This is a genomic window from Thalassobacterium sedimentorum (genome assembly GCF_031127905.1).
GTDB classification, from domain to species: domain Bacteria; phylum Verrucomicrobiota; class Verrucomicrobiia; order Opitutales; family Coraliomargaritaceae; genus Thalassobacterium; species Thalassobacterium sedimentorum.
On record NZ_JARXIC010000001.1, the window covers coordinates 230,687 to 288,357 of the forward strand.

Genomic DNA, 57,671 nt, shown 5'->3' on the forward strand with positions numbered 1-57,671 from the left:
CTGCATGTCGGCTGCGTGTGCCTGGAAATAGTCGGACCGACTGGCGGCGAAATAGTGGAAACGCACCATTATGAAACTCTGGACCAAGCCACGCTCTGCCCTGACTACAATCCAGACGCGCACAGCCTCATGGCATTTAGCCAACGGCTCATCTGTCGCAAGGGGAAAAATCATCACAGCTTCTACCATCCCTTTGGCTTCAGATATATGATCGTGACAGTGCGCGATAACAAGACTCCATTAACAATCAAATCTTCCCTGCGCAAGAGTCTCTATCCTGTTGTTCGCAAAGGGGCATTCGAGTGCTCCGAATCACTACTCAAGGACATCTGGGAAACCTGCGCTTGGACCGAAGAAGTGTGCAGTATGGATGCCTACGTCGACACTCCTTGGCGTGAACAGGCCCAGTGGTGGGGTGACGCTCGCGTGCAAGCATGGAACACCTTCCACCTCAGCGGTGACCACCGACTCTTCAAACGCGGGATTCAGCAAATCGCTGCTCAAGTCACCCCCGATGGCGTCACCTACGGTCATGCCCCAACTATAGCTCACGGATGCATCCTCCCAGACTTTACACTGATCTGGATGCTCACCCTTTGGGACTTCTACTGGCAAACAGGCTCGCTAGAGCCTTTTCAACAACAGCATACGGTCATTCAAAAAGCTCTGGAGTATTTTGAGAGACAAACAAATGCCCAAACAGGATTGCTCAACTACGACCATCGCTTTTGGCTCTTTCTAGACTGGACAGACATTCACAAACACGGCTGCTCCAGCGTCTACAGCCTTTGGTATTTGCATACACTCGATCGACTGAATGAGATGTATTCACTATGCGGCGACACAGTATTCGCCGAAAACTGTCAGAGAAAAGCAATCAACTTACGCAAGAATTTGCATAAGTTGATCAACGCAGAAGGACTCATACAGGACGGCTATACCGAACAAGGGCACGTAGTTACAGAAACCTCAGTGCATGCACAAACCCTCGCATTACTCACTAGGCTCACCCCAGAGAACGAAGACAAGATACTCAACCTACGTATACTCCCCTACATTCGCAGTGAACTAAAAACCGACATCCAACCATCCGCTTACTGGATCACCTACATCTACACTGCACTTTCAGAGCGGGGTTACGGAAATGAAGTGATCGCCGACATTCGCAAGCGCTGGGCTCCCATGGTCACACACGGGACCACCTGGGAAAACTTCGCTCCGAAAATTGCAGACGAAAGCTTTTCACATGCGTGGTCGGCACATCCGCTCTATCACTTAATGCAGATTCTGGGAGGAATTCGTCAAAGCTCACCGGGATGGGAAAACATCAAAATCACCCCCACCTTCACTGGTGACGCAGCAGCAGTCGTCATCCCCAGCCCACTAGGAAACATACACTCTGCTTGGTCCCGTAATGGCGATTATATCAAAGGTAGCATTCAATTACCTGAAGGAATGGAAGCAACGCTGCAACTTCCCTCGCAACAGGCGAGCACCATTCGTGGTGACTTCAGTTACTCACTACATACTTAGGTCATGATTAGAAGAAGAAAAGCTAAACTCAAACGCTCCTTTTAATAGACTCTGCCTCAACTGACTGGGCGCAAGTCCTGATCGACGCTTCACAAAACGCGAGAAGACTGGCAGCGAACTAAAACCTGAGCGCTCTGCGACCTGCGAAAGACTGAGACGTGAATCACGCATTAACAGCATTGCCGTATGTAGTTGGTAATTCGCTCGATACTCACTGGGAGCAACCCCCAGCACCTTCTCAAAACGACTCCTCAGGTAGCGCAGCGATACATTTGCTCGACGCGCCACCTCTTCCAGTGACCAGTCTTCATAGACGGATTTTAATATCAATTCCTCCACTTGCGACACCCACTCATCGACAGGTTCTCCCGAGCTGAGTGAACTCGCCCGCGACACTTGACCGCCGCAGCGAAGGCGCAGTAATAAACGCTCCAAAGTCGGCAATATTTCGGCCCCTCGCACATGCTCCGAACTTTTATTTTGCCAAATATCCACCAATGCGAGCAGTAAATCGCGCGACACCTCATCAAGTCGTAGCAAGCGATCACGAAGGCCAGAGAGAAAGCCACCTCCCTTCAGAACCTCAAAGGTGATGAAGAGCCAACGCAATTGCTCCACATCGGTCTCACGGTAATCATGATACTGATAGGGAGCAACCAACAAAGCATCTCCTTCCTTTAGAGCGATCGCCGTCCCATCCAGCAAAACTCGACCAGCGCCTTCGATAACATAAGTTAGCACATAGCGATGATGCATGCGATTGCCCAATAAGTTCTGACTCAAAGCGCTACGCGTCAACCGCTGAAACATCAATACATTATCTACCAATACACGATCCGAAGCACATAAACCGCTATATAGGTTCTCTGGCTCATTTATTCGGAGCGGTATTTGAGCATGAAAATCCGACAGTTGGCGCATTCCGATAAAGTCAAAAGTAGATCCGTTTTAGGCAAGAATATTCCGCAGCGAAAACCTTATTATAGCGGGATACTTTAAGAGCTTAAGAATCAACTCAACTGACTCAGTTCCCTTCCTATAAACACCTTCTAGAATGATAAAAGTAGGCATCATCGGTTTCGGCTTCATGGGCAATATGCACGCTCAGGCATACCATGCTTTGGCAGACGTCCACATCACGGCGATTGCAGATATCGCCACACAACACGCTCAGGAAAAAGTTGCGCAACTCGGATTTGAGATTCCGGTGTTCACAGACTTGACGACGCTGCTTGCAGAATCCGATGTTGACATCATCGACATCTGTGGCCCCACAGACCAGCACCTCGAACTCGCCACTCAAGCAATCCAAGCCGGCAAACATCTATTTATTGAAAAACCATTGGCACTTACACTCGAAGACTGTCAAGCGATTCAATCAGCAACCGATGCCGCTGGCGTCTTTGCTCAAGTCGGCCACTGCATTCGCTTCTGGCCAGAGTATATGAAACTCAAGCAAATCGTCGATTCAGGCACACACGGTCCGCTTAAGTCTCTATCGTTAACACGACGCTCACCACGCCCTGGCGGAGGTAATCCGCTGCATTGGGTCAATCAAGTCGAACGCTGCGGTGGCGCCGTAGTCGATTTGCATGTCCATGACACCGACTTCATTAATCACCTACTTGGCATGCCACAGTCCGTCTACAGTCGTACAACTGAAGGCAGTTCCGGACCAGACCACATATTCTCCCACTACCACTACGAACACACCACGGTTCAAGCCGAAGGCGGATGGGACTATCCAGGCAATTATGGATTTAGCATGAGCTTTGAAGCCATCTTTGAAGACGCCTGCATTCAGTATAATTCCGCATCCAACACTCCCCTGCTACTCACGACTCGCGGATGTGCACCAGTCGCAATCGAATTAGACGTCACCGACACCCCCACGGAAGCCACTCACAGTGAAGGTAACATCTCTTCATTGGGAGGCTACTTTAACGAAATTAACTATTTTATAAACTGCGTAAAAAACAAGCAAGCTCCGGAAATTGCCACACTAAAGCAAGCCTCTAACAGCATCCGCATTCTACTCGCAGAACTCAAGTCAGCTAAAAACCGTCAAAACGTTTCAATCTAAAAAACAACACAAGTAACAATGAAAGTAGCAATTATTGGTCTCGGTTTCATGGGCGGCATGCACGCTCAAATCTACAAAGCACTCCCCGGAGTTGAACTGGTTGCCGTCGCATCCTTAGACGTCGCAGGCGCTAAAGACAAAGTCGCGAAACTTGGCCTCGATGCCGAAGTTTTTGACGACTTTGATACACTGCTCGCCAACACAGATGTCGACGTAATCGACATCTGTCTACCAACAGACCTACATGCGGAAACGGCCATTAAGGCTGCCAATGCAGGCAAACATCTCTTCATCGAGAAACCGCTGTCCCTCACACTGGAAAATTGTGAAGCTATTCAAGCTGCCATCAGTCAAGGGGGTGTCTTCTCGCAGGTCGGACATTGCATACGTTTCTGGCCAGAATATGTGGCACTCAAGAAATTCATCGATTCCGGGAAAGCAGGTGCTTTAAAAAGTATCTCGCTCCATCGACGGGCAGCCCGTCCGACATACAGTCAATACGATTGGTTAAACGATGAGACTCGAAGTGGCGGTGCCGCAGTTGACCTACACATACATGATGCGGACTTCATCATCCATCTATTCGGTTTACCTAATGCGGTCAAATCTCAAGCGACACGTGGCCGCTCCGGCAACGACCATATTTTCACTCACTATCAGTACGCCGATGTCACTGTACATGGCGAAGGTGGTTGGGACTATCCAGAGCATTACGGCTTCTCCATGGCCTTCGAAGCAATTTTCGAAAACGGCAGCTTGAGCTACGACTCCGCCTCTGGGAAAGCACCCACAGTTGTGCTCAATGATACCCCAGCCATGGAACTCGAAGTCATACAACCAGGCCCGAAGCAATCCACCATCGGTGAAGGCAATCTATCCTCTCTCGGAGGCTACTACAATGAACTAGAATACTTCATAAACTGCCTAACAGAGAACATGGCACCGCAAATCGCCACAGTCGCTCAAGCGACTGAAAGCCTTCGCGTAATACTGGCAGAACTCAAATCCGCAGAAACTGGCAAAGTCGTTCAACTTTAAACACATCCACTGCATCAATTAACATTCAAAATACTATTATGAAAAAATCAATTAGTACATGGTCCTTCTACGGGGACTGGAATCTAGAAGAGAAAATGATCCTCGCGCGTGATGCAGGCTTCATTGGCTTTGAACCTGAATTCAGCGAAGATGGGGATCTAGCCCTCAACGGCGACGACGCTACATGGAAAAAAGTCCGCGCAACAGCCGACAAAGTCGGCATTGAGCTCAGTGGACTGGCTACCGGTCTCTACTGGGGCGCCAATGGTGCCAGTGAAAATGCAGAAACACGCGCCAAAGCAGCCGAGATTCTGGACAAACAAATTCGCTGTGCCGCAGCCATCGGAGTCGATAGTATCCTAGTCGTACCAGCCGCAGTCGGTGTTGATTTCATCCCAGATTGCGAAATAGTCGCTTACGATCAGGCATACGAGCGTGCTCATGCACTGATCTCCAACGCACTGCCACTCGCACGTGAATTAGGAGTTACTATTTGTATCGAAAACGTATGGAACAAGTTCCTGCTCAGCCCACTGGAGATGAAAGCCTTCATCGAGAGCTTCAACGACTCACATGTTGCACTTTACTTTGATGTCGGCAATGCCCTCGCCACCGGCTACCCGGAACAATGGATAAAAATTCTGGGCAAGCACATCAAACGTGTTCACTTCAAAGACTATCGGCGCAATGTCGGTTCTGCAGATGGCTTTGTCGATCTCCTGTCTGGCGACGTTAATTGGCCGCAAGTCAACCATGCGCTCACATCCATTGATTACAATGAATGGGTCGCTGCTGAAATGATTCCACCAGTGCCCTTCTATAAACATGCACCCGAAATACTAATCACTAACACCAGCAACGCCATGGATGCGATTTTCAAACTTTAAGTTGATTTGACTCTCCACAAAATTAACTGAAGTCCAATAAATAGGTCTGGCACACAACAAAGGCTCTATCTGTCTCACTTGACCGGTAGAGCCTTTTGAATGTACCCTCTACTTAAGAAATCCATCCGCCATAACCTGGAAACTTAAATCTATTTTCAGACTATAAACTGACCACAGTTCACTGGCGAAGCACCATACGGAAGCACACTACGAACCTAAATATTCATCGCGTTCTCATCGACAGCGAGCTGATCGAGTTCTTTCTCCACGGCTTGAGGTGAACTGGTGCGGCGGGCGATCAGGTCATAAGCAACGGGTACGATGAAGAGCGTGAACAAGGTCGCGGCCACTACGCCGAAGAGCGTGACGATACCAATGACGGAGCGTGTTTCGGCTCCGGCTCCGCTGCTCAAAACCAGCGGGACCGATCCGGCGATCGTCGTCAATCCGGTCATGGCAATGGGACGGAAGCGTGTTTCACAAGCCTCGATCAACGCCTCGCGGAAGGAGCGGCCTTCGTCGCGTAACTGATTAGCAAATTCGACAATTAGGATACCGTTCTTCGCGGCCAGACCGATCAACATAATGAGCCCGATCTGCGAATAGATATTTAAAGTGCCCCCGGTCAGGAACAAGCCCAGCAGTCCACCCCCGATCGCAAGTGGCACAGTTAGCATAATGACCAAGGGGTGAATGTAGCTCTCGAATTGCGCAGCCATAACGAGGAAGACCACGATGATCCCGAGGACGAAGATAAACAGAATCGAGCTACCGGATTTTACGAATTCGCGGCTCTGCCCCTTGTAGTCCACAATCGCCTCTTCAGGTAGGTGCTCGCGAACAAGGCCTTCCAGGTAGCCCAGCGCTTCGCCGAGGGTATAGCCGTCTTCAAGATTCGCCTCCAGTGTGATGGAGCGCACGCGATTGTAGCGTGAGAGTGTCTCCGCGGCTCCGTATTCATTAATGGATACGAGATTGGACAAAGGAATCAATTCGCCGGTGCGTTCACTGCGCACGTAGATGTTTTCAATATCGGCGAAAGAACGCTGACTCTCCCGCTCTCCTTCGACGATCACATCGTATTCCTCGCCGCGCTGCAGGAAGGTCGTCACATTGCGCCCGCCCATCATGGTTTCGAGGGTGCGGCCGATTTGCTCGATAGTCACGCCGAGTGTTGCGGCTCGGTCGTAGTTGACCGATAGGTCGATCTGCGGACGGGTCTCCTTATAGTCACTGTCCAGCCCCACCAGACCGGGGTTGTTGGCCTCGGCTTGCTCCATGATAATATCGCGCCAGGCTGCGAGTTCTTCATAGGTGGAACCACCAATGACAAATTGCACCGGCTTGGAAGTGCCGCCGCCGAGTCCTTGACGAATCACAGGGAAGGCACGCACACCCGGCAGATCGGCGAGCTTGGCACGGATGTCATTAATCATAACGAAAGCACTGCGTCGCCGCGACCAGTCATCCAGCAAGAAGAGCAAGATGCCGGAATTGAAGTTTTCCAGATTACCGAAGGAGCGTGGCGAACGCACCAGCATGCGCCGGATCTCGCCGCTTTCAACCATGGGCAACATACGCTGCTCAATCTCGGTCATATACTCTTCCATGTAATCGAAGGTCGCGCCCTCCGGGCCATTGACCAAAAGAAAGATCACCCCGCGGTCTTCTGTCGGCGCAAATTCCTGTGGCACCTTGCTATAGATCAACGCGATCAAGGCCAGCAGTCCAAAGAAGACCAGCACCACTAGCACAGGCACACGTAGGCAAAACCGCAGCGCGACCAAATAACCGCTGCGAAAAAAGCGGATCGTCGCATCAATGCCGCGAACGAGGAAATTCGGCTCCGTCTGACGGCTCAACACCTTGGAAGCCAGCATGGGCGAAAGCGTTAGCGCCACCAGAGAGGAAAAACACACCGCGGCAGCAATCGTCAGTGCGAACTCGGTAAACAAACGTCCGATGTCGCCCTCCAGAAAGGTAATCGGCACAAAGACCGCCACCAAGACCAAGGTGGTCGCAATCACCGCGAAGCCGACCTGACGGGCCCCGCGATAAGCCGCCAGTAAGGGCGGCTCGCCAAGCTCTTGGATGCGACGCACAATGTTTTCCAGCATCACAATCGCATCGTCCACCACCAGTCCGATAGCCAGAACCAGCGCCAACAATGTCAGCAGGTTAATGGAAAACCCGAGACTATAGACCACGATAAAGGTCGCAATGACCGAGACCGGCACCGTCACCGCGGGCACCAGTGTGGCCCGCACACTGCCGAGGAAGAGGTAGATCACCACAATCACACAAGCGATCGCAATGAAGAGCGTGGTGTACACTTCATGGATCGCTTCTTCGATAAAGACCGAGGCATCGTAACTTTCTTCGATGCTCATGCCCTCGGGCAGACTCTTGTTGATTTCCGCCGTGAGCGCCTTCACCTGACGGGCCACATCGATGGTATTGGCAGTGGACTGCTTAATCGTGCCGATACCGACCATCGGCACTTCATTACCGCGAAACATGATACGGTTTTCCTCCACGCCAAGTTCCACACGGGCGACATCCGCGAGGCGAATCAGATAGCCGTCATCGCCTTCTGCCAGCACCAGTTTGCCAAAATCTTCGGGCTGCTTGAACTTACGATCCACCCGCGCTTTGAACAAGCGCACATCGGACTCGAGCGAGCCTGCGGGCAGCTCCACATTTTCAGCGCGCAGCGCATCTTCGACATCCGACACACTGAGCCCACGCGCGGCCAATTCCTGCCGGTCGAGCCACACCCGCATGGCGTAGCGCAGACCTCCGCCGATACGGATGCGGGCCACGCCATCGAGCGTCGAATAACGGTCGACCAGATAGCGCTCAGCGTAGTCGGTCAACTCCTCGATGCTGTGGCGGTCGCTGGCGAGATTGCGCCAGATGATCACGTCGTCGTTACTATCCACCTTTTGCACTTCTGGCGGCTCGGCCTCTTCCGGCAAATTATCCTGAATGCCCGAGATGCGGTCGCGCACATCGTTGGCCGCGCCGTCGATGTCGCGGTCGATGGCAAATTCAATCGTCACGCTGGCTTCACCGTCCTGCGAGCTCGACTCGACATACTCGATGCCCTCGATACCGGCGATGCGCTCCTCCAGCAGCTTGGTGATCCGTGTCTCCACAATATTGGCCGGCGCGCCCGGATACGAAACCTCGACCGTGACCACCGGCGGATCGATGTCGGGATACTCACGCAAGGAAAGCCGCTGAAAAGAGACCAGCCCAAAGGCGATCAGAATCAACGAAATGACCGACGCAAAGACCGGACGTTTAACAGAAATATCGGAAATTAACATAATCGTTTAGAGCTTCGATTTGGCTTGCCCAAGCTTCTCGCTCAGGGTTTCACTCCCGCCATCTTCGGCGATGACTTCGACCTGTGCGCCGGGGCGTAATTTCATGGTGCCATCGGTCACAATCCAGTCGCCCACCTCGATGCCTCCCAGCACCTCGGCCTCACCTTTGCGGCGCACTCCGAGCTCAACCGCACGACGCTCCACCTGCTGCGCGCCCTCCGATTCCAGGACCCGATACACATAAACCTTCTCCGCCTGCGAAACCAAGGCGCCTTCCGGCAAGACAATGGACTCACGTGGATTCTTACGTAAGGACACTCGCATCAACATACCGGGCTTGAGCGTCTGGTTGCTGTTTTCGATCAAAGCACGTGCCAACACAGCCCGCGTCACTGGATCGATCCGGCTGTCCACGCTAGCAACCGTTCCTTCAAACAGTCGCTCCGGATAAGCGCGCGCCCGAGCCTGAATTTGTAGCCCCGGTTGCAAAGTCGACATGAAGACCGAGGGCACGGAGAAATCGAGCTTCATCACGGAGTCGTCATCCAGCGTCGTGATCAGGGTGCCGGGTTGCATCAGGGCACCGACCGAGAGATTGCGCAGGCCCACCACGCCATCGAAGGGCGCAACAATCCGGCGCTGGTTGATGCGCGACTGGATGGCCTGTGCGCGGGCCCTGGCCGCTTCGACTTCACGACGCTTTTCATCGATCGCGGATTCGCTGGCAGCCCCACGGTCGACCAGTGGCTTTAAACGCTCTACCTGACGCTGCGACTCTTCCAACAAGGACATGACTTCCGCCAGTTCAGCCTCTTCTTCCGCGGCATCCATTTCCAGCAGCACGCGCCCCTTCTTCACGCGCTGGTTGTCGTCGAAGTTGATCGCGGTGACATACTCCGTGACGGTGGAAGTGAGATCGATGCTTTCGTTCGCGCGCAGCGTGCCGAGCGCCTCGACTTCATCGAAGATCGCTTTCTCCGCCGCTCGGGTGGCAAAGACTTTGACCGCGGTCTGCGCAGTCGAAAATTGGGCCGTCGTCAGCAGCGCAGTGGCCAGCAGGTAAAACTTGGGTCGTGTTAATTTGAAAAGGTTCATCGTGTATCGTCGGTTAAAGTGTTGGCATGCGTCCACCCGTGACCAGGTGCAGTCGGATGCGTAGCTGTAAGAGTTCAAATTGCTCGTCGATCAAGTCGCGCTCGATCTCCCGCAGGCTTTGCAGGGCAGTTAAAACTGGCAGGTAATCGTCGATGCCCTGTTTAAAGCGGGCCTCCGTCTCTTCCAGTGCCCGCTGCAAAATATCGCGGCGGTGACACAGGCGTTTGAGGAATTCGCGCTGTTTCTGCTCTTGATAGAGCGTGGTCTCGACCTCCTCGACCGCGCGCAGATAGATCTCGGTAAAGCTGAGCAACTGCTCCTGATAAATGGATTTCCGGCGCTCGACCTCCGCCTTGCGTCGTCCCCAGTCCAGCAACGGTCCCGTAAAATTGGCGGCCAGCGAGCTGAGCGCGCCCTCGTAGCTACTGGTGGCTCCCACCGCGGCCGAGCCACTCAAGGTCAGTTGCGGCAAACGCTCCGCCACCGCCACCGCGATCGAGGCATCTGCCGCAACCAAGTCGGCCAGCGCGGCCCGCAAATCGGGACGTTGCACCAGCAGATCCGCCGGCACACCCAGCGGCGGCATGGCCGCATCAAAGCTCAGGTGATCTGCCGCGGGGATACGGTTGATTCCGTCCGGCAGCTCACCGACCAGAATATCCAGCAGGTTTTCATAGCTGCGCAGCTCCGACTCTGCCAGGGGAATCAAGGTCTGGCTATCGGCCAATTGACTTTCCTGCTGCAGCACATCGACCACCGTGCCCACTCCCTGATCACGCCGTAATTGAATCAATTCCAGCAGATCCTGATCCAGCTCCACCTGCTGCTGAAGCAGCTGTAATTTATTCGCCGCCGCTACCGAACCAAAATAAGCATTCGCTACCTCAATCGAGAGCGAGAGCGCGACCAGTTCCGCATCCGCCTGACGCGCTTGCGCACTGTAGCTGTCACTCAAACGCTGGCTTTCAATACGCCGGAACAGATCCAGCTCCCATGCCGCGCCGAGGCCCGCGCTCCAAGTCCAATCATCCGGCTGACGCCCCTCCCAGTCGCGACCCGCGGCGCCGTCAAGTGAGAGCTCCGGCTTGCCACCGGCAGCCGATTGAGCCGCCAGGAAACGCGCTTGGCGCACCCGCTCCATCGCCTGCCCCAGCCCCGGATTCGCGGCTAGCGCTTGCTGGATCAAAGCGTCCAGCTCCGGGCGCTCAAAGGCCTGCCACCAAACACTAGCCGAGGCCTTGTCTCCAGTGTGCACAACCGTTTGGTAGTGAGACGCCTGCACAGGCGCCTCTGGCGATTCGTTCACCCGATGCACAGCACAGCCGGCACAGGAGAATAAAGATAATATGGTAAGTAGGGACTGGCATTTTTTCCCGAAAGTCATGCGGTTTATTAAATTGTTAGCAGTAGTTGCGTTAGAGCTGCGAGGAAATAAATAAAGGTTTATTCCCAAAAAAATAAAGAAGTCAGTCTGGGATATCAAAATCTTAGAGAATCTGCCGCCTAGAGCACCGGCGATAACCCTAGTTCAGGCTTTAGCTTGAGTCTCTAATAATCAATTCAGGTTCATAGCTCAAATACTTCTCTGAAGTCGTGCCCCCTTCTGAATGCGTGAAATCATCAGATCAACCACATCACTCGCAATCTGCTCCTGAGGTTGATGGAGCGTAGTCAAAGACGGCGTAATCAACTCCGCCATATCAATCCCATCATAGCTCACAATCGCAACATCGTCAGCTACGTTTAGAGACAGCCGATAGAGTGCTTTCAATGTGGCAATCGCGATCATATCATTCCCACAGAGAAGAGCCGCAGGACGCGTGCTAGCCGTAAAAGCTCCCATATAATTAAAGACCAGCTCGACAAGCTGCGAAGCATTCAAAATCACCCATTCACCCGGTAGGTCTGCAATGTGCGTAAGGCACGGGCTTCCTCTGCGGGATCGTCGGAACTGGATGCCAGCAGGATGGTAAAGCCACACTCCAGGCAAGCGTCGTGCATCGATTACACGACCTTGCCATAAAACGGAGTGTTGATGTTCGACACGATAATACCGATGACAGAGGAGGAACCACTGCGCAGATTGGCCGCCAATTGATTCCGCACATAGCCCAACTGCTTAGCCGCGCCGAAGACCTTGTCCCAACTTTTAGATCGGGGCGATTCTCCTGCGAGAATGTGGGCGGCCCGTCTTAAGAGAGACTCCGGCCAACTCGTCGACTTTATAATATGCTTTCGCATAAGTACACAAACGGTCCAACTCTCGAACACCTGATCGATACTGCGGCAGCATGGGTGCAGTATGCAAAAGACAAAAATTACAATGTCGCCTACTGGCAAATCGGGAACGAGATCGACCACCACCCTACTTTGATGACTCAGGCAGAATATGTATCGGCCTACCATCAAATGGTCGATGCGATGAAGTTAGTTGATCCTGACATACAAACCGGACCACGCCTGCTCTCGAACATTAACTATATGCGGGCAGTCGTCAATGCCGGCTCGGATAATGTAGATTTTTTTAGTGCACACCAATACATCTGGCCCCTCGAACTGGACAACTATGAATCATGGCGCGACTTTACAGGAAATATGATTCCAGCCATTGATAATGCAGTCACAGTCAGCCGTGAAAATGACGATCTCCCGATCCTAATCACAGAAACTAACGCACACGGCTACGATGTTAACTCAAGATACCATTCAACAAAGACCATAAGGCAAGAACTTACCACCAGAACTCATTCAACATCAGAGACCAGTAACAATTCATCGGATAAGCTGAGCTTAACAACCGTCGCATAAGGATGGACCGATTCACACGGCAAGCTAATGATTGTCCTTGAGTTATCTGTTGAAATCGTAACAGTCTCAACACTACCTAAAATCGTTGCCTTAGACACATAGGTTATTCCTTCCGGTAAAGTGATCTTTGAGTCCTCTGGCCATTGGAGAATATGGACATAGAGTGACTGAAGATCTTTACTCACGGTATAATTTCCCCACGCTGGTCTATTTGGAAACGGATTGCGTCGCGTATGAAAAATCGACTCTCCATTTACTTTCAACCAATCACCAATCACTTGATAAAGGCGCAAAGCTTCCGGGTCCAGCTGCCCGTTTCCCATTGGACCATTATTCAAGAGTAAATTGCCTCCCGAGCAGACGGTATTGATTAGACGATGTAGAATCTCTTCTTCGGAATGGTAATGAAAGTCGCCGTGCGCTTTATACCCAAAGGAAGAACTCACACTGTCTGGAGTTTCCACATATAAGGGTAGTTTTTGAGTCGGGATCTCTTTATCCCGGATAGACACATAATCGAAGAGTTCGAGATTATCCTGTAAGATTTGATCACCTCCATTATGAATAATCCGAGAGTTGATCAGGCAATTCGGCTGATAACGGCGGACCAAATCACTGAACTGCTTGGCCCATTCAAAAGTGATATCCACTGGAGTATCGAACCAAATAAGATCCAAATCGTAACGTTTCAACAACTCCTCTACCTGCGGTAGACTCTTAGTTCGCAGATAGCGCTCAAAATCAGGCTTATAATCTTCATCGAGTTCAGGAAAAAGAACGGATCTCTGAGTCATTCGAGTGAGATAAGGAGCATCCGGATCATTCCAATCCTGAGCATGGGAATAATAAACTCCAAAGCGCATACCATAGCGCTGGCAGGCCTCACTCAGCTCTAGAATAATATCACGTTTGAAAGGGGTATAGTCGACAATGTTGTAATCGCTTACAGTCGAGTCAAACAATGCGAATCCATCATGATGCTTCGCCGTGACCACCAAATACTGGAGCCCTAGTTCATGAAACGTGCGTACCCATTGCTCCGCATCAAACGAAGCAGGGTTAAAGGCACTCGCTATCGTTCGATACTCCTTCGCGGACATCTTGGCGGAGGTCAGAATCCACTCAGAATAATTAAAGTCCTGCCCTCTCCCATCATAAGCGCCTGCTAATTTAGAATAGACACCAAAATGGATAAATACTCCGTACTTAGCATCTATAAACCATTGCTTATTCCTCAGCTGCGAATCGACCGTCTGCTGCAAATTAGATGGAAAACGATAGTCAAAACTGAGTGGATCTACTGTAGCAATAGTTGAGTCCTGCCCCCGGGCTAACTCTGGAAGCATGCAAATGACGTAAATTGAAAGCAGATACGCAATTCGAGAAAACGACATAATTCTAAGAATAAAGTTCCTAGGCAGCCTGCTAGGCACAGAGCTAAGATGTATTGGCTCGGTATTACTTGATCGAGAAATTATCAAGATAATAGACTGGATTCGTGTTTTCTGTATTCACACGGTTTCGAAAATAATCGATTTCGGTCACTTTGTTTTTAAATGACAGCTCAGACAGAGTCACAACGGGAGCGTCACGCCCCCACTCATAGACTCGAAAGCCGTAGGTCTGACGCGTGAGGTTGATATCAACGATTTCAAAGCGATACCAGGTCGCCTCCTTGAATTTATGATCCACCAACTTGGCTTCAGCACTATCGTAATAACGGAGCTGATGAGATTGGTAACGAATATCCAAAGTAATCGCTTCAATATCCCCTTCCTTCGAATACAGTCCGAAATAGGGCTGCGTGTTTAAACTGTCCGCAATCGCGTAAAAATCCCAAGAAACTTGATAGCCACTGCCGGTTAAGCTCTTCCCCAGAGATCCGGTGACCTCGACCTTATTAGGATTATAATTGGTCAGACCAGTTCGATTGGTAAAGTAATTATAAAGTGAAGGCGCTGAAGATGAATCACTATCGCCCACCAAAACAGCCGATTGTCGGCCACCTTGATCCCATGGAGAATTCATTTTGTTTGAAACAGTGACTCGCTGCTTCGTCGCAAAGTGATTGCCATACCAGCCATACGCATTTCCCTGGCGACCTTTGCCTGTACTTTCATTGAGATTCCCGGTTAAAGGCGCGATCTCAGACCCGGCAACGAGTTCTTCAAAATTATAAGAAAAAGGCTGAGCTTGAGCCGACAGGCTGAAACAAAGGCCCGTACAAATACATGCTCCATTACGAACGAGAGCGATGAGTGAATGAGATTTCATATCCTAATATTTCGTTTTTTTAATAGTAATTACTGATTCGATTTAATCAGAGAGTACCGATGCGGCACCGGTTGATTCGCAGCATAAAGTTCCACATAAACCTGATCCATCTGCTTCAATAGAGCTCCTGTCTGAGCATTTAACTGAAGGTATTCAGAATACTGTGATTCAACATATCCGTACCAAGATTGACCTTTGATAGTCTCAAGCTTGGCATCGAGGAAAGCGACAATTGCAGTTTCATCGTCTTGATCCACGTCGGAAAACGCCAAGCCACTACTGAAATAAACATAGGCTCGGTTTCGTAGCTTGGCTTCCAGTTGATGGCGTGCGTCATTTAACTTCAGAACATTCAATGCTTGTTCGTATTGGGGAGTGGTCGTAACCGTGGCTAAATTAATTCCTTCACTGAGCTCCTGCGAACTCCAGACTCCGACCTCTCGACCATCAATCAACAGGCGATACGATCCTCTCTCTAAATTCATCACCTGAAAATGTTGTTGGTTCATCGTTTCCTCAAAAGGGACCAACTCAAGACCTTTCGAAATGGATTCTGTTTGAGGAAAGGGTAGTGACTTCTCCAATACAGAAAATTGAAGTTCACCTGAATCAAAAAGCATCTCAAAGATCTCAGCATTCACCGACACCGGGACGGTTTCTCTCTCAGCATCAATGACAATTTGAGACACATATTTAGGAACCTCCTGAGCTTTGAGGAACTGATACCCCATAATAAAATGCCCAGGATCCGGATCCGGGTGAATACGGTCTTTGCCAATGATACTCGCGCTTGGGTCCTTCGATTGAAGTTCAGCAGTGATGATATTCATCGCATCATAGAAATCGACATAACCGACTTCATTTGCTCGCGCATAGTCTTTAATAAAATCCGAAAATCTCCCCAGACCGTCATTCACACCATAACGATTTTCCCTATCCGTTTCGACTGTTTGATCATAAATGGATGGAGTGATTAAAATCACTTCGCTCCCCGCTCCCTGCAACTCCTCAATCACGCGCTGCATATCACGCGTGTAACGGGCATACTCACTGGCTTGTTCTCGCAGCGTCGCTTCGTCAGTTTTCTCAGTAGAATAGAGTGGTCGCCCCACGTCATTCATCCCCAACATAACCGTGGAAATGGTCGGGTTGAGAGAACCAATCTCTGCATCAAAGCGGCGCAATACGTTTCGAGCTTGATCGCCGGCAATGCCTCGATTCCAAATTCGAAATTCCCGCTCAGGGAACCGAGTCAGATAATAAAGATATACATATGTATGATAATAGCCTGCATGTGTGATACTATCACCGACAAAGCAGACACGGTCACCATCTTGAAACTGCGGAATAGCTGCGGTGTCAGCCATAGTCGAAGCGCAGATCGCGAATAAACTGACAATACTGCCAGCTGCTTTGATTCGATTCATTAGTTGTCTCATAATTAAGTTGAAACCTTTTTGCTCCTCATGACTGCACTTCCTCATCTCGAACCGTCCCATCGTCTGATTCATCGGCTTTGACAGTCTTCAGCTTACGGAACAAACGAATCGTATCTCGCAAACCACCACAGATGAACCAAATGCCAGCACTAAACGCTACGGTAAATTTGAGTCCAAGCAACCAACTCCAAATCGAAGTCCACGAAGTCGAAGCCAATGGATTAACCAAATTGTAGAGCGTTATACAAATAAAAATCCCGCTGTAAAGTAGCGTCCAGGCTATCAAAGTCAGATAAATCACCTTATCGAAGGTGGTGAACTCTCGGGTAATCCCAATCCTCTGCAGCCAGCCCTTCTTCTGCTCACTCGTATTTGCCTCTAGATGATCTGTCTGAACTGCGTATTCTCCGCGATGCAGCAACTTATCCAAATTGTAATCCTGCTTCCACGACAACAAAGAAACCAGGATAAAGACCGCATAGGACACAACAATGGCAAATACAGACAAATGAAGTCCATTAATCACCTGCTCGCTCCCGGGGAAAGTCACTTCGGGGTAGAATTGTCGGAACGCAATCCCCCCGACAGATAAGAGGCTCCCGGTAATCAAACCAGCCCAAGCGCCTTGAGTCGTAGCCTTCTTCCAGTAGAGGCCTCCAATGATGGCACAAGAAGCGCCTCCGATGTAAATGGATGCCGTAATCTGAAACCACATAAGTATGAAGTCTTTCATCGTCCAAACAGAACTAAAGACCACAGCAATGACACCGATCATTACAATCGACCAGCGCAAGTATTTCAAATGTTCCTTTTGCGTAAATGGACGCTTTCGAAAGGGCATCACTACATCCTGCAGAAAAATCGATCCCCAGGAATGGTAGGCGGAATTATCCGTCGATATCGATGCCCCCACCATCAAAACGAGAAACAATCCCAGCAACCCGGATGGGAACAACTCATACAAAGCCAATGGAACCAATGCCTGTGATTGTAGATACGGATCGTGAATGCCATTGACCGCCGCTTCCACATGCATTCTCGCTTCAATAAATTCAGGATGCCATAGGAGCACATAAGCACCGATCGCACAGGCCATCGTCCCGAGGCCCACCAACAGCCATCTCCATCCACCGAGTATTTGCCCCATTTTCGCCTCGTGCGGCGTACTGGCAGCGGCCATGTAACCAGCTCCCCCTTGCCACACTCCGGTTCGCAAGATCAACAAGAAGGCGGTCATTAAGAAAAAAGGAATTCCGAAATCACGCAAGCCATCCATCTTGAAAGGATTGACCATGGAAACGCCCTCTTCTCTGACAAGATTGGAGAGTACTTCCAGCTCAGTCGGATTTTTTAGAGACTCTGCCCGTAGTAAGGTCTCAATAATACCACTCCAGCCAAATAAATGGAGGACATAGAACGCACCACCCATAAAAGCGATAGTCACGATCACCCCTTGAAAGAAATCCGTCACCATAATGGTCACCTGCCCACCGGATACAGCCATCAAAACCGCAAAACTCACCATAAAAATCATCAATGAATGATAGGTCGGTAAGGCCAAACCAAGGACGCTGTAGCTCTCCGGCAATTGCAGGAAATAAACAAGGAAATTAGCTGTCACCATGGGGAAGACCGCACAATTTAGCACACCTGACACAAAGCCTAGAAAGCCTGAAAAAACACGAAGTCGACGAGAGTAGCGAAGCTGTAAAAACTGCGCCATGGTCAGCACACGAGTTTCGCGGTAGCGATAGACCACAAAGCCGCTGAGAGCGATAATAGAATTGACCGGCACGAAAATCATGCCCCACCAAATACCACCGAAGCCATTGCGGTAGATGGCTTCGAAATTACCAATAATACCAATCGCAGCAATGAACGCCATACTCTGAGCAATAGTCAGCAAGTAACGTCCGGCTAAACGCTCAGAGGACAAAAATCCGGCCACCGAACGCGTCATTCGGTTGGTAATGAACGCGATAAAGATGAGGCAGGCAAAAAAGCCTACCAAAATCAAATAATCCAGTGAAGTCATGAGTCGTTAGTGTCTCCTTGTTTCATGTTCACCGGATTCGAAGTATAGACATACTTAGGTGAACCATAATAATTTTCGTATCGGGCATCCGCTTGCACCCCCCGAAATGCCCATGGACCAGAGTCGTCCCGTTCATGCATCCAAAACTCTTTACCGGCACTCACTGGAAACTCATATTGCCCGCAGCGGTTACGAAGGCACTTCTGGAAGTTACCGGATTGATCCTTGAGTAGCGGGTCGACGAAATCGCAACGCAGACGACACAAACCATCTACAAGGCATTTGATGTAGACCAAACGGGTCTTCTTTTGTTCGCGGATCGCACTGATTCGATAGCCCCCTTCTGCGGCGAGCCCCACAAATGTAGCGTTCTCCCAATCAGAAGGAATCGCAGGAAACACCGAGATTTCTCCTCGTGAACTCTGGAGTAACATTTCATGGAGGGCATCTGCACCATGTAAGGGAGTCTCGATCACCGGCCCTTTTTCTGTGTACATGGTGTTCGGCTTTAGAAAGCGATCCAATAGTATATTCAGACAAGCAAGAGCGGATCCCCCTTCTTTCAAATGCGCATATGCTGCCGCCGCATAGGTGAACGAGAACCCTGTCAGAGCACCTCCTAGTCCCAACCAATGCTCCAGTGACTGTTTCCAAAGCTTACTTTCTTTAGCTGAAGCAGGATCGATGACAAATAAAGGATAGCCTGCCATCAGATGAGAAAAATGGCGGTGTCCATGATTCAGCGAAAGGTCCGCACCAATCCGATAACCAGTCGAATCGACAGGAAAATCAACCAAGCGCTCCAAAACATTCTGCCACTGCTGAACCTTCTCCGCGTCGATAGCCAAAGTTTCGGCAGATTCAATCAAAACGCGACACCCCCAACGCAACAAAGCCAAATCGTAGTGACAATCTCTGGTCCCACAATTTTGATGACCAGAGAACTCAGGCGAGATCGTCGCGGGCAGATGCAAACGTCCATCGTCCCCCGCTTCCAAAACATGTAGATACAGCTGAATGGCTCTAAAGAGCGCCGGATACAGTACACGTTTTAAGAAAGCCGTATCCATATCCATACGGTAATGACGCCAGAGACAGAGGCAAAGCCAAGCTAAGTTGCCCAATTCGTCTCCCGGCCCTGTCGAAGCCAGCATATCCACACTCCCCGCACGACCGAGTGCGGCTGAGTCATGGCGCCACTGCTCAGGTGCGTTGGCGATCAAATTGTCAAAATGAGATTCAACCGCACGTGACAACGATTCAGCCAATACATGGCGATTCGAAGCATAATATGGAGCATAACTAAACTGCGCATTGAGGTTCCACCAGTTACCCGGCCAGGGAGTTCGAGTCATCCAAGGTCCTAAAATATCGAGCAATGGTGCATCGGCTCGAGTCGCAGACCCCATTTTATAGATTTGTATCCAATAGAACCCTTCAAGCCGTGTATCCGGAATGGATAAGAAACTTGCCGGGTAATAATCAGACCACCAATTCCGGTGTTTGGAAAGTAATTCCTGCCAAGCCGTCTTCACCGCGGAATCGATACGCTGGTAAGCGATTTCACGGGCTTCTTGTGAACCATGGTCAACTTCAACAACAATCCAAAAACGTCTATGATCTTTTGAGATCACTGCCTCATACCATGCAGTCACGCATTCACCACCGGTCAATAGCGGTTGAACATGCATGTGGACTCCATTCTTTACCAATTTGATTGGCTCAGGAGGATGTGGTATTTTTGATCGAGACGCTTCATCACGAAACTCATCAAAAGCACTCACACCTGACTTCGGATGAAAATCAAAGCTCGGCAGCTCAGTACATTCCGAATAATCTAAGTCGACAACAAGTATCCGCTGAGTGGCATGTACAAAGGAATTAATACGGATGCTGCCATTAGAGGAGACGATCTCGCCAGTCAGCTCTGCCTGCCATAGGTCCAAACGCATCCGGCTCGCTTCCCAGCCAATCACTCCCTTTGGATCCAGCAGAAAATCACCAATAAGAAGACGTGGCTCTAAATATTGAGACCGATCCCCCTGCGCGGTGGCCCCAGCCAAACCAAGTTCCCATCGAACTTGGTTTGATTTTAAACGGTGTATGTCATCACCACCGCTGTATATCATAGCACCGAGATGCCCATCCCCCAAAAACGCGCCCTCCCCCCAGGATTGAGGCAGATACTCCCATACTGGATCATGTTGACGGAGAAAATCAGGCCATTCTATCAGATCCTGAACTTCGACAATCTCTGCCTGTGGAGCATGCATATTCAGTGTAGTACCCGTGAACTAGTATCGTCCAATGTATAGAAAAGGAACTTGTTGGAGCTCAGGGATGGCCTCAAATAAGCCGCATGCCGGATTGACAATAAAGCGGCCGCTATCGGGATCATAGTGCCCCGGACGTTGCGAGAGCTCCAAATTGTTCTCCACCCAGCCAACTGCACGCATCGAATCGTGAATTCCAGTCGCTCCCATGATAATTGGCGACTGATAACGTGCGTTGTCTTTGATCACAGAATACTTCGGCTTATTGGGCTCATCTTGTAAAATTGAAGGTAATCGAGGATATGCCTTTTTCCACACTTCAGTCATATAGGGACTCGATTTAAGGTCCTGATTCAAGGTGCCCCAGCTCACTTTACCCCAAGTCTGAAATGCTGAAGTCATATCGGTCGCACGCATCGTGTTTTCTACATCGATAAAAATATTGTGCTGAGCCCGATTTTCACGACCACCATTGAACATCAGTCCCTGCGCCACATTAATGAATACATTTCCAGTCACAGTCGTTCCACTGAAACCGTCATCCAAATAAATTCCGGATACGCGGTGGGTTCCATTACGGTAGCCTGTAATGTCCCGGAAGAGATTATGACGAATGACGGTGCCGCGCGAGGTCCAGGAGCGACCACCATAAATTGCAGCCATATCATCTGTTTCGCGGCTGACGTCGTAGATGTGGTTGAGCTCAATCAGGTGATTATTACCGCTAATCGCGAGCCCCAGATGCGCACCATAATTCACTTCACAATGAGCCACATATTGCCCCACACCATTGATACTGATCGCAGCCTGGTAAGTTTTCTCGATGCGCGCGTAATGGTGTATGTGTGAATTGATAACGACGTTTTCACCATCAATCAACAAGGCTCTGTTACCTCCATCCAGACGAATTCCCATTCGTCCAGTTTGAAAAACTTCGCCATTCTGAAAGCGATTTCGTAGTCCGTCCAAACGAATACCGGTACCACCGACATTCCCAATTCGGCAATGATCAAAGACGACCTCAGTCCCCTGTTTTACCTGAATGCCATCGGCGCGCGTGCCAACGAATTCGATACCTTCGAATCGGACATATGACACTTGATCCATCTTCAATAATGGCTGATCCATCAAGGAAAGATCAATGGTCGCAGTGGATGACTCATTCAGTGGATACAAATAAAGCACTCCGCTATGACGATCCAAATACCATTCTCCCGGGACATCCAATTCGGATAAGGCATTGTAAGCAAAGTAGCGTTGACCAGTCTTCACGGCATACGCGGATGGCTGCAAACTTTGAACAGTGCTTTGATCAACATCCACTTCGGCCACGCTCAAGGCTTGGTCAGACCAATTAAAGAACCAGTAACCGTAGAGCCTCAGGTCGCTCTCCTCTTTCCACTGAGGCAAACGCTCAGGGGCATCCACCTCAAAAATAAATCCTTTGGGCGGATTATTGCGCTCTGCAGGTGGCACATATTTTTCAGTATTCTTCGAATCATCCATCCAATCCCGAATCCGATCACCGCGCTCGATGATCTTACCGGTCAGGGCAAATCCTTCATTCGGCCAGCGTGCCAAGGTCATGGGAACTTCATCAAAAAACAATTCGGGAGCCTGAGTCCCACTACGCCATTGGGTTTGCTCCTGCAGCGCGCTCATACTGTGTCCATACAGAGGCAATTCTCCATACTCAGTAATTCCCTTGGATTTCAAATCCAACTGTAGCACCGATCCACGGGACACATTCGGTAAACGTCGCAAGATCGCTGAATCCTGAACCGGACGAAAATCTGATAGTTGGAAACTTCGACCACCAATCAGGCGAACTGTACTGCCCGGAGCAGCCCGATAAACTACTGGACGATTCCACTCACCGGAATCATCCGATGTCAGTTTAAATGTGCTTTCCCGATTGTAGATGCCTCCGGCCAACTCAACTACGACACCCTCTTCTGGATATCGGCCGCTGCGATTCCACTCTCGAATACGGTCACGAGCGGCCTCCAAGCTCGAATAAGGTCGCAACTGACTACCATCTCCACTGCCTTCAGCGGCTGCATCGACCCAAATTGTTTGCTGCACCGGAGTCTCCTCGGTCGAAGCGATTTTGCGCAATTCACCAGCCAGGCTAAGGTCAATGCCTGTTTCCACAAGAACTTTGCCAATTAGAATTGTGCCCTCACCAGACTGAGTATTCGGAATAAACCGAATCGAACTAAAATCTTTTAGTTTATGACGAAGCGGCAAGCTCTCCACTCGCACAGGCTCCCCACCATACTCGGATAAAGTCACGGTATAATAGCCCACATCAGCCGGCCAAATCAACAACTCCGCCTGATACCATTTACCCGTTTGAACTGGAGCCACAAGCTGTCCGTCCGCGGATCCAGTGCGATTGATCGCATTGCGGCCTGGAATCGTCGTCGGATAATTATTGTTGTTCAAAGTGAAGAAAAGCCCCCGAGTCCCTTCAGAATCCTCAAGCACAAAGGTTGGCTGATTGGTGGAGTGCCCTTCCAAACGAAAATCAAAAGTCACACGCAAGGCATCCTGTACCGTCGATGCAAAACGGCCACGCAAACTCGCTCCACTCGCTTGAGCATTGTTATCTTCAAGGCGAAGCACTGCAAAATCGGGACTGAATGGTGAAGCTTGATTAGAATCGATTTGTAGCGACTGACTTTTGGACTCAGGAAGAACTTCCCAAGATGGCGACAGACCACCCTCTGTGGAGTCATTGGCCCACGAGCTTTGTAAAAGTATGTTGGTCGAAATCTTTCCGACGACTGCTTGAGTAACTTTAGTGCTTTCAACTAATTCAACAATCGTCGGTGAGTCGACGACCGGGATCTCCTCAACAGGCTCGGTCGTCGAAGAATCGGAACATCCCGAGAAAAGCCCGACAGCCGAAATCAATAGTGGCAGAGTGTATATGGTTTTTAATTGCTTCATGTTTTTAAATGAAAATAGGCAGATAACCAAGACGAAGGCTTCACTCGAGGAGCCCCATCAAATTAAATTCAATCGGTTGAAAATCAGGTATTTGCGAGTATATGCGCGAGCCCTTGCTTAAATTAAAATCTCCCGATTTGATATCCTTGAACAGATTCGAATCTGGTTGCGTTACCAGATTATCTTCAATCGTCAGCAAACCACGAATGTCGGACAAGGTCAGATCATCGTCAAAGGTCCGCAGCCAAATGCGAAGGACCTCATTCCCCTGAACAACAACATTCTTTCGGATGACGTTGTATTTTGGTAACTTGGGCTCATCCTCTAGAATATTAGAAAGTTCAGGATACTTACCGTAGATCTCAGAATCCCAAGGAACCGCGTTTCCCGCCTGCAACTCTACATCATCCCGCCGGGGATCTTCTTTTAAACCAAAAGCATGCGTCGCCCAATGTGAACGATTACTCGGCATCAAACCCCATGTCGTCAAGAGAACCGGTGAATAGGAAACATTGTTCCAATCCCAAACAAAAACATTATTCTCAATTAAGGTATTCCGTCCTCCATTGATCATTACGCCTGTGGGCACCCGCTGAAAAATATTTCCGGAAACTTCAGTGCCTGAAAAGAGATCATCGAGGTAAATGCCATAAACCATATGCGCATGCCCCCCATGCAAAAGTGGGATATCATGAATATAGTTGGAACGAATGCGGTTGCCGCGGGCAGTTAAATCGCGCCCAGCGTAAATGGCACCCATATCCTGAGCCTGATTCACTACATCATAAATTTCATTGTATTCGATGAGATGATCATTCCCCGCAAAAATGATTCCGGCATGTGGACCATCATGTATTTCATTATGTACTATTTTCTGTCCAACTCCACCGATTTGAATGGCTGGCGTATAGGTTTTGCGCACTCGGGCAAATGAATGAATCAAATTGTTTTCTACCCGATGTTTAGACGCTTCCAAAGTCTGACGGTCCCCGCCTGTGACGATGACAGCGCCCGCCGATAGGTTACGTAGAGTGCTGTCACGAAGCACATGCTCCGCGCCCCCATTGATCACAACCGCGGTGCCGCCCAAATTCTGAAAGGTGCAGCGAGTGATCCGACACCCCTGACCTCCTTGAATTGACATACCTGAACGACGTGATAACTCCATCTGAAACGAATCGAATTCGATATGGCTCGCTTCCTCGAGTTCGATCAGATTTTCGCCGAGAACTGATAATTGAATCAATGCATCCTCGTTATCATCTGGCGGGTAGAGATAGAGAATCCCCGTGTTTCGATCTAGATACCATTCCCCGGGCTGGTCCAATTCTTCCAGAAGATTGTAGACATAAAAGCGTTGTCCAGCCCGAACCCCATAAGCGGATGGTTGCCATGAGTTCAACACCCCACTTTGAGGATCGACTGACTTCAACTGAACACTTTGGTCTGACCAATCCCAATACCAAAAACCATACAACCGAGCATCCTCCGCATCCTGCCAACGCTTCGCCCGATCCCCTTCCACACGGATGGAGAACCCCACAGGAGGGTCTTCACGGTCCTCTGGTTCCACGTAGCTCCCTCCGTCAGAACCTTTCATATCATCCATCCAATTCCGAATCACCGTTCCATTTCGGATCACTTCGTCAATACGTGCAAAGCCTTCTTCCTGATTCGGCCACCGTGCAGATGTCTGAGCGATTCCGTTATAATACAGTTCCGGGGCAGCAATCCCCGTCTTCCACTCAGTGTGAACATTTAAGAACGACATACTGTGGCCGTATAAAGGCATCTCCGGCAGGTGCTCAAAACCAATTGCTCTCAAATCAATCGACAAGACCTGATCACGGGCTCCCACTGGAATACGCCCTAGAACCTGAGCATCCTCCACTGGCTTCAAGTCACTCAGCTGAATACCAACGCCTCCCGTCAAAATGGTTCCACCATTTGGATCTCCCTTCCAGATTACCGTAGCACCCTTGCGCCCCGAATCAACCGAACCAAACTTCAAGGATGTTTCCAAGTGGTAGATTCCTGCAGCCACATGTATCCGATATGACTCGGTTTCGCTTTGCTCGGCTAGCATCTCACGCACAGCTTCCTGTGCACGTTGCAGACTAGCAAATGGCCGTTCAACACTCCCATCATCACTATCATCTCCATTTGGAGAGACATAAATTGATGCACCTGATAAGACAGCGCCCAAACTAAAGTAGATCAAGGCAACAAGAAGACTACGTTCTCTGAGTAATTTAAGGAATAGATTCATCGGGATAACGGCGATCAAACCGAGACAAATCGGTTTGTCTCAGTGTCAATCCACAGACTTAAGTAAGTTACATAATAGGCAACAATAATAAATACATTGATGCGTCATTTAAAGTTACAATAAATCCTACAAACACAATCACGCACAGTCCATCAGTTTAGGCGCGACCATGAGTGTGATTCGATCCGAAGGAAGATTCAACGCACGATAGATCAGCCGATCCACACTAGTGCAAATGATCTCCTGAAAACATAGGTCGATGAGCACTGGACGAGGCACTAACCCGCCGACATAGTGCTGAGTCGCTCCAGCCACAACGAGATACACCAGTCCATCCTGCAGTAAGTGCTCTCGACAAAGTGCATGGTGCAACTCAAGAGCATAATCTTCCAAAGTCAGGAACACGCCCACAGGCCCTGCACTCGTAGCTGCCATTTGCCTCACTGCGGCAGCGACTTCCGCAATCTGCTCAAATACGCTTAAGGGACTCGGCCACATCCGCTCCGCACGCCCATGCGACATCATCTTAGCAAAGGAGACCGTTGAAAAACCTTGATCCTGAGCGCGATCCAAGAAGGCTCGTCCTCGAACTAACAGAGCTTCATGAAAGTCATGATTGGCTGACACCGCAACAAACTGGCGACAGCCCAATTCCGCCAATGCATGATACGCCATCGCGCCTACCGCCACATCATTTGTTGTTGCATGATCCACTGTATCCACCGGGTGCCCAGGGGTAAACAGTTGGACACAGGGCAGAATTTCCGCTAGACGGGCAATTGCCTCACGTTGCGAGTCCAGACGCTCAGCCACCATTAGAATAGCACCATCCATTTGACAACTGTGCACACAATGCGGGATATCCTTAACACTAGACATCTGATCCAAAAGTAAATTCAATTGACGCGCGCGACAGGCCATTTGCAGCTTATCAATGACCGAGATCATAATGGGCTCCTGCAGCAAGTGAGAAGTCGCCCCGATAATAATCAGCGCGATGGTTCCATTTTCGAGCTGAGGAGTGCGCCCCAGTTTCGGCTTTGGCCCAGGACGCCTCAACGAAGGGACATAACCGACCCGCTCCATAGCACGCCGCACACGCTCCTTCGTATCAACCTCAACCAAGAAACTTCCATTAATCACTCGAGACACGGTTGCTCTCGAAACCTTCGCAATTCGAGCGACATCTTCAATGCGGACCTTTTCCATAAATCAACCAAACATCCATTTACATTATTCCACAATGTAAAATCAATCTCCTAGCGAATCGCATCAACCTAAGACATCCGCCCCCTAACGCCCCAGGTTGACGATTAAATAGAGACTAAGCAGGACACCCGCAGCTCCAAGGATGACGTATCCCTGCCCAACCCAATCAGACCTAGTCCACTTCCGAAACTCCCAGTTGGTCCCTGGAAACAATCGCTTATCATCCTGCAAAGATGGCTCTAAACGAACGGCTTCGACAAGACGCGCGTCTTCAACAGGATCCCCACTCGCTGGCGTCCGCAAACGGGCATAAAAGAAATCCAATGACTCCTTCGGCTCCGAACGGGTGAAAATGGAAACAAGAATCAAGAGGCCAAAGGGAACCAATAAGCGAAAAATAGCCGTCAGTGTTTCATTAAAAGCAAAACTATTCGCAGTCAGATCCACTCCCAACCAGCTGAGGACGACCAACTCCACCTTCAACATGCCACGCCCCGAGCTAATACCGTTGCCATCCGTAGTTAGCCCCCCCTGCCAGAAAATGCTACGCGGCTCGACATAATCACTCTTTTCAAACTTCTGCCCAAGCTCGAGAGATTCGGGAGCACTCCCATTCACCTCCCCCCGAGCCTGCAAGGTCTCCCAAAGCAAGATTTCTTCCTCACGATTTTGCACATCAAACTCCTTAGCCGTATACGTACGCTCCACCTCATAGCCATTGGTCTCCATCGCTAGATACTCACTGCTACGAACTGAAGGAATCATCGGCAAGAAGACTGGCAGCAACAGGGTAAAGACCGTCGTAACACAGATGGATACCCAAGCAGCCACCCGACTGGCTCTACGCCAAACCATCCCCATCCAGAAGCAAGCCGCAATAACCGAATTGAAGGTCAGCATAAAGATGAACAAAGTAAATACATCATCCAACAGAAGAGCGATCACTAAGCCACCAACGATATAAAGCACACAGAACAGACGCCCCATCATAATGTAGTGCCCATCACTTCTTCCGGGGAATAATGGCTTATAGAAATTGTTCGTAAGCAATGACGAACTCGTCAGCATAAGGGCATCCGCAGTCGACATCAAAGCAGCCATCAAACAAGCAATCATTAGACCGACCAATCCCACCGGCAAAAGATCTCTCGTCGCCATCCCCCAAACCATATCCGGGTCAGTCACTTCCTGACCGTAGAGTAAGAGTGTCATCATGGCCAAAAAGCCCCAAATCACCGAGCAATATCGCTTAATAAAGATACCTGTTAAAAAGCCGATACGAGCAGTTTCATCATCCTTCGCCGATCCAGCCGCAGTCATTTGATTCGCCTGCACCCCTGTATTCACCAAAAAAAGTAGCCCGAAAGCCAAAATATAATACCAAGTAAATTGCGGTAAATTCGGAGAACCCAGGACCTCAAAAAAAGCCTCCGGTAAATTCTGATGCAATGCATGGAAGGTCCCCATGAACCCTTCATAGCCAAAGAGCGTATTAATCTTCGACATCGCAAAAGGGATCAACATTAGCGTCAAAATTATTATAAAGATCCCCTGAATCATATCCGTAACAAAGGCAGCCTCCAAACCACCCGAAACAGCGTACAGCAAAATAATGACAGCTAAAGCAAGCGTCAGATACGTTCGATTGATGTAACTGAAAGTCGCTTGTGGTCTAAGCTCAGACAGTGTTTTCAAGCGATCAGTTTCGACTTCGGATAATAAACGAAAATCCTTATCCTTCAGCACTTGCCACTCTTGAGCCAAGGCCTGTTCTTCCAACTCGTACTGAGTCAGGGCTTCCGCGGGTTTTTGAGCGATCGCCGCTATAGTCTTACTCATAGCAGTGAAGCCAGCTGCGGCCACGATCATAAACATGATTGTTTGGATCACTGCATAAAAACCGGCCATCCGCTTCGATCCATAACGCTCGGTAAAAAACTCAGCTAAGCTAAGGTAACGCAAGCGACGATACCACATCGTAGTCATCCAAAAGAGCGGCATTCCGATGACACCACTAATCAGCCCCATCCCAATACCGGCAGCACCATTGGTACTGACCATTGTTGTTGTGGTAACCGCAGACTCAGCACTCGTGCCCTGACCGAAGGCTGCAAAAGTCTGAATGCCCTTACCAAATTTACGCCCTGCTAGGAAATAATCCTCCGAGCTATTGATTCGTTTCATCGCACGAAAACCAATCCATAAAACGACAGCGAAGTATGCAATGATAACTACGATGTCAATGAGTGGCAGACCAAAAATAGTGTAGCTAGACATGAAATAATTCCAAGGTAGAGGGGGTACCGTGTGTGACTAGGTGGTAATCAAATCAAGATTGAACACCGAGGAACAAGCGGCGAGCAAATCTACGTGCGACTGGATTCGTTTGCACCCGATTGAGTAAACTCACTTGGCAAATCCGCCAAACTCCAAGACCATCCGGCCGCTCTGCAGCCACAGGCACCGCCCTCCAAGGACGCCCCCAGCCACCATCACCGCTCTCCAGCACAGGTTGCCAATCGGGATCCAACTCCATTACAGTCGTAAGCAATGGAGTCACATAGCCACACGACTCATCGTACCAAAACTTAAAGTCAACGTCGGAAAAGTCGGCAACAATCTCCGCCGCAGTCCCACATGAGGCGAAGTGCCTCGGCCCCATTCCCGCTTTAGTAATGGAAACCTCACTTTGCCCAATTTCGTACTGCCCAGGCGACATCGAAAGGTAAACCGCAGTAGCTCCAGCTTGAACCGCCTGCATAATGCGCGCCGACTGACAGTCGCCCAGAGACTCAGTAGTCACCAAAATGGCATCAGCCTCCTCAAGGGAATCCTCAGGGTAAACCTGTAAGCCGAGCGATTCAACAAAGTCATTCCACTGAGAGTCATCACTAAAAACGCAGACGGACTTAGCCGCCTCCACTTCACGCGGAAATACACCGATTTGCAAATCACAATCGTGGACCGCCTGACCGCTGGCATCAACCAACACAGCAGACACTTGAACCGAACCGACACAGTCAACATTTGGCAGAGTAACCATAATCTGCCCCTGCGCATCAGGCGCACAGCGACGGATCGTCGCCGCTTGCTGTCCGCTCGCCAGTATCGTTCCATCATAAGCAACCTGATACATCAGCGTTGCACCATCCAAATCCTCATTAGTGTCATTGGAGACCCACAAATCAACCGGAATCTCCTCGTCACAAAAACCAGTCATACGATCCGCGCGCAGAGAAACAATGACCGGAGACAACAAATCACGGTAAGTAAACCAGGATTTTTTAGGGATACGATTAACATCCATAATCGTCTTCATCCATCCCGCTGGCCAGGCATCAATGAAGAGGTGAATGGCAAATGTATTCATCCCATCCATTCGACGAAATGAAGCGGTCATTAACTGATTAACCCAATCCTGATGCTGCTGACTCGCATCAATCCATTCGGCAACCGTCTCAGGAGTTGAATACCAAAGCCAGTGAAAATTCATAGTCTGCGCCTGAGGAATACCACCTGGATTCCAGACCTTATTTAAGGCAGTTGCACCCCAATCCTCTGGATAAAACTGACTCATCACCTCAAAGGAGTCCAAGCCTTCAGCACCAAATTCACCGCAACCGAAGTGCCAGCCCTCTTTAACAGGCAACCAATAACCGGCATGCAAGCGCCCTAGGTCGATTCCATGCCCTAAATACCAACCACAGTAGCAATGATTATCCGGCATACCCAGCTTGGCAGGAGGATCGTAATCGCCATCCACACATTTAATCACACGATCCGGATTCTCCCGACGCACAGCGCCGGTCGCCATTTCGAAAAACAACTGCATGTCTTCCCGGTCGATAAATCGGTGCGGTCGCCCACGGCCATTAGGCATCGGTTCGTTGATAAACGAAACTAGTATATTCGAAGGATGCGAACGGACCAACTTCTCCATAGCACCCGCTTGGCGCACACACTCCCAAAATTGGTTTTTCCGGATGGAAGCAAATAGCGGCAGATCAGTCTGAAGCATCATCCCCAGACGATCGCAGTAGTCATAGACCTCTTGCTGCACGGGATGCTGTGTCAAGCGCAAGAAATTCATATTGGTTAGCCGCGCCAACAAAATATCATCCGCCAACTGATCGTAATCCCCCCGGAACACACACATGTCAATGTTCCCCATGGTATTCGCGCCTCGCAGCCGGATTTCTTCGCCATTGAGATAAAACTTCCCCTTCGGATTCGATTCTTCGCTTTGAACAAAAGTGCGCATTCCGAATTGACGTACACTGGAGTCCAATACCACCCCCTGCTCGTCCAGCAATTCCAGTTGCGCTTGATACAACCATGGTGAATCCGGATGCCATAACTTCGCATTCTCGATAGGCACCGTAAATGAGAAATAATTTTTCCCACTCCCAACGAGCAACGGCGATTCACTGGGCAATTCTTTATCCAAATCACCAAAACCACCCTCAGGCACCGTCGTTGGATAATACAAATAACCCGAACACACCTTCGCTTCAAAATTCTGCCCCCAGATACCAAGCCGCAGACTCACCACCTCTTCGTGCCCCTCACCTGCGTTGCTCACCTCAACACAGATTTCCACAGAGTCCAATTCGGAACTAGGGCGAACAAACAAATCGGTAATCGCAATAATAGAGCGTCCTTCCAAATAGAAAGGCTGCCAAATTCCCATACCAGGAGGGCAATGATGCCATCCAGTTTGGGGATCATCGTAGCCCAAACCAGTGGCGGCATAGACTTTATCACCATCAGCCTGCCCCTCTTCAAAGGCCTGCCCCAACATGGTGAAATCATTGTCGACCTGTACCAAGAGCACATTCCCCACGGCCTTCAATACCCCATGAACATCGAACTCAAAAGGCTCAAAGATCCCCTCATGCCCCCCTAGGCAAACTCCGTTTAAATAAACGAGGCAACTATAGTCCACAGCCTTAAAGCAAAGAAAATGCGAAGGCAATCCATACAACTCCTCTGGCGCATCAAACTCTACACGGTACAAGGTCGAAGCTTTCCCCAATGGGGGCCCATAATGCGGGATTTGCACAGTTTCCCAGTCCCCAGCACCTTGTTCAGCAGCAGCAAAGTCTGCAACGTCCTCAGCTGTCTTCACCCGCCAGTCGCAAGACTCAAACACGTGCTGACAACGCAACCCAGGCAACTTTGGAGCTAAATCCTGCATAAATGGCTGGGTACGCTCGCGCTCAGTCTCCAAAGCAGCCAAGAGCTCATCATGAGTGGTCATTTTACGCACCCGAGGAATCTCAACAGGCGCACCGCTCAAATTCAAACGACGCAGATTTGGCATCGGGGCGTTCGGCTGATAGAGCCCTTCCCGCGGAGCGAGGGCAGATCCTGTAGCGATATCGGCAAATATATCTCTTTTTTTAAGCATTGTGGGTAATCATCTAGAATTAGTGGACATGTGCGTAGCGACAGCGCGCGCCCAGCACTAGCCCACAAAAAATAATATGCAGCAAATAACTCAGACAATGTTCATAAAATCAATCAAATACTCACAACATTATAATCTACATTCATAAACATCACATACCACAAAGAATACATGCCCTCCCACAAATACACATCAAAACAACCATAAAACACGATTTAACTACAAAAGACATTCAATCATAAAGACTATAAATGTAACATTAATGTCTTACTTATTCCACTTGACGGTTACCAAAAAACAACCTTACAACTACTCAAACAACAAGCATTGCACACCTGCAAGCATGACTGATGACCGATCTATTTCCCCAATGAACCCCAAGGACTTTCACTGTAACGCCGCATTTACACTGATTGAATTACTCTGCGTTATCGCCGTCATTGCGATTCTCTCGGCCATCCTCATCCCTACAGCAGGAAGAATCCGGGAATCTGCGAATGCGACCAAATGCGTCAGCAATCTTCGAACTATTGGACAAACCATCGGGCTCATCGTAGCTGAGAACGGCGATTACCCTCCCGCCGTTGCAAGCAGCTATTCAGCAATATCTCAATCAGGCGCCATTGCAAAAAAAGCAGGCTACGGCACCGACAAGTTCCCCCGGGAAGCATACGAGAAATCGGATGCGAATCACATATTCAACTGCCCCAGCTCAGAGGCAACTAACTCATATCGCGATTACGCCCTTAACGCTATTGTTATGGGCTGGCAAGCTAGCTCCTACAACCCGCTATATAAACCAATTAACCCCATCAACATCCCAGACCTCCCCGATACAATTTTGGTTACCGACAACGCAGCTGACAATCTAGTCCCACAAACACGTCAATATTTTGACATAAACATCTGGCCTTACACTGAGAACATAGGTGCGCGCCACAATGGAAAAGCCAATATTCTCTTTGCAGACTATCATGTCGCAGCAGTCGACCCAGCAACAATCGAACCAGAGCAGATTGACCCCAAGCTTCAGTAGCTTGCAGCCACTGCACAGGCCTCACCTACCATACGACGCGCCAATGAATAGGCTCTGGGCCCGCCCTTATCAGCAACTCTGCATACTCGGAATAATCTATTTGCCTGAGCCATCCATCGCCCCAGGCCGCACAATTCCACTGGACAACCCGAATCACGCATCCTGGGTTCATGGCACTTACAACGCGACAGGCCAGCACCCCTCGCACTAATCGCTCTCATCAAGAACGCGAGGGGCAATCAAAGTAGTAACCGAACGCTCATTCATTTGACCAATACGAACCACTAAGCGACTCAAAGCGCCTTCCAAAACCTCCCCCAGACAGGTATCCACAAGTATCGGACGAGGCTGCAGCGAGTCCACGTAAGCAGGAGTCACTCCAGCCACGACCATTTCGCCACGACCATCATCAAAAAGTCCAGCCTCCGAAAGGGCTCGATAAAAGGCACCGGCATCCTTATCCAGAGAAAAGAAATAACCGACTGCCCCCTTCGACTTCAACTTAGCACAAACTCGAACAGCAGCCTCATGGGAATCCATCACATGCACATTGCCTGGCCAGAGCCCTTCCTTAGCAAACTCAGTATGACTGGCACTGATCACAGCCGATGGATGCTTCGCCAATAAACAACGGTCCAAAAAGGCACGCCCACGCACCACTTGAGCCTCATGAAAGCAATTTGAACCATCCACGAGGACAAAGGAATCACAACCGCGCTCAACCAGCTCTTTGTAAGCCAATGCGCCCACTGCTACATCATTAACCGTTACATGGTCCATGAGCGGAAAGGGATGACTCGGCCCGAAAACATGCACACAGGGAATGCGAGCGGACAACAACCTCAAGGCATCACGTTGCGCCCCCACCGCCAAGCCGAACGGCATCAAAATAACCCCCTCAACTTGGCCACTCCCTACACAATGAGGCAGCTCATGTGGATCACTGGTCTGCTCTAAAACCAAATTGATACGACGTGCGCGGCAAACACGCTGCAAATCTTCAATCAAATAGGCCATCGTCGGCTCTGTGAACATCCCTCCAGCTCCCCCCAGAAGCACCAAGCCTACGGACTTCAAAGACTGCTGCTGTGGCGTCATGTTGCGAGGACGCGGCCCCGGCCGCAACGCCGGCCGAACATAGCCCAAGCGATCCATCGCTTTATTTATCCGGATAACGGTTTCGTGACGGACCCCACCATGCCCATTCAATACTCGGGAAACCGTTGCACGTGACACGCCTGCTTCATTTGCAATATCCTCAGTGGTCAATTTCATATGAGTTTAAATTGCTACATTGATACATTTCTATGTCAATTGATTAATACGCATATTCAGCCACAAGAAAGCACATTTTCTAAACAATTGCTTCATTGCATCGAATCGCCCCTGTCCCATCAGAAAATAAGCCCTAGCAGCACACATATTACAAGCGAAAACAAAGATACCGAAATGAACCGAGCGACTTAAGAATCAACCTAGAATTTCACGACATTGACAAAACTAATGTAGAATTACAATTTAACGCAGTTGATTCATTATGCCCAAGTAATAATCTGCACGCGCCACCTCATGGTAATACCCCTACACAATCTTCGCGAGTCCTCGAACCGCCCTTTGAATATTTTGAATCGTATTTCAGCAGCCCTATCCAATGACCGCACCACCCAAAGAAAGTATCGACCAAAACGGAGGCTAAGCCTGTTTGCGAGCGTGCGCCACGAACATACGGCCGATTCCGGCGAGCAACTCCGTCATACTTGGTGTTAGCAAAATAAATATAATACTGCTCTTAATGAAAGCTCACATCACAAGGGCCTATCCGACGCTGCAGAGGGTTGTTCTCAAACTTGGTGAATTGATTCCCCAACATCAGGCCGAAAACAACAGCGAGTGAATCGCCATAATGATAGGGCATCGCGCTGCATTAACTCCCCCCGCTCTCAAATGAAGAGCAGACAGTAGCAATAGAGCGCCTCCAAACAATATTCGATAAAAGCAAAAAAAAACTGCCATTTAGGGACATACGAATAGCGACCTTGAGTTGAAATACACATTCACATATAGCATATGAACGAATATAAAAATGCCTCCCCGCGGATCATCGGGGAGGCATGTATGCGATTAAGTTCTCGCCAAGCAGACCTGATTCAAGACAAACCACACTGCTTGATTTATCATATGGCTACTGACGACGGCGCTTCATAAAGATCGCCAACATGCAAGTAAATGAGCCAAAGAGCAAAGCCGTAGAGGACGGCTCAGGAATGATCGAAAAATTATCTAAATAATACTCAGGTTCAGTGTTTGCTGTATTCACGCGAAGACGAAAATAATCGAGGTCAGTAACTGAATTTGCAAATGCGGCATCAGTAACGGTTGCCACAGTCGTCCCACTGGTGCCGTTCCATTCATAAACATTAAAACCATAGGTTTGATTATCGATATCGATATCGACCACCTCGAAGCGATACCAATTCTCATCCTTCATTGCATATTCAACAAGTTGAGTCGAACCGGAACCGTCTGAGTAGCGAAGGTAATGCGTTGAATAGCGAACATCCAGAGCAAAAGCTTCAGTACCATTTGATGAATAAAAAGCAAAATGAGGCTGCGTATTAAGATCCGCACCATAGAAATCCCATGCGACTGTATAACCGCTGCCAGTCAGGCTTGCACCAAGCGAGCCATCCACATCAACCGAGGAAGGATTATTATTTGTTAAACCCGTGCGGTCCGTGAAATAGTTATAGATGGAAGGGGCAATGGATGAGGCATTCCTATCAACCAAAGCAGCCGACTGGCTACCACCAACATCCCAAGGAGAGTTCATATCCGGAGATATGGTGACTCGTTCATTAGTGCCAAAAGCGCTACCGTACCAGCCGTAAGGATTCCCCTGACGCCCGGTTCCGGTGATTTCATTCAAATTGCCCGCCAAAAAAGTAGGAGCAATATTACCAGGAGACAGGTCTTCAAAATCATAAGAGTATGGTAGCGTTTGAGAATTAACCATGCAGGGCAAACCAATGCCGGTTACCAATAAAGCACCCACCTTAAGAGTAAGAGGCGACAGGGATAAGTATTTCTTAGTCATATCAATAATTTATATGGGGAAGATTAATGAGCATACCTTTTCAGTAAAACACCCGCAAAATTACGACATGAATACATTAAGTCAAGTGATTTACTCCACTTCCACTCGACATTAATTATTACATTAAATACATCAAACAAAAGGAATTTCAGCTTCTACAGGAGCGGATCAGCATAAAAAATACTGACATTGTATCAAACCTCATGTCGCATCAATCACATCTCAACAGCTAGTAAACGTTTTGTCACACTTTGACAGCAAGCATCACCACAAGACCCCAGCAGCTCATTGCCCCTCCAATCTTTCTAGAGCACCTGGACGAGTCAGAAACCAGTTAATATGAAAACACTGCTTCCCCTATTTGCGATTAGCACACTACTCCTCTGTTGTAGTCTACAGTATCGAAGTGATCAAGAATCCTGAGAAAGTGGCTCTGATCGTAGGGGACAATTCAGTCACCGACTTTAAGAGTTGGCCCGCCGACTTCGGATCTGGTCCGGGTTCTACTCAAAACACTACCGCTAGACCACCTGATCGCAACAACGCAGCCTGCTTTGTAAATTGAGCCAAGCTTCCATGAAGTATTTTTCCACAATATCATTACTCTGTATGAGTGCCTTTCAACCTGAATTAATCCCAATCGTCGTGATCGTAACTCTCACCATCCGCTAATGACTTTTGTTGACGAGACGAAGATGGTGGACCACAGCTTAATCGAGGTTCCCCCATAACCTTAGATCTCTTTTCGGCCGCAAGTTGCATTTGCTTAAAATCCTTCTATGCTTGCGCAATGATTCATCAAAATTTCACTTTAAATACGGGTCAAATTATACCCGCAGTAGGCTTTGGATGCGCTTTTGGCAACTGGACCGACGAAACAGAAATGCAAGGCTTCCGCCCGGAGCTAGCCTGGCATGGAGTGACCGAAGCTCTCAAGGCCGGCTATCAGCACTTAGACACCGCGCACTGCTACGGCACCGAACGCCACGTCGGCGACATCGTCGGACGCGCCTTGAGCGCAGGCACAGTCCAACGCGAAGACTTGTTTATCACCACCAAACTGGCCCACCCTGCCGCGCCACCTCATGTCGCAATCTCCCATCGCTTAACTTGGAACTGGGGCTCCGTGCCCGACATCCAACAACGCGTGATGGACGACTTTGAAGCCTCCAAAGAAAAGCTCGGCATGGGCTATGTTGACTTACTGCTGATGCACTGGCCAGGCGACTTCGTCAACAAGGACAAAGGCTTCGCCCGCGAAGCACGGCTGGCGATTTGGGAGGTATTCGAATCATTGGTCAAGCGCGGCGACGCGCATGGGATTGGCGTCTGTAACTTTACCGCCGACCACATTGAAGACTTAATCTCGGCCGGACGAACAGTCCCTGCAGTCAATCAGTTTGAGCTTCATCCTTATTGCCAGGATCTGGAACTGGAAGCCTACTGCCAATCTCACAACATATTAGTTGAAGCCTACGCCCCTTTCGCCTCCGGAGCCTATGGCATCTTGAAAGATCCAGTCATCTCTGAAATTGCCCAACAAACCGGACGCTCCACTGGCCAGGTAATCCTGCGTTGGCAATTGCAATGTGGCCGTGTAGTTCTGCCCAAAAGCTCCAACCCGCAACGCATGGCGCACAACCTTCAGTTATTTGACTTTGAACTGGATGACGCACAAATCGCTAAGATCGACGCACTCGCACCCAAGGAAGCCAAACGCAGCACGGTGGATCCAGCGACGATTCCGTAGATCCACAGCACTCCATCCCAAAGCCCAAGCACAATTGGCTCAAAATTCCTGTGAGACTTGAAAGTACCCCGTGGTCAATGCTTTGAGCCTGGATTGCGGGACTGCTCGGTCGTTGAGGAAGTTGACTTCTATCGTCTACGAGTCCCTACAATGCTGAAGATGATGATTCCTGCTAGTAATGTGAACATCGAAGGTTCTGGAACTGCATAGGCGTAGCCAATTGCCCGCAGGTCGAAACCTCCGGTACCGGTGGTGACCCAATTGTCAATAATGCCGTTGCCCTGGCTATCTAAATAAGAGCCATCACCCGGGATATCGATCAATCGCACATATTGAATGTTTTGAAGGTCGAGTGTTCCCGCGATTGCTAACTCATGGTCGCTCAGTTGTTCTAAATCAAAAGGCGTTCCATAGCCTGAAGCATGCTTACCTGCTAAGTTATAAACGTTGGTCATGTCAAAGCCTTGAAAGGCTGAACCAAAGCCGGGGCCATTGGCTTCTGTATTCAGTGAAATACTATCGAAACGTGCAAAATTGATGCCATCACTTGAAACCTCGACGTAAGCTAGTTCGGCAAATAGTCCACCATCGAAAGTGAAGCCGTTTTCAAATACAGCGAAGTCCCAGCCCTCGCCATTTCGGAATCCATCGAAAGCCAAAGTGATGGAGCCAGGAGTGTCACCATTCGCGATTGCTGCGGCATCTAGATCCCCAAGTGAAAGCAAGCTGCTGTTATATTCCCCGAGAGCATTATTGGCATCACCACTACCTGATGAGGTGATGTACACGTCTTCGACGCTCTCTGCCCAACCTACAAAAGCATCGGAACTGCTCGAGATGCCGCCATCAATCGCATGCGTGCTATCCGTCGATGAGGCATAGGGGCCTGCCAGTAGATGATTGCTCGGGGCCAATACTATCGCGGCAAGGAGCGCATGTTTACACCAGGTGACTGGCTTGCTTGTGCTTTTTGACTGCAAGAGATGCAATTTTTTATTCAATAACATTTTATAACTAGGATTTAATTTTGATTGATTTTAGCTCTCTACAAGGATCATGAGCTGACGCAGCTGCGCAGCCATTTATGCTGCAATGAGCGTCATGACATCGGTCACACGGCGCATAGAGTCTCAATAATCAGAGCCGAACAAGTATTTAATGATTCTTGAGAATCATTCTCATCTTGTATTCGAGAAGCTGTTTTCCATTATTAGTATCTGTGCCGCTTTGAAAGTTGCTTCTTGCTTGCTTGGCCAATCGTTTCAGTCCGTTGAGTGAAGTGGCCATTCATTGAAGTCGATCCATTCTACTCTAAGGTAACCTCTGATTGCATTCTGTCGACCGAACAAATTGCACTCCAATGGGATGTCTGTCTGCTGGAACAAGCAAATGAGTGGATGAGGCAAAATGAATTAATTTGCTAGGGAATCTCACCCGCTTGTTGCAGCAGTGGTGAGTGCCGAGCAGGTAGCATTACAGGCCTTGGTTTCTAATTGAATCGACATTCAAGAGTGATCTTCTCTAAGGAATGACTTTAGCCTTTTATATACTGCTATATGACGTTATTTAATTTGTATAGTGAAATACCCCCACAAATGTTATGCCGACTCTTAGTATAAACCTCACCAATTGTTACGGAATTCGGCAACTGAAAGGCTCATTCGATCTCGGTAAGCACGAAGGCCGTGGTGGTGCTTTCTCTATCTACGCAGCGAATGGAGTCATGAAGAGTTCTTTGGCGAGAACCTTCGCTGACCATTCAAAAGGAGAAGAGAGTAAGGATTTGATTTTCCCCTCAAGAGAGACGGTTCGTGATATCCAGTGGGATAACAGCGAACTCGATCCCAAGACTGTTTTTGTCATAAAGCCTTACGTGAAAATTTATGAGTCTGAGACAGTCTCAACTCTTATTGCGAATCCCTCCTTGCAGCAGGAATACGCTATCTCAGTTAAAAGCCTATTGGCTAAAAGGAAGACCCTGACGGGAGAATTGAAACAGCTGTCTGGCATCACTAGCCGAACAGAAACTCCTGATATTGTATTGGCGGCAGATTTAGGGGCAACCGAAGAAGATTTTTCTGAGAAAATCGAAGCACTGCAACAAGGTGACCACACGGTTGCTCACCTAAAAGACGTGAAGTATGCTGAAATATTTAATCCGAAGACTTTAGCGGTTCTAAAACAGAGAGATTTCCAGGCGCAGCTTGAAGAGTATGTCGAACTTTACAATAAGCTGGTCGAAGAATCTCCAATTCTTTGTCGCACCTTTAATCACCAAGGTGCAACAGCAGTTTGCAAAGGGTTAAAAGATGCAGGGTTTTATACTGCTGGACACTTTGTAACATTGAAAGTTGGGGATTCATCCAAAATGATATCAAGCTCTGAAGAGCTTGAGGATATCTTCCAGCAAGAACGGGAAAAGATTCTCTCAGACACATCTCTCAAGAGGCGATTCGATGCAGTTGATAAGGCTCTTGGTAATGCGGACACTAAAAAGCTCAGGGCTTTGATAGAAAGCAACAAAGAGCTACTTGCTGACCTGAATGATTTGGAGGCTCTTAAGAAGAAGTTCTGGTTTGCGTATTTTCAGGAGTGCGAAGAGGAATTGAATGAGTTTCTGCAATCTTCACATGATACGAAGGAGGTGCTTACACGTCTCATAGCATCAGCCAAGGAGGAAGAAACCAAATGGACAAAGGTGATTCAGATATTTAATAGGCGCTTTGATGTCCCCTTCAATATTTCAATTCAGAATCAAGCTGATGTTATACTAAAAGGTGAAAAGCCAGCTAAGTCGTTTTCCTTCGAAGACAGCGAGTCGGCTGATGGTGTTGATGAGAAAACACTGCTTTCAGTGTTAAGCCGAGGGGAAAGGCGTGCACTTTACATTCTCAATCTATTGTTTGAGGTAGAAACTCGGAAAGAGGCGAATCAAGAGACGCTGTTTATTGTGGATGATATTGCAGATTCATTCGACTATCGAAATAAATATGCTATAGTCGAATATCTCCGTGAACTGTCGAAGCGGGATGGGTTTTACCTAATATTCCTAACCCATAACTTCGACTTTCATCGGACCTTAGCCAGTAGGTTAGGACTGTCGTATGATAACCGTCTAGTCGCAACTAGAGGAGCCAATGAGATTGACCTCCAAAGTGAGAAATATCAAAACGATGTCTTTGTGTCTTGGAGGGGCAAGATGGGGGTGAATGAGCGCGTGTTTATTGCGAGTGTTCCATTTGTTCGAAATCTTGCCACATACAGTGGCCATAAGAGTGTGGCGAGGTCATTAACTGAGGTGCTACACATTAAAGCAAATTCTGCCTCTAAAACGTATGCTGACCTAGTCGACGATTTTAGTATAATCCTTCAAAAGGCATTGCCTGAGATAAAGCATGATCGCTCACTTCGCGTTTTAGAGAGAATACAAATTGTTGCGGAGGAAATTGCTACCGAAGCGAAAGACCATATTGAACTGGAAGAAAAAATAATTCTGGCAATAGCTATTCGACTAATGGCAGAAAAATTTATGCTTAGAAGACTGAACGATCCAGAATGGGAGGAGCCTAAAGTAAATCAAACCCGGATCCTGTCCGATAAATTCGCTGACAAATTTACGTCAGAGCAAGCGGTCATCTCAACGCTTGATCAGGTTAATCTCATGACCCCAGAGAATATCCATCTCAACTCCTTCATGTTTGAGCCGATCCTAGATATGTCCTCTAGGCATCTCTATCGATTACACGCAGATATCAAGCAATTGCTGGATGGGCTTGGGGAAGTCGGACAGTTGGATTGACATCCGATGCTACGGTTGCCGCTGCAAGAGAGGTCTGATGATTTGAATGACATCTTTTAAGCTGGGTGCATTCAGGGCATTTTTTCGCAGAAAAGCCTGCCATTGAGTTATTTTCTGTGGGTCTTGAAAGAACTCTGCGGTGAATGCAATGGGCGTGGACAGTGGGAGTGCTGTTTGACGATGTTGGAAGGTATTGTGAATGGCTTGTCGCAGGTTGTCTGGATTGGGCGATAACCGTGAGAGGAGCCAGTAGAGATCGTAGAAATCTTTCATTCGACTATTGGCGAGTGCCAAGCTGACGATCGCTTCCAGTTTTTCTGCGATGACGGTTTCCACAGGATAGGTCATGAGTGGCACTGGAGAAAAATCGAGGATTCCGGGCCATTGACTCGCCTGTGGTGAAGGTGTGACGGTATCCCCGTAGCCGACATCTATTTGAAGGTGGATTTTCATTGTTCCCAGCAGCGCAGTTATTTTAACGCGATTGCCGCCTTCAGATGTTTCGGAACGTATCGGGGTGACTGCACTTGGGAGCCATTTGAGTGTGTCGATCTGTGCGGGCGTGAGTGCGCAGATAGCATCTATAACCTGAGCCAAATGCTCTGGTGGAAGCGCGTGGTAGTCGAGGAAGTCGGCATCTCTTGTGGGACGGTGTAAGTTGTCATTCCAGATGCGAAAGAGTTGAGCTCCTTTTAGCACGAATCGATCTGCGTATTGGCTCTGACTTAGACGCGCAAAAAAGCGAGCGAGGGCGAAGTGTTCGAGCAGGGTGTTGTAGGCTACTTTCGTGCTACGAGCTTCATTTCTCAAACGCTCTTGGATCGATGCGGTGATATTTTTGGGTGCTGGCATTGTGCTTAAACGAGAGCTTCGAGATAGGGTTGTATGACTGAGGTAACTCGCTGGAGTTTTGCAAATTCCAGAATATCGGCGGGTGTTGTGCGGTGTTGCTTGGATGCCAATAGATCCTTGAGTGCTTCCAGGCAGAGTTCGAGGCCAACTCTGCGACGATATTTGAAACAGTCGACGACGGTGCGAGCTGGGTTGGTGATGCGCACATCGATATCGTTGAGAAGGTGAGTCTCTACGCCTATTGAAAAGGCCTCGCTGATGCCAGTCTTGACGACTTCAATTTTGGGGTAGTCGATGCGTGGGGGCACGGCGTTATTGCGAAGTTGAATCCAAACGGAATGTGCTTGGTGCGTGCCGATCTGGTGAAACTGCAGGGAGCTGACTAGCACGATCACAGATTGTGGCACTCGGGCTGCGACTTCTGCGATGCTAAGATGTTCGTCCCATGGTGCTTCGGGGTGACGATAGAGACCGCGGCTAAGCCGTTCTAGCTCACCTTTGGCGACGGCACGACTGATCGCCATGCTGCTGATGCCGTGCTCTCTGATTTCGCTTTCCTTTAGAAGTGAGCGAGAGATCGCGAGTTCGTGGAGACGTTGCTGTTCAGTTGGTGACGGCATATTGTTTCAAAATTAAGTAACATATATAATTCTTACTTAACTATGAAACACACTCAAGTCAGAAAACCTGCACCTATTTTTCCGCTATAAAAGCCTCTGGTGGGCCGAATGGTTTAGTCAGTGGAGCGTGACCTCATTTATCCGCGACGACTCGATACGGGCCATCGGTGCGAATGTAAAGTGTGCTGGCTTCGTTGTCAGCGGCTTTGATTTTGTGGGTGGTCCTGCCAACCGAGCGGACATAGCTGCCGGCTTCAAGTGTGAATGTTTCACCTGAGCTTTGCGTGTAGCTGGGCTCGCCTTGCACGATGACGGCGCCAAAGCGCTTAGCTTCGGTAAGTATGGAGCCGTTGAATCCGGCGGGCAGTCGGAGCATGCTACCATTGAGCTGTCCCGCTTCGGTTTTGCCCCAAAGGACGGCGATGGCGGTTCCGTCCGCTTGGATCCATTTCATGTCGTCTGCCGTAAGCCAGACCAAGTTGTCCTTGTCTATATTAACAGGCCGTTCGCCGCTGTCGAAGGCTTCCTCTTCTGGCTGCACAAGATAGGGTCCCTCCTCGATTTCGATGTAAGCGAGGCTGCCGCTGCCTGCGGCTGCGGTGATGTGCACTTCCCCTTTAGGCTGGGTCCAGAAAGAGCCGGCGGGCATCCACATGTTGGCGGCACCGGGATCGTCGTTGTGTATGACACCTTGAATCACGACTCCGCGGTAGGAGATGTTGTGAATGTGCGGGGGTGACTCGAAGTCCTGTGGCGGCTTGAGAAGAAATCCCGTTGGGCCAGTGCCCTCGCGGTCGCCCCAGAGTGTGCCCGCCTTGGGAGCCAGGTCGCCGCGTTTCGGATTGAGGTGGGTCCACTCGACTTGCGAGGCATGGACGATTTCAACCGTGGAGTCCGCGGGCGTGGCGGCAACTAGTTGAGTGGCCAGTGCGGCCGAGAGTGCGATGAGAGTGAGTTTGGCTTTTATGAATGATAGAGCTGGTGAGTGCAGTGATTTACAAGGATTCCACATGCTTGATTTCGCTTATACGATCTGCGTCATTTCGTGGATCGCGAGATTCTCAAGCGCTCCCTCGGTAATGGAGGCGAATTGCTTAAAGTGTGCGCTCTCGAGGTGTGCCTGCCAGAGCTCACGTGTCTCCCAGTTTTCGAACATGAAAAAATGCGCAGGATCCTGATTGTCCTGGTGTAGGTCGTAGTTGATACAGCCGTTTTCCTTACGGCTCGGCGCGACGACTTTTTCGAGTTCAGACTTAACCAGATCGATGCAATCGGCCTTGGCTATAATGGTGGCGGTGATGGTGAGTTTTGTCATAATGTGTTTTAGTGGTTCGATAGTATTGTTTCGATGGCGTCGACGAGTGCGTTGACCTTGGTCTTGTTCAGGGCGTCGGGGTGTGGTTGCGCGAAGCGCTTACGGTCGTTGTCGTAGTATTGACCGGAGGCCGCAGCAAATTCATTCGACAAGGCAGCGCGCACAAGAATGTCGGCACCGATGCGCAGGTCTCCGCCCGCGACACCGAAACCCTCTTTGACCATCTTGCTGCCGAGCAAGGAGGCGGGGTTTACCGCAACGACCACCGGGCCGTCAGGATGGGCTTGCGCCAAGTGACGGGTCCACATGGTGATCGCCAGTTTGCTTTGCGCGTAGGCGGCCATATCATCGAGCCGATGCTGACCGGCGAGGGCTTGCAAATCCACTGGCGACTGCGCGGCGGAGGAGAGATTGACCACGCGCCCGGACTGGCCGAGCAAGGGCAGGAGCTGCTGCGTTAAATGATAAGGCGCGATGGCGTTGACGACGAAGCGCACATCGAGCCCTGCGGGTGTGAATGGGCTGGGAGTTTTGTAAACGCCGGCGTTGTTGATCAAGACATCCAGTTGCGTGTGCTTTTCATTAATGGACTGGGCCATTGTATCAACTTCTTCAATACTAGAAAAGTCGGCGACGTAAGACTCGACCTGCGACTGTGTCCCCAGCGTAGTGGCGACTTTAGCCAGTTTTTCAGGGTTGCGGCCATGTAGGAGGAGCGTATGCCCTTGGCTGGCCAGCAGCTTGGCGGTTTCGAGGCCGATGCCGTCGGTGGCTCCGGTGATGAGAATGGTTTTATGCATCGCGTGTTTGGTTTATGAGTGGAACTGCGGCAAGAGCACGTCGGCCAATTGCTGCAGTGTCTGTTCGATCGGAGTCTGATTGAAGCGCAGGTTGAGCGCGACGTGATTGATGCCTGCGGCTTCCAAGGCTTGTAGATGTTCAATCAGATAGCGCACACCGGTTTGTAAGCCGAGATGAATGGGACGCGGCGCGGCATCGGGATCGTCGAGCAGATCGACGTAGAGCGACTGCATGACGGGCTGCGGTGAGCGGCCGGCGTCGATCACGCGGTCGTTCCAGTTGCGGATCAGCTGCGCCTGTGTGGCCGGTGGACGCGGATACAGCATCCAACCATCCCCGTGCGCTGCAGCCCACTCTGGTGCCTGTTGACTCCCTCCGGTGATGAGCAGCGGTAGTTGTCCGCCGACCGGTTTGGGCAGCATGTCCATGCCACGGCCCGGTTGCCCGTAGGCATTTGCAAACTCCGGCGCGGTTTCGCTCATGCGGCGAATATAGTCGAAGCTTTCACGAAAGCGAGCGCCCCGGTTTTCAAAGGGCAAGTTGAGGGCCGGATATTCGTCGGGACGATCGCCGGAAGCGACGCCGAGAAGGAGGCGTCCCCCCGAGAGCACATCCGCAGTCGCGGCGGCCTTGGCCACATGAGCCGGATGCCGCAGCGGCAAGACGACGCTGGCCACGCCGAGCGCGATGCGTTCGGTCTGCCCCGCGAGCAGGCCGAGATAAACGAAGGGATCGAAGAGCTGACCAGCATCGCCGAAGGACGGCACGTTGAAGGGCACATCGCGCAACCAGACCGCGGCAAAGCCCAAGCGCTCCACGAGTTGCACCCGCTCCAGATGCTGCGCCATGGTCGGCACCGGATTGTTGCGGTTGGCCTCAATCGGCACGACCAGTCCAAGACTCAACTTGCCGGGACGGAACACGGAGTTGTAAGCGCGGTTGATGGAGCTGTAGGCGGGGCTGACTGGTGGTGTTGGCATGGTGTGCGGATGGTTGGCGGGTTTCGAATTAATTCTCGATGACGACCTTGCCCATGGCTTTGCCGCTTTCGAGACGGGCGTGGGCCTCGCCGGCTTGTTCGAGCGTGAAGTTTGTTGCATCGAGCACCGGCTTGAGAGCGCCGGCTTCGGCGATCTCGGTGAGGGCGCGCAGGATGGCTCCGTGCTGTTCGCGCTTATGATTGTGCAACATCGGGATGAGCATGAAGACGACATGGAGCGAGAGGCCCTTGAAGTGCGCAGCGCTGAGGTCGAGCTCGCAGAGCGTCACAGTGGTGGCGATCTGTCCGTTGAGTGCTGCGGCCTCGAAGGAGTTGAGTAGATTGGCTCCGCCCACGCTGTCAAAGACGAGATCAAACCCGGTGCCGTCGGTGTGTTTGGCAACATAGTCGGCCACGGTCTCGGTCTTGTAGTTGATGGGAGTCGCGCCGAGCTGCTCGATGAGTGCGGTCTGGGCATCGCCACCGCCGGTCGAGTAAACCGCTGCGCCCCAGTGATTGGCCAATTGAATCGCGATGTGACCGACGCCACCCGAGCCGCCGTGCACGAGGACCTTTTGTCCGGCTGCAATCTGCGCGCGCTGGAGACCTTCGTAGGCAGTGATCCCGACCAGCGGCAAGGCTGCGGCTTCGCGCATGGATAGGTTCTTCGCTTTGTGTGCGATCAACTGGCTGTCCGCCACGATGTATTCCGCCAGCGTGCCCGGCAGGTCCGCGAGACCGCCCGCGCAGCCATAAACTTCGTCGCCCACGGCATAGTCTGTGACGCCTGCGCCGACCGCTTCGACCGTGCCGGCAAAGTCCATTCCGAGGATGGCCGAGGTTACCGGCGAGAGCGGGAGTTCTTCGCCCATATTGCGGATCATGGTGTCGACCGTGTTGACACTGGAGGCGGCGATTTTGACGAGGACGTGCCCCGCCTTGAGGGCAGGTGTTTCGATTTCGGCGGCTTCAAAGACTGAGTCGGCGCCATAGGCATTGAGTTGCATTGCTTTCATAATAAGTTCCTTTTCTTTATTCAGTTATTTGTTGATTTAGAATTAGGCTTCGATGCCGCCTAGGACATTCTTGCCGATCACGCGGCCGCTCTCTTGTAAGGCGTGCGCCTGCTTCAGATTTTCGGCGGTCAGGCCACCGAGATTTGCGGTCACGGTGGAGACGAGGGTCTCGTCGTCGAGTAGCTCGGAAATGCGGTTGAGGAGTCGGTGCTGCTCTTCGATGTCGTCGGTCTGAAACATGGAGCGCACAAACATGAACTCCCAGCGCAGGCTGAGTGACTTGGGCTTGAGGGCAGTGGCATCCAGTGTTTCAGGGTCATCGATCAGGGCGATGTGTCCGCGCGGTTGGATCAGCTCGATGATCGCGGGTAGGTGCTCTTCGGTGCCGTTGAGCGAGGCGACATATTTCGGGGCGATGCCGAGGGCCTGCATCTGATCGACCAACGATTCGCGGTGATTGATCACGTGATCGGCGCCCATCTTTTTGACCCACTCAACAGTGTCGGGACGTGAGGCAGTGGCGATGACAGTCAGGCCAGTTAACTTCTTAGCCAGCTGAATGAGAATGGAGCCGACTCCGCCCGCGCCACCAATGATGAGGATGGATTCACCAGCGCCTTCGCCTTCCTTTAGACCAAGCGAATCAAACAAGAGCTCCCAGGCCGTGATCGCAGTCAGCGGCATGCCAGCCGCTTCGGCGAAGTCCAATGAGGACGGCTTCTTGCCGACGATGCGTTCATCGACTGCGTGGAATTCCGCGTTTGTGCCTTGGCGGGTGATGTCTCCGGCGTAGAAGACCTCGTCGCCGACTTTGAAGAGACGGACTTCGCTGCCGACCTCGCGGACGATTCCAGCGGCATCGTAGCCGATCACTTTACTCGTGCCGGGCTCAGGTCCCATTTCCTGGCTGATGCGAACTTTGACATCCACTGGATTGACCGAGATGCCTTTGACTTCGACCAGTAAGTCGCGCGGTCCGATTTGCGGTTTTTCAATTTCCAATTCGATCAATGCGTCAGTTGCCGAGATGGGGCTAGCTTGTGTGTATCCGATTGCTTTCATAATTTTGTGGTTTCGTGTGGTCGTGTTCTCGAATGTGAGTGTGCACCTACTGTCGCAGCGTCGCTTGCCACCAGCAAATGCAAAGCCTTGTAGGAAACATGGCTTGTTCGGTATAATTATTGGAAATCTGTGCCATCCATTGAGGAATTCGCAGATTATAGTGGATAATTCGCAGAATATGCCCACTAGTTAGTCCAACGAACCCAGAAATATACCATGATCACTGAATCCGCCAAAAAAATCTTTGAGATCGAAGTCGAGGAGCTCTCCAGCTGGGGCAAGCGCCCGCACAAACACAGCTTCTTTGAAATTGTTTACGTCGAGAGCGGCGCCGGCATTCAATGCATCAACCAGCACGAATTTCCCTACAAAGCCGGACACATCTTCCTGCTGCCGCCGCTGGACTGCCACTCTTTCAAGGTGCAGGAGCCCTCGCGCTTTTACTACATCCGCTTCACGGATCACTATTTCATCAACGAGGACGGGCTCACCCAGCACCGTGAATGGTTCGATCGCATCGCTTATATTCTCGCAAACTACAACAAGGTGCCGGGCGACATCATTGCCTCCGAGCGGGAGCGCGAGTTCATCATCCACAACATCAAATCGATCTATCAGGAATACGCGTCAGCCGATGCCTACTCCGACGCCATCATCAGCGGAACGGTCGCCTCCATTCTCAACATCCTCGCCCGCAGCATCGAGAAACGCTACGTCGAGCAGGCCAATGAAGTGGAAAACCGCTTCGGCGAAATTTTGCGCTACATCAACAATCACCTCGCGGACAAGGATAAGATCCGCGTGCCCGCGCTGGCGGAAAAGTTCGGCATCTCGCCCACTTACTTTTCGGAGTATTTCAAAAAGCAAGCCGGTGAGAGCCTGGCCAACTACATTACCAAAGCAAAACTCCGCTTGGTCGAAACCAAGGTGCTGCACACCGACCAGTCACTCAAAGAGATCGCCTACGAATTGAACTTCACCGATAGCAGTCACCTGGCCCGCACCTTCAAGAAAGCCTACGGTATCACCATCACGCAATTCAAAGCAATCGACGGTAAAACTTATTTGCTGAGCGCGTAAGCCGATCTTGACACTGGATTCGCAACAAAATGATGCCAGCCAATATCATTGCCAGAACATACACGACTCTCTGCTAGCAGAATAGGCCTCCAAAACATTTACTCAGCCAAACGTCGTGCCAGTTGATGTAAATACAAAGACTGTGGATATAACGTCTCTCCCTTGCCGACTCCTTCAACAATATCTACAGGAGCACTCACCTCTTCCCGGGCGGGATAATCGCCATCAGTCCGAACGTCAACCACTGCTCCCTGAGTTCCAATAACATATCCGTACCTAGCCTGCATGCTCCATACTACAAACGGATGAAATTGATTGGAAATTCCAGTAGTATTCCATATTACGGTATGCGCGGAGGTCGAATTATGCTTTGGTTTCGAAAGGCGATCATAGTAGCGATCACGAGCCTCGAACCAGCTATTCTCAGCAATGCAGTTATCGAATAAGTTAGAATGGCTAAACCACATATGATGATCACTGCCCTTCCCATGTGTTTTTCCAGAACCAGCGGTTTGCCGGCCAGTCTCCTTATCCCGGCAACGATACAACACATTACCAGAAGACGACATTCCACTAATGGAAAAACCATGGCGTGAATAGGCTGCCAATGAATTGGCAATGAAACAATCGTTCGAATTGTCAATTCGATACATATATCCATTTCCTCCACCGCCTCCATATTGGGCCTTTTGCATCGAGCAATTTAATACAGACACAGCACGACTCTGCTTTAGACGTATCCCATTAGACAGAAAATGGGTACCCAATTCATTTTGACTGTGGGCAAAACTCTCGACGTCCCGAATCCAGGAGTTCTCTACATTCTGCATAAGAATCACATAGGAAAAGTGAACGTCATAAGCGCTTTTCTTTTCTTGTGCGAAATCCAAAGGAAGATCACGACTTTCAGCGAGACGCTGAGTATACTCACCACTTGGCGCAGCGAAGTCTAAATTCTCCCAACCGTCACGTCCTGGGTGCTCCCGATTACCAATCGAAAAGCCCTCTAAACCAACATTCTTAACCATGCCAGGTTTTGGATATACCCGTGCCGAATAAGAACGCTTCATAGTATATCGAGTGGGAGCATCAATGGTGAGTATGTTTCTGGCTCGATCAATGCCTACTATTTTACGATAATAAAGCATGCTGCCAAGCTTCTGCTCATAGCCCAGCCACCCGAATTCCTGATGATCTTCAATCCAAGCCTGATTAGGGTCGACTCTTAAGATGATTGCATCACCAACTTCAAAAGGCTCCGTCTGTTCCACGGGAATCTCGATCGTAGGTCCTGACAAATCAGCAGTGATCAGCACGCTTTCGTTGCCTTCACGCAACCAATCGGCATCAGGTGTACCTGTAACACGAATAATTTGTTGTCCCCGCATCACCGTAGCATCATTGAACAAAAATGTCCGGCCAATACCCGCCCCCCGTAGCACGATACCATCTTTACGGATCGCCAGCGTAGACGCTCCAGGTTGCTTCGGCAAAATGCGATAAGTTCCTTCAGGTAAATATACCACAACCGCCTGCCGATTCAGCGAAGCCGCCTGATTAATCGCTGCTTGAATTGCCTCCGTGCTATCCCGCACTCCCATTGGATCGGCTCCAAAATCCAGCACATTCAAGATGGGCACATTTACAAGCACTGGTGGCACCTGATGTCCAAGAGCGTAACCTGCATATGAAAAATCTTGAATGAATGCATCGGTCTCAAAACTTAGGTCCGGCAATGCGGACCAACTCTCATCGTATAGCTCGGAATACCAACTTCCCTGGGATGGAGCAAAAGATGTTTGATTCACTGCGGAATCAACAGCTGGCGAGCAACCTACACTCAAGAAGAGTGCATACGTAAGAACTAGAGACGGAAGCTGTGACATAGCGAAGTGAGTATTATAAATACTACAAATTTAATGATTTGGACGGCGTAAAAAAGCCCCGACTGAGCAAACTATAGCCAATATCATCGCTCCGGCATGAGCAGGTTCTGGAATACTACTGGTGCCACTCGCTTCAAAGGAACGAATTCCCAAACCATAGGCAGTGCTGGAACTATCTGTTCCTATCCATTCGTCTTCTTCAAAATACAATCCAACAGCAGTAATCTCAGAAAGCGAAATCGAAGTATAGGATGCCGCATTTTGATCAAAATTGAGTGAAGTTGATGGCGTATAAAGTGCCCATTGTTCATTCGATAGCGCAGTACCGCTCAGCGAAAAACTCCCATTATTCTGACGTAAATTCAAAGCAGTTTGAGAGACATAGTAATTACCGCCGGCAACCTGAACGACATAGCGTCCATCGAAATCTAAACTTTCATCCGTCGAATTAATAAAACCTGCAGTGGATACTGTCAGACTAGTTAAAGTCACCGCCCCTGTGTTCAAGTCATTGGAGAAATCTTCTTGCTTAAAAATATAAACTCCAGCCAATCGCAGCTCTTCATTCAAAAAGCCTCCACTGCTATAAGATTGTAAGTAAATTTGATCCGTATTGTCCGACCCCGTATTGTTGCGGATCTGTCGACGACTGAAGCCACCATCGACACTATCCGACCAAAACTCATGCCCACCATAGAACGTAGGCCCCGTATATCCAGATACTGGACTCATCTGATTCGTATCGCTAAAACTAGTACGGTATACATAGGGGTTGCTCGCAACTTGCGCAGTTGGACGCGCAAAGTTGGCATCAGTAGCCACATAACCGTTACTCGCACTGTATGAAATTAAGGTCTCGGCCTGGATGCTAGCCGAAGCAAGACATACTGCCGTAAAGATCATTAAGCCGTGTTTACTCTGATTGGGTATTTTCATAATATTAATGGATTGTTAGGTATATCGTCCAGACATGAGACGCGCAGACCTTGCAATCTAGTCTGGCATAGCAGAGGATCAAAAGCTTTAACATTCAAACATTTGAAAAATAATTCAAGTGTTTGAATTGAGGCAGAGTTGCACTATGCTCCTCCTCCACAGTATAAATTATGTTCCAAAAATAAATCTGCATTTGGATTAACTACCATGCCCGTCAATACATTACAAAGAAAGCCTGCAACCGCTTTTACACTCATCGAGCTTCTCGTGGTGATTGCTGTCATCGCAATCTTAGCCAGTATCCTGATGACATCACTGGGCCGGGTAAGCGAAAAAGCCCTGTTAACCACAAGCTTAAGCAATATCCGGGAGCTCCATGCTGCAAATACAATGTATGCAAATGATAATGGCGGCCACTATGTCCCAATCGCCTCTCGTGATAACAATGGCACCTTACTTCGGTGGCTAGAGAATGATCAATATAGAGCATTTTTAGGCCTACAGGAGGATCAGGAGTGGCCCGATGACCTATTTTCGCCCAACGCAAATGTTCTAGATTCTCATGGCAAGCCACGCTTTGACCGCTCTTATGCAATGAATATAACAGGCTTAACTGGATATTCTACCCCAGGAAACCTCTGGCAGCTTTCAGTTTACAAAGTTGATGAACCAGCGAAAACAATCGCGATGACCGATGCATTGGACTGGATCGTCTCTTATTATGGCACAAAAAAATACACCGGAGTGGAAGTCTCTTCAGGCAGCACAGTCGCCTATCGATACAGTGGCAAAGCCGCAGTTATCTACTATGATGGCCATACCGCGGCACACACGATGGAGGAAATTAGCGATAAATCAGAAGCGTGGTTTCTTGATAATTAAGAAGCCGCAACAGCAGGCAATATGGTGCCTCCCTCATGATACTCACCTGCAACCATTAGAGACTTTGGAGTCTTGGGAACCCCATAGACATGCTCATGCATTTGAGCGACCAAAAAACTAACCGCACTTTCTGCAAGTATCTCAGGTTTGGTATCAAAGCCCGAAATCTCATCTGGAGTTTTCGGCGAATAGCCCTTCCAGCCTATAATGGAAAAACCGACCTCCTCTGGAATCTTCAAGCCGGATTCCAATATCAATGCGTGTTCTCTTTCATGAGCGATCACAGCATCCAATTGATTGCGATCAATCCACTGACGAATCGATGTAGCATCCAGGAAATCTTTCGAATGAAGTTCTATTTTAGCAGAACCACTAGCCACCTGCTCGTAAAGATATGCACTATGTAAAATTCCGTGAGTTCGGTTACTCAGTGCTTGAGACAGCACTAAACCTATCCGACGATATCCTCGTTTCCTTAAAATATCCAAATGCGTCAACATATTGTGATAGTGATCTAACACCGCTCTAGTAAAATTTGGCTGACTGACTGAATAACCATATTCAATCACAATAAACTGCGACCATTCATCTCCCAAATCAGCACCTGACTCGGCAAAGGGGCCGACTAGAACTCCCTTAATTCCACGATTCCACCAGACCGATTTGAAATGCTTTAAACTACTACCTGCATCGCTCAAATTATATTCATTTAGCTCATAACCTAACTGCTGCGCCTTCATTCTGGCTCGACGCATCACCATCGCATTAAATGGATCAGAGCGCGGCATATCCGTCAAATAGGCAAGCGCACTTTGTATGGGACGCGTGCGATTTTGCTCACGATACGCACATAAAGCCTTCATTGCGGCGCTTGGTACATATCCCATCTCATTTGCAATTTTACGAATCCTCGAACGAGTCGCTTCCGACAATCGAGGATCCTCCCGCAAAGCCAACGAAACGGTTGAATAGTGCATGCCGGCCTCTCTAGCGATGTCTTTGATAGTAATATAAGATGCCATATCAAATGTTTGAATAAAACATAAGGTGACGTCAATAGCTCGTATTTACAATATATATGCATTCCGATGACACTAACCTAAGAATCGTTTACATATATTTTGAAGAAGACGTTCACCTATTCAACAAAGCAAATAGCCACGACAATTTATGACTATGTCATATTCGGAACTGGGTATATTGGATTCTCTGCAGCGTTACGCCTAGCAAAAGCTAACTATCAAGTGCTGCTCGTTGAGTCCAGCGGACAGTTGCTGTGGGAATCAACCGCCGCGCTCGAAAACCAACTAAGCAAGCAAAGTAAGCACCCTGCTTGGTTCGATTGGATCGATGATTTACGAGCTTTCAAAGCGTGTAATGAATACTATTTCGACCCAGTAGGCGCAGAAATATTGGCCGCGGAGCGGTTATCCTCGAAAGCCGCCTGCCCCAACATTGATACAGTTTTATACGCACCGACAGTATCTGTCGAAGTCCTCTCGCAACAGATCATTTCAGTTACACTTGCAACAAAATCAGGCTTACAGCAAATACAAGCAAGACACTGGCTTGATTGCACTGAGAACGCAGAAATTTATAAACTCACCGAACCTGAAGCAGACTATACATGCCGCCGTCAGACACAGATCTGGCGCATCGGATTACAATCTAATCAATGGCAGATTGTGATAGATCAACTTCAGAAGCGCAACACGGCGACACCAATTACACTCATAGGAAGTCTCAAAAAAGAAGAGCAGTATTTGTCATGGATCTCGCATCAAGGCGCATGGGGACAGCCTTTAGTTGAACAACTCAGAACATTACGCAAGGAACTGCCTAAAGAAGCCTCCGTAATCGTGAGCCATTGCGGCATGATGCCCTACCCAAAATACGAAATATCCAAGACGCCCTCTCCACTCTCAATTAAGTGCAACAACTTAACGGTGCTATCACCATCCGTGAATGCAGAAATTGCTCCCAATTCAATAGAAGAGCGCTTCTTAGTTGGAGCAACTAGTCACATTCCCCGCCCACTGCATTCCGAGCTCACCGGTAACACAGCCAAAACTGTCATCGCCATTAACAAGGTTATCTCATGCGATGTGCTAGTAGCAGGCACTGGAACCGCAGGATCCATCGCCGCTATGGCTTCTGCACAAAAGGGCGCCAAGACTATAGCCATTGATTCTGCAACGCATCCAGGTGGAATCGGAGCAGGTGGTGGCATCACTGGCTACTTTTATGGCATCTCAGGTGGCTTTCAAACTCAAGTAGACAAACTCACCAATGAAATAACAGAACTCTTACTGGGACATGCTCCCAGTAAAGATAGTTGGCATCACGATGCCAAAAAATTAGCCATTCTTCAAATTTTTGAACAGCAGCAGATCACCTTTAATGGACATTTATTGCTCTTCGATGTAGAAAAGAAAAATGGGCAAGTTACCGCCGTCTACGCAGCAAGCGCAGGTCAGGTCGTCAAATATGAAGCGAGTAGTTTCATAGACTCCACTGGAGATGGGGACCTGTGCACACGTGCCGGTGCCGCCTACACCATAGGGCGCAGCGGAGATGGCCGCAATCTAGCCTATTCATTGGCCGCACTCGCATTAGAACGCAAGGGGGCACAACTTGGATTACAAACATTCAACTATGATGCAGGCTGGTTAGACCCAACCTCCGCATTAGATCTAACACGCGCCCGACTCACTGGTATTGGGCTGTATAAAAATTCAAATGCTTACAAGAATGGCACGCTGATCGCGATTGCACCCATTCTTGGAATACGTCAGTCACGACAAATAGTCACGGACTATATACTACAACTCGACGATCTTGTTTCACAAAGAAAATTTTCCGATAGTATTGGCGAAGCTGGCTGTCATGCGGATTCACATTCTGTCGACTTCGAATTTGAGGATGATGAAATGGTTTTTTTCTATTGGGCTTGTCGTTTATTTCGAGCACCATTGCGCACACAGCTCCCCTATCGCATGTTAATTCCTCGTGGACTCACCAATGTGTGGATCGCATGTCGCGCAGCAGGCATGAGTCCAAACGCATTTTATGCGATACGTATGCAGCGTGACATGCAGCGCTTAGGAGAGATTGCCGGCAAAGCAGCCGCCCAGCTAGCCGCACAAAATAACCATGTATCCGCTCGTGATATAAAGCTATCTACACTACTACGCGACCAGACGGAAACATTTGACCCGACGGATCCCTATGGCACACAAACAGCCAGTGATCCAACTCCTTTGAAAACTCTCGAGAATGGACAGTCAGGCTTGTCGCTTTGGCAAATCTACCAGTCACCTAAGACCTATAGCTCACAAATCAAATCAACGCTAAACTCGGACAACCTGAATGCAACTTTTTATACCGCATGTGTCTTAGCAATGTGGAATGATCCCACCGCAGAAACGCGTCTACTAACAGCTATACATAACAAAGAAATCGGCGCGATCAATCCACAAGACAATGCCGGCGCCTATGGACAAGAAATCGACATCCCGTTCTGGTTACTGGCAATCATCCTACTTCGTCGCTGTGGCACCAACACATGCAATCAAACTCTAGTGATTGAATCAGCGAACCATGAGCATCTGTTAAACGTGCGCACCTCTATTGCGCTCACCGTCGAACGCCTCATTCAGAAAGCAAGCATTGCCTTCGCGGATGCACTCGCCATTACAGAAAATCTAATGGCCTCGATCCCGCCAGATTCAAATCAATTACCCTCTCGATCGATTGCACGCTCAATGCGAAATGAGAAACAAATCACACTTCCCAACAATAGTGGTGCAGAGAAAAAAGAAGATCATCTATGGCAATTACATCTAGTTATTTGCCGAATTCAGTCGGCATGTGGACAGCAGCCAACACTCGCAAAATCATATCAAGACGACGAGCGTGTGCAT

At 49.5% G+C, this 57,671-nt stretch carries 41 protein-coding genes (2 of these 41 running past the window's edge); 11 read left to right on the plus strand and 30 right to left on the minus strand.

The features are described from left to right. Positions 1 to 1,533, plus strand: partial view of an alpha-L-rhamnosidase-related protein gene (locus QEH59_RS00780; protein WP_308983449.1) — the 3' portion only. The gene continues 819 nt to the left of window position 1, outside the view; 1,533 of the gene's 2,352 nt are visible here — the last part of the coding sequence; the start codon falls outside the window, past its left edge; its stop codon occupies positions 1,531 to 1,533. On the opposite strand, the gene QEH59_RS00785 is transcribed toward QEH59_RS00780, so the two are convergent. Further along, the gene (locus QEH59_RS00785) at positions 1,522 to 2,454 is read right to left on the minus strand and encodes a helix-turn-helix transcriptional regulator (protein WP_308983450.1); all 933 of its coding nucleotides are present in this window, start codon (positions 2,452 to 2,454) and stop codon (positions 1,522 to 1,524) included. The genes QEH59_RS00780 and QEH59_RS00785 overlap by 12 nt on opposite strands. A 133-nt stretch (positions 2,455 to 2,587) precedes the next feature. Here QEH59_RS00785 and QEH59_RS00790 point away from each other — a divergent pair, with 133 nt between their 5' ends. From QEH59_RS00790 to QEH59_RS00800, 3 genes are read left to right on the plus strand one after another with little or no spacing between them, the layout of a single operon-like run. After that, positions 2,588 to 3,616 (plus strand): Gfo/Idh/MocA family protein, encoded by a 1,029-nt coding sequence (locus QEH59_RS00790; RefSeq protein WP_308983451.1) that lies wholly within the window; start codon positions 2,588 to 2,590, stop codon positions 3,614 to 3,616. Between the two features lie 18 nt (positions 3,617 to 3,634). Further along, positions 3,635 to 4,654: a Gfo/Idh/MocA family protein gene (locus QEH59_RS00795; protein WP_308983452.1), complete on the plus strand. Its 1,020-nt coding sequence runs from the start codon at positions 3,635 to 3,637 to the stop codon at positions 4,652 to 4,654. A gap of 38 nt (positions 4,655 to 4,692) precedes the next feature. Then, entirely contained in the window at positions 4,693 to 5,541 is an 849-nt protein-coding gene (locus tag QEH59_RS00800; RefSeq protein ID WP_308983453.1) for a sugar phosphate isomerase/epimerase family protein, read from the plus strand. 215 nt (positions 5,542 to 5,756) lie between these two features. Here the strand turns inward: QEH59_RS00800 and QEH59_RS00805 are convergent, their stop codons facing one another. The 5 genes from QEH59_RS00805 to QEH59_RS00825 form a co-directional block, all read right to left on the minus strand. Further along, positions 5,757 to 8,873 carry an efflux RND transporter permease subunit gene (locus QEH59_RS00805; protein ID WP_308983454.1) on the minus strand — a complete coding sequence of 1,039 codons (3,117 nt, stop codon included), beginning with the start codon at positions 8,871 to 8,873 and terminating at the stop codon, positions 5,757 to 5,759. 6 nt (positions 8,874 to 8,879) lie between these two features. After that, positions 8,880 to 9,968 (minus strand): efflux RND transporter periplasmic adaptor subunit, encoded by a 1,089-nt coding sequence (locus QEH59_RS00810; RefSeq protein ID WP_308983455.1) that lies wholly within the window; start codon positions 9,966 to 9,968, stop codon positions 8,880 to 8,882. A 13-nt stretch (positions 9,969 to 9,981) separates the two neighbouring features. Beyond that, the gene (locus QEH59_RS00815; protein ID WP_308983456.1) at positions 9,982 to 11,352 is read right to left on the minus strand and encodes an efflux transporter outer membrane subunit; all 1,371 of its coding nucleotides are present in this window, start codon (positions 11,350 to 11,352) and stop codon (positions 9,982 to 9,984) included. Positions 11,353 to 11,541: 189 nt separating this feature from the next. Next, the gene (locus QEH59_RS00820; protein ID WP_308983457.1) at positions 11,542 to 11,850 is read right to left on the minus strand and encodes a substrate-binding domain-containing protein; all 309 of its coding nucleotides are present in this window, start codon (positions 11,848 to 11,850) and stop codon (positions 11,542 to 11,544) included. 122 nt (positions 11,851 to 11,972) lie between these two features. Beyond that, positions 11,973 to 12,209, minus strand: a complete 237-nt coding sequence (locus QEH59_RS00825) for a hypothetical protein (RefSeq protein WP_308983458.1) — start codon at positions 12,207 to 12,209, stop codon at positions 11,973 to 11,975. Here QEH59_RS00825 and QEH59_RS00830 point away from each other — a divergent pair. Next, a complete protein-coding gene (locus QEH59_RS00830; protein WP_308983459.1) occupies positions 12,198 to 12,776 on the plus strand; it encodes a GH39 family glycosyl hydrolase in 579 nt (192 codons plus the stop codon). The two genes, QEH59_RS00825 and QEH59_RS00830, sit on opposite strands and share 12 nt — an antisense overlap. Here QEH59_RS00830 and QEH59_RS00835 read toward each other — a convergent pair. From QEH59_RS00835 to QEH59_RS00880, 10 genes are all read right to left on the minus strand, one after another. Beyond that, positions 12,713 to 14,122 (minus strand): alpha-L-fucosidase, encoded by a 1,410-nt coding sequence (locus tag QEH59_RS00835; RefSeq protein ID WP_308983460.1) that lies wholly within the window; start codon positions 14,120 to 14,122, stop codon positions 12,713 to 12,715. The two genes, QEH59_RS00830 and QEH59_RS00835, sit on opposite strands and share 64 nt — an antisense overlap. Before the next feature lie 112 nt (positions 14,123 to 14,234). Next, positions 14,235 to 15,050: a hypothetical protein gene (locus tag QEH59_RS00840; protein ID WP_308983461.1), complete on the minus strand. Its 816-nt coding sequence runs from the start codon at positions 15,048 to 15,050 to the stop codon at positions 14,235 to 14,237. Positions 15,051 to 15,079: 29 nt separating this feature from the next. Beyond that, positions 15,080 to 16,477 (minus strand): SGNH/GDSL hydrolase family protein, encoded by a 1,398-nt coding sequence (locus QEH59_RS00845; protein WP_308983462.1) that lies wholly within the window; start codon positions 16,475 to 16,477, stop codon positions 15,080 to 15,082. Between the two features lie 37 nt (positions 16,478 to 16,514). Next, a complete protein-coding gene (locus QEH59_RS00850) occupies positions 16,515 to 18,524 on the minus strand; it encodes a sodium:solute symporter family protein (RefSeq protein WP_308983463.1) in 2,010 nt (669 codons plus the stop codon). Next, positions 18,521 to 20,797 (minus strand): glycosyl hydrolase family 95 catalytic domain-containing protein, encoded by a 2,277-nt coding sequence (locus QEH59_RS00855; RefSeq protein WP_308983464.1) that lies wholly within the window; start codon positions 20,795 to 20,797, stop codon positions 18,521 to 18,523. The genes QEH59_RS00850 and QEH59_RS00855 overlap by 4 nt, the downstream gene beginning before the upstream one ends. Before the next feature lie 21 nt (positions 20,798 to 20,818). Next, complete coding sequence (locus tag QEH59_RS00860; RefSeq protein ID WP_308983465.1) at positions 20,819 to 23,752, minus strand: right-handed parallel beta-helix repeat-containing protein; 2,934 nt, start codon at positions 23,750 to 23,752, stop codon at positions 20,819 to 20,821. Between the two features lie 40 nt (positions 23,753 to 23,792). Then, positions 23,793 to 26,021, minus strand: a complete 2,229-nt coding sequence (locus tag QEH59_RS00865; protein WP_308983466.1) for a right-handed parallel beta-helix repeat-containing protein — start codon at positions 26,019 to 26,021, stop codon at positions 23,793 to 23,795. Between the two features lie 138 nt (positions 26,022 to 26,159). Continuing rightward, positions 26,160 to 27,230: a LacI family DNA-binding transcriptional regulator gene (locus tag QEH59_RS00870; protein ID WP_308983467.1), complete on the minus strand. Its 1,071-nt coding sequence runs from the start codon at positions 27,228 to 27,230 to the stop codon at positions 26,160 to 26,162. A gap of 84 nt (positions 27,231 to 27,314) precedes the next feature. Next, positions 27,315 to 29,507: a sodium:solute symporter family protein gene (locus tag QEH59_RS00875; protein ID WP_308983468.1), complete on the minus strand. Its 2,193-nt coding sequence runs from the start codon at positions 29,505 to 29,507 to the stop codon at positions 27,315 to 27,317. A 52-nt stretch (positions 29,508 to 29,559) separates the two neighbouring features. Then, positions 29,560 to 32,640 (minus strand): glycosyl hydrolase 2 galactose-binding domain-containing protein, encoded by a 3,081-nt coding sequence (locus tag QEH59_RS00880; RefSeq protein WP_308983469.1) that lies wholly within the window; start codon positions 32,638 to 32,640, stop codon positions 29,560 to 29,562. A 262-nt stretch (positions 32,641 to 32,902) separates the two neighbouring features. Between QEH59_RS00880 and QEH59_RS00885 the strand changes: the two genes are divergently transcribed. Next, positions 32,903 to 33,676 (plus strand): prepilin-type N-terminal cleavage/methylation domain-containing protein, encoded by a 774-nt coding sequence (locus QEH59_RS00885; RefSeq protein ID WP_308983470.1) that lies wholly within the window; start codon positions 32,903 to 32,905, stop codon positions 33,674 to 33,676. Positions 33,677 to 33,883: 207 nt separating this feature from the next. Here the strand turns inward: QEH59_RS00885 and QEH59_RS00890 are convergent, their stop codons facing one another. Together QEH59_RS00890 and QEH59_RS00895 are read right to left on the minus strand one after the other, a co-directional pair. After that, positions 33,884 to 34,951: a LacI family DNA-binding transcriptional regulator gene (locus tag QEH59_RS00890; RefSeq protein WP_308983471.1), complete on the minus strand. Its 1,068-nt coding sequence runs from the start codon at positions 34,949 to 34,951 to the stop codon at positions 33,884 to 33,886. A gap of 907 nt (positions 34,952 to 35,858) precedes the next feature. Next, positions 35,859 to 36,770, minus strand: coding sequence for a PEP-CTERM sorting domain-containing protein (locus QEH59_RS00895; RefSeq protein WP_308983472.1), 912 nt, complete (start codon positions 36,768 to 36,770; stop codon positions 35,859 to 35,861). A gap of 790 nt (positions 36,771 to 37,560) precedes the next feature. On the opposite strand from QEH59_RS00895, the gene QEH59_RS00900 reads away from it, so the two are divergent. Beyond that, positions 37,561 to 38,520, plus strand: coding sequence for an aldo/keto reductase family protein (locus QEH59_RS00900; protein WP_308983473.1), 960 nt, complete (start codon positions 37,561 to 37,563; stop codon positions 38,518 to 38,520). Positions 38,521 to 38,648: 128 nt separating this feature from the next. On the opposite strand, the gene QEH59_RS00905 is transcribed toward QEH59_RS00900, so the two are convergent. Next, positions 38,649 to 39,527, minus strand: a complete 879-nt coding sequence (locus QEH59_RS00905; protein ID WP_308983474.1) for a hypothetical protein — start codon at positions 39,525 to 39,527, stop codon at positions 38,649 to 38,651. Between the two features lie 593 nt (positions 39,528 to 40,120). On the opposite strand from QEH59_RS00905, the gene QEH59_RS00910 reads away from it, so the two are divergent. Continuing rightward, complete coding sequence (locus QEH59_RS00910; RefSeq protein ID WP_308983475.1) at positions 40,121 to 42,319, plus strand: hypothetical protein; 2,199 nt, start codon at positions 40,121 to 40,123, stop codon at positions 42,317 to 42,319. 9 nt (positions 42,320 to 42,328) lie between these two features. Here the strand turns inward: QEH59_RS00910 and QEH59_RS00915 are convergent, their stop codons facing one another. From QEH59_RS00915 to QEH59_RS00950, 8 genes are all read right to left on the minus strand, one after another. After that, positions 42,329 to 43,171: a nucleotidyl transferase AbiEii/AbiGii toxin family protein gene (locus QEH59_RS00915; protein ID WP_308983476.1), complete on the minus strand. Its 843-nt coding sequence runs from the start codon at positions 43,169 to 43,171 to the stop codon at positions 42,329 to 42,331. A 5-nt stretch (positions 43,172 to 43,176) separates the two neighbouring features. Continuing rightward, a complete protein-coding gene (locus QEH59_RS00920) occupies positions 43,177 to 43,791 on the minus strand; it encodes a type IV toxin-antitoxin system AbiEi family antitoxin domain-containing protein (protein ID WP_308983477.1) in 615 nt (204 codons plus the stop codon). Between the two features lie 133 nt (positions 43,792 to 43,924). Then, complete coding sequence (locus QEH59_RS00925) at positions 43,925 to 44,803, minus strand: DUF4437 domain-containing protein (protein ID WP_308983478.1); 879 nt, start codon at positions 44,801 to 44,803, stop codon at positions 43,925 to 43,927. Between the two features lie 12 nt (positions 44,804 to 44,815). Then, positions 44,816 to 45,106, minus strand: coding sequence for a putative quinol monooxygenase (locus QEH59_RS00930; RefSeq protein WP_308983479.1), 291 nt, complete (start codon positions 45,104 to 45,106; stop codon positions 44,816 to 44,818). Positions 45,107 to 45,114: 8 nt separating this feature from the next. After that, a complete protein-coding gene (locus tag QEH59_RS00935) occupies positions 45,115 to 45,906 on the minus strand; it encodes an SDR family NAD(P)-dependent oxidoreductase (protein ID WP_308983480.1) in 792 nt (263 codons plus the stop codon). 12 nt (positions 45,907 to 45,918) lie between these two features. Beyond that, positions 45,919 to 46,887, minus strand: a complete 969-nt coding sequence (locus tag QEH59_RS00940) for an LLM class oxidoreductase (RefSeq protein WP_308983481.1) — start codon at positions 46,885 to 46,887, stop codon at positions 45,919 to 45,921. Between the two features lie 28 nt (positions 46,888 to 46,915). Further along, positions 46,916 to 47,902 (minus strand): zinc-dependent alcohol dehydrogenase family protein, encoded by a 987-nt coding sequence (locus tag QEH59_RS00945; RefSeq protein ID WP_308983482.1) that lies wholly within the window; start codon positions 47,900 to 47,902, stop codon positions 46,916 to 46,918. 42 nt (positions 47,903 to 47,944) lie between these two features. Next, positions 47,945 to 48,964, minus strand: a complete 1,020-nt coding sequence (locus tag QEH59_RS00950; protein ID WP_308983483.1) for a zinc-binding alcohol dehydrogenase family protein — start codon at positions 48,962 to 48,964, stop codon at positions 47,945 to 47,947. A 216-nt stretch (positions 48,965 to 49,180) separates the two neighbouring features. On the opposite strand from QEH59_RS00950, the gene QEH59_RS00955 reads away from it, so the two are divergent. Further along, a complete protein-coding gene (locus QEH59_RS00955; RefSeq protein WP_308983484.1) occupies positions 49,181 to 50,044 on the plus strand; it encodes an AraC family transcriptional regulator in 864 nt (287 codons plus the stop codon). A 98-nt stretch (positions 50,045 to 50,142) separates the two neighbouring features. Here QEH59_RS00955 and QEH59_RS00960 read toward each other — a convergent pair whose 3' ends face one another. Together QEH59_RS00960 and QEH59_RS00965 are read right to left on the minus strand one after the other, a co-directional pair. Continuing rightward, positions 50,143 to 51,930 carry a glycosyl hydrolase family 28-related protein gene (locus QEH59_RS00960; protein ID WP_308983485.1) on the minus strand — a complete coding sequence of 596 codons (1,788 nt, stop codon included), beginning with the start codon at positions 51,928 to 51,930 and terminating at the stop codon, positions 50,143 to 50,145. Between the two features lie 30 nt (positions 51,931 to 51,960). Next, entirely contained in the window at positions 51,961 to 52,866 is a 906-nt protein-coding gene (locus tag QEH59_RS00965) for a hypothetical protein (RefSeq protein WP_308983486.1), read from the minus strand. A 207-nt stretch (positions 52,867 to 53,073) separates the two neighbouring features. Between QEH59_RS00965 and QEH59_RS00970 the strand changes: the two genes are divergently transcribed. Further along, positions 53,074 to 53,748: a type II secretion system protein gene (locus tag QEH59_RS00970; RefSeq protein ID WP_308983487.1), complete on the plus strand. Its 675-nt coding sequence runs from the start codon at positions 53,074 to 53,076 to the stop codon at positions 53,746 to 53,748. On the opposite strand, the gene QEH59_RS00975 is transcribed toward QEH59_RS00970, so the two are convergent. Further along, the gene (locus tag QEH59_RS00975) at positions 53,745 to 54,770 is read right to left on the minus strand and encodes a LacI family DNA-binding transcriptional regulator (protein ID WP_308983488.1); all 1,026 of its coding nucleotides are present in this window, start codon (positions 54,768 to 54,770) and stop codon (positions 53,745 to 53,747) included. The genes QEH59_RS00970 and QEH59_RS00975 overlap by 4 nt on opposite strands. A 99-nt stretch (positions 54,771 to 54,869) precedes the next feature. Between QEH59_RS00975 and QEH59_RS00980 the strand changes: the two genes are divergently transcribed. Then, positions 54,870 to 57,671, plus strand: partial view of an FAD-dependent oxidoreductase gene (locus QEH59_RS00980; RefSeq protein ID WP_308983489.1) — the 5' portion only. It continues 84 nt past the right edge of the window; only the first 2,802 of its 2,886 coding nucleotides appear in the window; its start codon is at positions 54,870 to 54,872; its stop codon lies off the right edge, out of view.

Bases quoted from the DNA above. Each gene is read 5' to 3' on its own strand.
- QEH59_RS00925 (WP_308983478.1), bottom strand. From the start codon at position 44,803: ATGTGGAATCCTTGTAAATCACTGCACTCACCAGCTCTATCATTCATA.
- QEH59_RS00960 (WP_308983485.1), bottom strand. From the start codon at position 51,930: ATGTCACAGCTTCCGTCTCTAGTTCTTACGTATGCACTCTTCTTGAGT.
- QEH59_RS00955 (WP_308983484.1), top strand. From the start codon at position 49,181: ATGATCACTGAATCCGCCAAAAAAATCTTTGAGATCGAAGTCGAGGAG.
- QEH59_RS00875 (WP_308983468.1), bottom strand. From the start codon at position 29,507: ATGTCTAGCTACACTATTTTTGGTCTGCCACTCATTGACATCGTAGTT.
- QEH59_RS00935 (WP_308983480.1), bottom strand. From the start codon at position 45,906: ATGCATAAAACCATTCTCATCACCGGAGCCACCGACGGCATCGGCCTC.
- QEH59_RS00890 (WP_308983471.1), bottom strand. From the start codon at position 34,951: ATGAAATTGACCACTGAGGATATTGCAAATGAAGCAGGCGTGTCACGT.
- QEH59_RS00840 (WP_308983461.1), bottom strand. From the start codon at position 15,050: ATGAAATCTCATTCACTCATCGCTCTCGTTCGTAATGGAGCATGTATT.
- QEH59_RS00965 (WP_308983486.1), bottom strand. From the start codon at position 52,866: ATGAAAATACCCAATCAGAGTAAACACGGCTTAATGATCTTTACGGCA.
- QEH59_RS00885 (WP_308983470.1), top strand. From the start codon at position 32,903: ATGTCTTACTTATTCCACTTGACGGTTACCAAAAAACAACCTTACAAC.
- QEH59_RS00905 (WP_308983474.1), bottom strand. From the start codon at position 39,527: ATGTTATTGAATAAAAAATTGCATCTCTTGCAGTCAAAAAGCACAAGC.
- QEH59_RS00855 (WP_308983464.1), bottom strand. From the start codon at position 20,797: ATGCATGCTCCACAGGCAGAGATTGTCGAAGTTCAGGATCTGATAGAA.
- QEH59_RS00825 (WP_308983458.1), bottom strand. From the start codon at position 12,209: ATGCGAAAGCATATTATAAAGTCGACGAGTTGGCCGGAGTCTCTCTTA.
- QEH59_RS00805 (WP_308983454.1), bottom strand. From the start codon at position 8,873: ATGTTAATTTCCGATATTTCTGTTAAACGTCCGGTCTTTGCGTCGGTC.
- QEH59_RS00785 (WP_308983450.1), bottom strand. From the start codon at position 2,454: ATGCGCCAACTGTCGGATTTTCATGCTCAAATACCGCTCCGAATAAAT.
- QEH59_RS00790 (WP_308983451.1), top strand. From the start codon at position 2,588: ATGATAAAAGTAGGCATCATCGGTTTCGGCTTCATGGGCAATATGCAC.
- QEH59_RS00920 (WP_308983477.1), bottom strand. From the start codon at position 43,791: ATGCCGTCACCAACTGAACAGCAACGTCTCCACGAACTCGCGATCTCT.
- QEH59_RS00795 (WP_308983452.1), top strand. From the start codon at position 3,635: ATGAAAGTAGCAATTATTGGTCTCGGTTTCATGGGCGGCATGCACGCT.
- QEH59_RS00900 (WP_308983473.1), top strand. From the start codon at position 37,561: ATGATTCATCAAAATTTCACTTTAAATACGGGTCAAATTATACCCGCA.
- QEH59_RS00950 (WP_308983483.1), bottom strand. From the start codon at position 48,964: ATGAAAGCAATCGGATACACACAAGCTAGCCCCATCTCGGCAACTGAC.
- QEH59_RS00910 (WP_308983475.1), top strand. From the start codon at position 40,121: ATGCCGACTCTTAGTATAAACCTCACCAATTGTTACGGAATTCGGCAA.
- QEH59_RS00815 (WP_308983456.1), bottom strand. From the start codon at position 11,352: ATGACTTTCGGGAAAAAATGCCAGTCCCTACTTACCATATTATCTTTA.
- QEH59_RS00915 (WP_308983476.1), bottom strand. From the start codon at position 43,171: ATGCCAGCACCCAAAAATATCACCGCATCGATCCAAGAGCGTTTGAGA.
- QEH59_RS00830 (WP_308983459.1), top strand. From the start codon at position 12,198: ATGCTTTCGCATAAGTACACAAACGGTCCAACTCTCGAACACCTGATC.
- QEH59_RS00845 (WP_308983462.1), bottom strand. From the start codon at position 16,477: ATGAATCGAATCAAAGCAGCTGGCAGTATTGTCAGTTTATTCGCGATC.
- QEH59_RS00930 (WP_308983479.1), bottom strand. From the start codon at position 45,106: ATGACAAAACTCACCATCACCGCCACCATTATAGCCAAGGCCGATTGC.
- QEH59_RS00810 (WP_308983455.1), bottom strand. From the start codon at position 9,968: ATGAACCTTTTCAAATTAACACGACCCAAGTTTTACCTGCTGGCCACT.
- QEH59_RS00860 (WP_308983465.1), bottom strand. From the start codon at position 23,752: ATGAAGCAATTAAAAACCATATACACTCTGCCACTATTGATTTCGGCT.
- QEH59_RS00880 (WP_308983469.1), bottom strand. From the start codon at position 32,640: ATGCTTAAAAAAAGAGATATATTTGCCGATATCGCTACAGGATCTGCC.
- QEH59_RS00975 (WP_308983488.1), bottom strand. From the start codon at position 54,770: ATGGCATCTTATATTACTATCAAAGACATCGCTAGAGAGGCCGGCATG.
- QEH59_RS00850 (WP_308983463.1), bottom strand. From the start codon at position 18,524: ATGACTTCACTGGATTATTTGATTTTGGTAGGCTTTTTTGCCTGCCTC.
- QEH59_RS00835 (WP_308983460.1), bottom strand. From the start codon at position 14,122: ATGCTTCCAGAGTTAGCCCGGGGGCAGGACTCAACTATTGCTACAGTA.
- QEH59_RS00945 (WP_308983482.1), bottom strand. From the start codon at position 47,902: ATGAAAGCAATGCAACTCAATGCCTATGGCGCCGACTCAGTCTTTGAA.
- QEH59_RS00895 (WP_308983472.1), bottom strand. From the start codon at position 36,770: ATGACTAAGAAATACTTATCCCTGTCGCCTCTTACTCTTAAGGTGGGT.
- QEH59_RS00940 (WP_308983481.1), bottom strand. From the start codon at position 46,887: ATGCCAACACCACCAGTCAGCCCCGCCTACAGCTCCATCAACCGCGCT.
- QEH59_RS00865 (WP_308983466.1), bottom strand. From the start codon at position 26,021: ATGAATCTATTCCTTAAATTACTCAGAGAACGTAGTCTTCTTGTTGCC.
- QEH59_RS00870 (WP_308983467.1), bottom strand. From the start codon at position 27,230: ATGGAAAAGGTCCGCATTGAAGATGTCGCTCGAATTGCGAAGGTTTCG.
- QEH59_RS00970 (WP_308983487.1), top strand. From the start codon at position 53,074: ATGCCCGTCAATACATTACAAAGAAAGCCTGCAACCGCTTTTACACTC.
- QEH59_RS00800 (WP_308983453.1), top strand. From the start codon at position 4,693: ATGAAAAAATCAATTAGTACATGGTCCTTCTACGGGGACTGGAATCTA.